The sequence below is a fragment of the Streptomyces sp. SAS_281 genome, assembly GCF_052542855.1.
This window is the reverse complement of sequence record NZ_JBMNDO010000068.1, coordinates 1-40,592: the sequence shown is the minus strand read 5'-3', so window position 1 is coordinate 40,592 and position 40,592 is coordinate 1. Positions and strand designations below refer to the sequence as shown.

General features: G+C 69.9%; 34 protein-coding genes and 9 pseudogenes. 20 read left to right on the top strand and 23 right to left on the bottom strand.

Going from position 1 to position 40,592, the window contains the following annotated elements; all coding sequences use genetic code 11:
• Positions 1 to 231, bottom strand: a pseudogene (locus ACN6LM_RS24055) (hypothetical protein); the annotation flags it as partial.
• Between the two features lie 11 nt (positions 232 to 242).
• Between ACN6LM_RS24055 and ACN6LM_RS24050 the strand changes: the two are divergent.
• Together ACN6LM_RS24050 and ACN6LM_RS24045 are read left to right on the top strand one after the other, a co-directional pair.
• Positions 243 to 889 (top strand): annotated as a pseudogene (locus ACN6LM_RS24050) (SDR family oxidoreductase).
• A 551-nt stretch (positions 890 to 1,440) separates the two neighbouring features.
• Complete coding sequence (locus ACN6LM_RS24045; protein WP_445067447.1) at positions 1,441 to 2,241, top strand: aminoglycoside phosphotransferase family protein; 801 nt, start codon at positions 1,441 to 1,443, stop codon at positions 2,239 to 2,241.
• A 426-nt stretch (positions 2,242 to 2,667) separates the two neighbouring features.
• On the opposite strand, the gene ACN6LM_RS24040 is transcribed toward ACN6LM_RS24045, so the two are convergent.
• The 4 genes from ACN6LM_RS24040 to ACN6LM_RS24025 form a co-directional block, all read right to left on the bottom strand.
• A complete protein-coding gene (locus ACN6LM_RS24040; protein WP_445067446.1) occupies positions 2,668 to 3,687 on the bottom strand; it encodes a TolB family protein in 1,020 nt (339 codons plus the stop codon).
• The gene (locus ACN6LM_RS24035; RefSeq protein ID WP_445067445.1) at positions 3,684 to 5,114 is read right to left on the bottom strand and encodes an MFS transporter; all 1,431 of its coding nucleotides are present in this window, start codon (positions 5,112 to 5,114) and stop codon (positions 3,684 to 3,686) included. The genes ACN6LM_RS24040 and ACN6LM_RS24035 overlap by 4 nt, the downstream gene beginning before the upstream one ends.
• Before the next feature lies 1 nt (position 5,115).
• Positions 5,116 to 5,988: an alkaline phosphatase family protein gene (locus ACN6LM_RS24030; protein WP_445067450.1), complete on the bottom strand. Its 873-nt coding sequence runs from the start codon at positions 5,986 to 5,988 to the stop codon at positions 5,116 to 5,118.
• A 664-nt stretch (positions 5,989 to 6,652) separates the two neighbouring features.
• A complete protein-coding gene (locus tag ACN6LM_RS24025) occupies positions 6,653 to 7,837 on the bottom strand; it encodes an epoxide hydrolase family protein (protein ID WP_445067444.1) in 1,185 nt (394 codons plus the stop codon).
• Between the two features lie 103 nt (positions 7,838 to 7,940).
• Here ACN6LM_RS24025 and ACN6LM_RS24020 point away from each other — a divergent pair, with 103 nt between their 5' ends.
• The 3 genes from ACN6LM_RS24020 (at position 7,941) to ACN6LM_RS24010 (ending at position 9,581) form a co-directional block, all read left to right on the top strand.
• Complete coding sequence (locus ACN6LM_RS24020; RefSeq protein WP_445067443.1) at positions 7,941 to 8,516, top strand: CGNR zinc finger domain-containing protein; 576 nt, start codon at positions 7,941 to 7,943, stop codon at positions 8,514 to 8,516.
• Positions 8,517 to 8,737: 221 nt separating this feature from the next.
• Positions 8,738 to 9,211, top strand: a complete 474-nt coding sequence (locus ACN6LM_RS24015) for a hypothetical protein (RefSeq protein WP_445067442.1) — start codon at positions 8,738 to 8,740, stop codon at positions 9,209 to 9,211.
• A 193-nt stretch (positions 9,212 to 9,404) separates the two neighbouring features.
• The gene (locus tag ACN6LM_RS24010) at positions 9,405 to 9,581 is read left to right on the top strand and encodes a hypothetical protein (protein ID WP_445067441.1); all 177 of its coding nucleotides are present in this window, start codon (positions 9,405 to 9,407) and stop codon (positions 9,579 to 9,581) included.
• 235 nt (positions 9,582 to 9,816) lie between these two features.
• On the opposite strand, the pseudogene ACN6LM_RS24005 reads toward ACN6LM_RS24010, so the two are convergent.
• Positions 9,817 to 11,111, bottom strand: a pseudogene (locus tag ACN6LM_RS24005) (DEAD/DEAH box helicase family protein); the annotation flags it as partial.
• Positions 11,112 to 11,528: 417 nt separating this feature from the next.
• Positions 11,529 to 13,001, bottom strand: coding sequence for an MFS transporter (locus ACN6LM_RS24000; RefSeq protein WP_445067440.1), 1,473 nt, complete (start codon positions 12,999 to 13,001; stop codon positions 11,529 to 11,531).
• Between the two features lie 189 nt (positions 13,002 to 13,190).
• On the opposite strand from ACN6LM_RS24000, the gene ACN6LM_RS23995 reads away from it, so the two are divergent.
• Positions 13,191 to 13,550, top strand: coding sequence for an ArsR/SmtB family transcription factor (locus ACN6LM_RS23995; protein ID WP_445067439.1), 360 nt, complete (start codon positions 13,191 to 13,193; stop codon positions 13,548 to 13,550).
• 504 nt (positions 13,551 to 14,054) lie between these two features.
• Positions 14,055 to 14,582: pseudogene (locus ACN6LM_RS23990) on the top strand (helix-turn-helix domain-containing protein); the annotation flags it as partial.
• Positions 14,583 to 14,617: 35 nt separating this feature from the next.
• Here ACN6LM_RS23990 and ACN6LM_RS23985 read toward each other — a convergent pair.
• Together ACN6LM_RS23985 and ACN6LM_RS23980 are read right to left on the bottom strand one after the other, a co-directional pair.
• Positions 14,618 to 14,884 (bottom strand): annotated as a pseudogene (locus ACN6LM_RS23985) (site-specific integrase); the annotation flags it as partial.
• Positions 14,885 to 14,976: 92 nt separating this feature from the next.
• Entirely contained in the window at positions 14,977 to 15,420 is a 444-nt protein-coding gene (locus tag ACN6LM_RS23980) for a GNAT family N-acetyltransferase (RefSeq protein ID WP_445067438.1), read from the bottom strand.
• Positions 15,421 to 15,577: 157 nt separating this feature from the next.
• On the opposite strand from ACN6LM_RS23980, the pseudogene ACN6LM_RS23975 reads away from it, so the two are divergent.
• A pseudogene (locus ACN6LM_RS23975) lies at positions 15,578 to 16,394 on the top strand (IS701 family transposase).
• On the opposite strand, the pseudogene ACN6LM_RS23970 reads toward ACN6LM_RS23975, so the two are convergent.
• Positions 16,316 to 16,831, bottom strand: a pseudogene (locus ACN6LM_RS23970) (helix-turn-helix domain-containing protein); the annotation flags it as partial. The pseudogenes ACN6LM_RS23975 and ACN6LM_RS23970 overlap by 79 nt on opposite strands.
• Positions 16,828 to 17,469: a membrane protein YczE gene (yczE, locus tag ACN6LM_RS23965; RefSeq protein WP_445067437.1), complete on the bottom strand. Its 642-nt coding sequence runs from the start codon at positions 17,467 to 17,469 to the stop codon at positions 16,828 to 16,830. The pseudogene ACN6LM_RS23970 and the gene yczE, both read right to left, overlap by 4 nt.
• A 130-nt stretch (positions 17,470 to 17,599) precedes the next feature.
• Between yczE and yczR the strand changes: the two genes are divergently transcribed.
• The gene (yczR, locus tag ACN6LM_RS23960; RefSeq protein WP_445067436.1) at positions 17,600 to 18,991 is read left to right on the top strand and encodes a MocR-like transcription factor YczR; all 1,392 of its coding nucleotides are present in this window, start codon (positions 17,600 to 17,602) and stop codon (positions 18,989 to 18,991) included.
• A 28-nt stretch (positions 18,992 to 19,019) separates the two neighbouring features.
• On the opposite strand, the gene ACN6LM_RS23955 is transcribed toward yczR, so the two are convergent.
• The 3 genes from ACN6LM_RS23955 to ACN6LM_RS23945 are packed head-to-tail and all read right to left on the bottom strand — an operon-like array spanning position 19,020 to position 21,151.
• A complete protein-coding gene (locus tag ACN6LM_RS23955) occupies positions 19,020 to 19,214 on the bottom strand; it encodes a hypothetical protein (RefSeq protein WP_445067435.1) in 195 nt (64 codons plus the stop codon).
• Positions 19,215 to 19,217: 3 nt separating this feature from the next.
• Positions 19,218 to 19,931 carry an alpha/beta fold hydrolase gene (locus tag ACN6LM_RS23950; RefSeq protein WP_445067434.1) on the bottom strand — a complete coding sequence of 238 codons (714 nt, stop codon included), beginning with the start codon at positions 19,929 to 19,931 and terminating at the stop codon, positions 19,218 to 19,220.
• Positions 19,928 to 21,151: a YbfB/YjiJ family MFS transporter gene (locus ACN6LM_RS23945; protein WP_445067433.1), complete on the bottom strand. Its 1,224-nt coding sequence runs from the start codon at positions 21,149 to 21,151 to the stop codon at positions 19,928 to 19,930. The genes ACN6LM_RS23950 and ACN6LM_RS23945 overlap by 4 nt, the downstream gene beginning before the upstream one ends.
• 132 nt (positions 21,152 to 21,283) lie before the next feature.
• On the opposite strand from ACN6LM_RS23945, the gene ACN6LM_RS23940 reads away from it, so the two are divergent.
• The 7 genes and pseudogenes from ACN6LM_RS23940 to ACN6LM_RS23910 all read left to right on the top strand — a co-directional run bounded on the left by ACN6LM_RS23940 (position 21,284) and on the right by ACN6LM_RS23910 (position 25,288).
• Positions 21,284 to 21,880 carry a TetR/AcrR family transcriptional regulator gene (locus ACN6LM_RS23940; RefSeq protein ID WP_445067432.1) on the top strand — a complete coding sequence of 199 codons (597 nt, stop codon included), beginning with the start codon at positions 21,284 to 21,286 and terminating at the stop codon, positions 21,878 to 21,880.
• A 111-nt stretch (positions 21,881 to 21,991) separates the two neighbouring features.
• Positions 21,992 to 22,198 (top strand): hypothetical protein, encoded by a 207-nt coding sequence (locus ACN6LM_RS23935; RefSeq protein ID WP_445067431.1) that lies wholly within the window; start codon positions 21,992 to 21,994, stop codon positions 22,196 to 22,198.
• Positions 22,199 to 22,571: 373 nt separating this feature from the next.
• A pseudogene (locus tag ACN6LM_RS23930) lies at positions 22,572 to 22,927 on the top strand (DNA primase); the annotation flags it as partial.
• Positions 22,928 to 22,976: 49 nt separating this feature from the next.
• Complete coding sequence (locus ACN6LM_RS23925) at positions 22,977 to 23,510, top strand: hypothetical protein (RefSeq protein ID WP_445067430.1); 534 nt, start codon at positions 22,977 to 22,979, stop codon at positions 23,508 to 23,510.
• Positions 23,511 to 23,589: 79 nt separating this feature from the next.
• Positions 23,590 to 23,799, top strand: a complete 210-nt coding sequence (locus ACN6LM_RS23920) for a hypothetical protein (RefSeq protein WP_445067449.1) — start codon at positions 23,590 to 23,592, stop codon at positions 23,797 to 23,799.
• 16 nt (positions 23,800 to 23,815) lie between these two features.
• Complete coding sequence (locus ACN6LM_RS23915) at positions 23,816 to 24,658, top strand: restriction endonuclease (protein WP_445067429.1); 843 nt, start codon at positions 23,816 to 23,818, stop codon at positions 24,656 to 24,658.
• A 276-nt stretch (positions 24,659 to 24,934) separates the two neighbouring features.
• On the top strand, positions 24,935 to 25,288 hold the full coding sequence (locus tag ACN6LM_RS23910) for a hypothetical protein (protein WP_445067428.1): 354 nt from the start codon (positions 24,935 to 24,937) through the stop codon (positions 25,286 to 25,288).
• A gap of 273 nt (positions 25,289 to 25,561) precedes the next feature.
• Here the strand turns inward: ACN6LM_RS23910 and ACN6LM_RS23905 are convergent, their stop codons facing one another.
• Positions 25,562 to 26,029 (bottom strand): hypothetical protein, encoded by a 468-nt coding sequence (locus ACN6LM_RS23905; RefSeq protein ID WP_445067427.1) that lies wholly within the window; start codon positions 26,027 to 26,029, stop codon positions 25,562 to 25,564.
• Positions 26,030 to 26,184: 155 nt separating this feature from the next.
• Entirely contained in the window at positions 26,185 to 26,856 is a 672-nt protein-coding gene (locus tag ACN6LM_RS23900) for a helix-turn-helix domain-containing protein (protein ID WP_445067426.1), read from the bottom strand.
• Between the two features lie 797 nt (positions 26,857 to 27,653).
• Here ACN6LM_RS23900 and ku point away from each other — a divergent pair.
• Positions 27,654 to 28,536: pseudogene (ku, locus tag ACN6LM_RS23895) on the top strand (non-homologous end joining protein Ku).
• Positions 28,537 to 28,711: 175 nt separating this feature from the next.
• Here the strand turns inward: ku and ACN6LM_RS23890 are convergent.
• Together ACN6LM_RS23890 and ACN6LM_RS23885 are read right to left on the bottom strand one after the other, a co-directional pair.
• Positions 28,712 to 29,242, bottom strand: coding sequence for an EF-hand domain-containing protein (locus tag ACN6LM_RS23890; protein WP_445067448.1), 531 nt, complete (start codon positions 29,240 to 29,242; stop codon positions 28,712 to 28,714).
• 629 nt (positions 29,243 to 29,871) lie between these two features.
• Positions 29,872 to 30,414 (bottom strand): NUDIX domain-containing protein, encoded by a 543-nt coding sequence (locus ACN6LM_RS23885; protein WP_445067425.1) that lies wholly within the window; start codon positions 30,412 to 30,414, stop codon positions 29,872 to 29,874.
• Between the two features lie 640 nt (positions 30,415 to 31,054).
• Between ACN6LM_RS23885 and ACN6LM_RS23880 the strand changes: the two genes are divergently transcribed.
• Positions 31,055 to 31,852: a hypothetical protein gene (locus ACN6LM_RS23880; RefSeq protein WP_445067424.1), complete on the top strand. Its 798-nt coding sequence runs from the start codon at positions 31,055 to 31,057 to the stop codon at positions 31,850 to 31,852.
• A 264-nt stretch (positions 31,853 to 32,116) separates the two neighbouring features.
• On the opposite strand, the gene ACN6LM_RS23875 is transcribed toward ACN6LM_RS23880, so the two are convergent.
• Genes ACN6LM_RS23875 through ACN6LM_RS23855 form a run of 5 tightly spaced genes read right to left on the bottom strand, consistent with a single transcriptional unit; the run spans position 32,117 to position 39,179 of the window.
• Positions 32,117 to 34,477: a M20/M25/M40 family metallo-hydrolase gene (locus ACN6LM_RS23875; protein WP_445067423.1), complete on the bottom strand. Its 2,361-nt coding sequence runs from the start codon at positions 34,475 to 34,477 to the stop codon at positions 32,117 to 32,119.
• A 14-nt stretch (positions 34,478 to 34,491) separates the two neighbouring features.
• Positions 34,492 to 35,415, bottom strand: coding sequence for a TauD/TfdA family dioxygenase (locus tag ACN6LM_RS23870; RefSeq protein ID WP_445067422.1), 924 nt, complete (start codon positions 35,413 to 35,415; stop codon positions 34,492 to 34,494).
• Entirely contained in the window at positions 35,412 to 36,716 is a 1,305-nt protein-coding gene (locus ACN6LM_RS23865; RefSeq protein WP_445067421.1) for an ATP-grasp domain-containing protein, read from the bottom strand. Before ACN6LM_RS23865 ends, ACN6LM_RS23870 begins: the two co-directional genes overlap by 4 nt.
• A complete protein-coding gene (locus ACN6LM_RS23860; protein ID WP_445067420.1) occupies positions 36,706 to 38,142 on the bottom strand; it encodes a lyase family protein in 1,437 nt (478 codons plus the stop codon). Before ACN6LM_RS23860 ends, ACN6LM_RS23865 begins: the two co-directional genes overlap by 11 nt.
• A complete protein-coding gene (locus ACN6LM_RS23855) occupies positions 38,139 to 39,179 on the bottom strand; it encodes a pyridoxal-phosphate dependent enzyme (protein ID WP_445067419.1) in 1,041 nt (346 codons plus the stop codon). The genes ACN6LM_RS23860 and ACN6LM_RS23855 overlap by 4 nt, the downstream gene beginning before the upstream one ends.
• 158 nt (positions 39,180 to 39,337) lie before the next feature.
• Here ACN6LM_RS23855 and ACN6LM_RS23850 point away from each other — a divergent pair, with 158 nt between their 5' ends.
• Positions 39,338 to 39,895 (top strand): DinB family protein, encoded by a 558-nt coding sequence (locus ACN6LM_RS23850; RefSeq protein ID WP_445067418.1) that lies wholly within the window; start codon positions 39,338 to 39,340, stop codon positions 39,893 to 39,895.
• Positions 39,896 to 39,951: 56 nt separating this feature from the next.
• Positions 39,952 to 40,536: a GNAT family N-acetyltransferase gene (locus ACN6LM_RS23845; RefSeq protein ID WP_445067417.1), complete on the top strand. Its 585-nt coding sequence runs from the start codon at positions 39,952 to 39,954 to the stop codon at positions 40,534 to 40,536.
• The last annotated feature ends 56 nt before the right edge of the window (positions 40,537 to 40,592 follow it).

Genomic DNA, 40,592 nt, shown 5'->3' with positions numbered 1-40,592 from the left:
GAGACGAGCCTGCGGAGCAGGCTCGTCTCGGGGCGGGTCACTTCGGTCCGCCGTGAATGTCACCTCGGCCGTGTCGACGGTCTTTGCGCCACGTCCGGGGGCGCCTTGCCACTGCCAGTAGAGGATGGTGTGCGCGATCACGTGGTGCGGGGCCGGCGCACCGTACTTGTTGAGGTCCTGCGTCGTATGCGCGCCGCCAACCAGCGTTACGTCGTACCCGCGGGTGCCGTGACGGGGCCGACGTGGTCTTCAAGTACGCCAGCAGCGAGGATGCCGCGGCCGACGTCGTCCGCGTCGTTCAGTCGGACGGTGGCAAGGTCCGGGCGGTGTGCCTCGACCTGAAGAAGCCGGATGCGCCGCAGCGGCTGACGGAAGCCGCAGAGGCACATCTGGGAGGCATGGACATGCTGGTCAACAACGCGGCGATGGTCTTCAGTTCCGTGCCGCTCGCCCAGACCGAGGTGGAGGTATGCGACAGCGTGACGGCGGTCGATGCCAGGTCCGTCTTCCTGACGATGCGCTATGCAGCCAGGCAGATGCGTGACGGCGGGCGCATCGTGAACATGTCCACCATGAATACCGTGCGCCCCGTGCCGGGAATCGGGCCCTACGCCGCGAGCAAGGGCGCTGCCGAGCAACTGACCGCGGTTGCAACCCGGGAGCTGGACTACGGGGCATCACCGTCAACACAGTCTCCCCCGGCGCGACGGACACGGATGGGCTGCGTGGCGCCAATTCCCCAGAAGTGCTTCAGGCGGTCGCCGGCATGACACCTCTCGGTCGCCTGGGGGAGGCGTCCCGCGTGGCCGCCGTCGTCGCGCTCCTCACGGGGCCGGTGAGCAGGTGGATCAGCGGCCAGAACATACGGGCAACGCCCGGCCTGGGCTGAACCCGGCTCTCGACCCCGATGTAGGCGGAGCAGCCGGGTCTGCCGGCGGCGCAAGTCGCGTCGAGGTGCATCGCGGAGGCGACGTGATCGTAATTTTGGACGGCACAGTGCTGTCGAGCGGCCGGATTGCTGCCGGCACACGCGCGCGAGCACGGCCGAGGCAGCGGCTGCCGTGCGGCGGTGACGCGGTGGCGCGCCCCATGAACAGTCGGGTTCCCGTTCGGCTCCCGCCGCGCTCGTCCCTCTCTGCCCTGGCGGTACACGTCGCATACCTGCTCACAGCCCGCACTGCACCTGTCATGCGCTGCCGGCGCCAAAGTCCTGGGTGGCGAGCTCCTCGACTCTGGCCGCGAGGTCTGCCAGTGCGGAGTCGTCGGGTGTGGGGCGACGACCTCAGTGATGAAGTCGGCCAGGACCGCGATAGAGCGGGGGCGATCTGGCCCGTGGGCCAGCGCAGGGTCAGCAGCCCGGTGAACCCCTCCGCGGCTCTCGTTCCCACACCCTGCTCGCGCCCACCCCCAAGCCGCCACACCCGCGATATCGAGGTGCCGGTGCTCGGCCGGACCGGTAACTTCACCGGGATGGCGCGCGAGGAAGTAATGCAGGACGGGGCTCATCGGCGAGTCGTACGGATCGGTGACACCGTCCGCAGGCCCGCCCAGCCGTGGACGCCCACCATCCACGCACTTCTGCAGCACCTGGAGGAGGTCGGCTTCCGCTACGCGCCCCGACCGCTGGGATTCGACGCCGAGGGCCGCGAGGTCCTCACCTATATCGACGGCGATGCCGGGCCGCTGTCCTGGGGGAAAGTCGTCGCCGACGACGGCCTGCGCGCTTTCGCCCGGCTGCTGCGCGACTACCACGACGCGTGCGCGGACTTCTCGCCCTCGGCCGGGGCGACGTGGTCCGGGGGCGGTGCCGGTCTCGGCGAAGAAGACGTCGTCTGCCACGGAGACTTCGGCCCCTGGAACGTCGTCTGGCAGGGTGACCGGCCGGTGGGGATCATCGACTGGGACTTCGCCTGCCCCGCGCCGCGGCTGCACGACGTGGCCTACGCGCTCGAATACGTTGCTCCTTTCCGCGACGACGCCGAGTGCTTGCGCTGGCTGCACTACCCCGCGCCGCCGGACCGCCGCCGACGGCTTGAACTCTTCTGCACCGCCTATGGGATCGACTCGGCCGAGGGGATCGTCGACGCCGTCATCACCCGACAGCGCGACAACGTGGATCTGGTACGCCGCCTTGCCGAGAAAGGACACGAGCCCCAGGCCACCTGGGCATCCAACGGCCTGCTCAGCCGGCTCGGCGACAGAATCACCTGGAGCCTGACCCACCGGCACCTGTTCGAGTAGCGGCCCCCGGTCACGAACCGCACCTCCGACCATCCCCGGAGCAACATTTCGCAGGTTGCGATGGACGGGCTTGGCGGGGCTGAGGGAGTAGCTCTACCGGTCCCTGGCTGCAGCGCGCGTCGGCCGCACGGATTATCGGGAGCCCGGCAGCAGCGTCCTGATCGTGTAAGTGATCTTCATCAATTCTGTACAACGCAGCGAACTGTCGCAGAGACCCTCGGTGAACACGTCTTCGTCTTCTTCTTCCACAACAGGAAGTCGGCGTACGAGGTGTGCCGCGGCCAAGTCATGGCGTTCGAGCTGCGGAAGAATCCGCCGGTGCTGCAGGGGCACGGTGGTGCTGTGTCGTTCGCGGGCGCCGCCCCGTGAACGACACCGCAAGGCCGACGAGCACCGATCGCCGACCCTGCGGTGTGACCGGTTCGCTCAGCCGATGTATGCCGGAGACACCGCCGCCGTACTGATGCGCCGGGGTGTACCCGTGCCGTCGGACGGGATCGTGTAGAGGTCGGCTCCGTAGTCGCCCGGCAGGGCGTAGGTCAGGGTGTAGTCGTCGTGCCAGACCGCCTGGTCGTCGACGCTGCGGGGTTCCGACAGGGCCGTTTCGTGGCCGGTGCGGAGGTCGAGGACGTACAGCTGCCACGGGGCGTCCGCCGGGAGGCCCTTGACGCGCTTCTTGTAGGCGACGCGGGTGCCGTCGGGGGAGAGGGACGGGCACTCGACGTTGGTGTGCACCGTGGTGACGGTGCGGGCCCGCAGGTCGCCGCGGACCAGATAGGTCGAGCCGTGCGTGGCCATCGTGGCGTAGAAAGTGCGGTCGTTCGAAGCAAACGTGACGCCCCAGAAGTTGATGTCCGCCGCGTGATAGGTCCGGCCGTCCTTGATCACGCGGTACGCCTCCAGCGACGGCGTCAGCCGCCCCGTGCGGGTGTCGACGATCGCCGCCCGCGTCGAGAAGTTCGTGCCCGTGTAGGAGTCGCCGCCGACGAACGCCGTCCAGGCCGCGTACCGCCCGCTGGGGGAGACCCGGGCCCGGGACGGGATCCCCGGCACGTCGTAGCGGGCCCGCTTGCGCAGCCCGGCGTCGAGGATCACCGCCTGGTAGGTGTCCTGGACGGCGCCGTGCTTCGCCTGGAGGCACACGCCGGTGCCCGAAGCAGCGTGGAAGCGGAGGCACTTGACCTTTGACGCGACCCGCGGGCTCGACGGGGCCGACGCCGGGACGGACGTCAGCTCGTCGCGGTGCGGCCCCCACGCCATGTTGCGGAACACCAGCCGTCGGGATGCCTTCAGGGAAACTGGCCCGGCGGTGATCCGGGGGCCGCCGGGCCGGGCCTGGTTCCTGCGGTCCGCGCGCGCCGAGGCGTGCAGCACGGAGGCCACCGCGACGCCCGCGAGGACGACCAGGGTACAGATCAGGACCAGGATGCGGTTGCGCAGCGTCATACGAGGCCTTCTGAGGAGGTGGTGGGGCGGATCGGGCGGAGGTACAGCGCGGAAACGGCGCACAGGGCGAGCAGGACGGCCGCCGCCGTGAGCGCCGCCCGGTCGCCCCAGGCCGTCCAGGCCGCGCCGAAGCCGAGCGAGCACGCGAAACGGGCCAGCGCCTGGCCTGTCTGGACGAGCGCGAGCCCGGACGAACGCAGCTCGCGCGGAACGCTGTCCGAGGCAGCCGCCATCAGCACGCCGTCGGTCGCCGCGTAGAAACCGCCGTGCAGGAGCAGTACGGCACAGGCCGCTGCCGAGCCCTGCCAGGAGCCGAGCAGAAGGGCGTACGAGAGGAGCAGGGCGCCGTGCCCGCCGAGGAACACCCGCCACCGGCCGGCCCGGTCCGCGAGCCGGCCGAGTGGGACGGCGAGGAGCAGGAAAGCGGCGGCGGTGCCGAGGGGCAGCAGTGCGAACCAGCGGTCCGGCACCCCCAGGCGCCGCTGGAGGAGCAGGAACACGAAGGAGTCGCTGACCGTGGCGAGCCCGAGCAGCAACGCGCAGACCGTGAGGCGCCGCAGCTCCGGGCGGTGGAGGAGAGCCAGGGCAGCGCGCAGGGTGGGGGTGAGGGCGGGGCGCGGCGCGGAGGCCGGGAGGGCTGTGAGGGCCGGAGCCGCGGCTCCGACCCCGGGCTTCCCGGCGTGACCGGCGGCGGCCCCGGGCTCCCCGGCTTGGCACGTATCGGCATCGGCGCCTGTCGGCCGCCCGGTGCCGATCTTCGTGGCCGCGCCCCCCGGTACGAACAGCACCAGCACCAGCACGCCCACGACGGCCATGCAGAAGCTCACCGTGAACACGGCGTCGTAGCCGTCGACGGTGGCGCGGAGGATCAGGAAGGCGACGAGGGGGCCGAGCAGGGCGCCCGCCGTGTCCATCGCGCGGTGCACGCCGAAGGCCCGGCCGCGGTTCTCGGGGGTGCTCGACAGGGAGATGAGGGCGTCGCGGGGGGCGGTGCGCAGGCCCTTGCCGGTGCGGTCGGCTGCGAGGATCACGCCGATGGGGGTCAGCGTCTGCGCCACCAGGAGCAGGGGTTTGCAGGCCGCCGAGAGCGCGTACCCGGCCCCCGCCACCCACTTGTGGCGCCCGCCTCCCCGGTCGGCCAGGTGTCCGCCGACGAGGCGGACCAGGGCCGAGAAACCGTTGTAGATCCCGTCGAGGAGCCCGAAGCCCAGCGGGGACAGGCCGAGGCCCGCCACCAGGTACAGCGGCAGCACCGCCGTCACCATCTCGGAGGAGACGTCGGTGATCAGGCTGACCGCGCCGAGGGCCAGCACCGTGGGCGCCACCGCGGGACGGCGCCGCCCGGCGAGGGGTTGGGCGGCGCCGTCTGCGGACGGTGCCGCCGCCGGGGTCTCGGGCGTGCCGACGCGGCTGTCCGCTACGTACATGTCAGGACGTCCAGATGCCCGTGATGTCCTTGGCGGTGGCCGCGTTGCCTGCGTGCGTGAGGCCGTGCATGTCCTCCAGCGTCCGCAGCAGGTCGTAGTGGTTGTAGGTGGTGGCCGAGGAGGACCCCGGGGTCACCTGCTGGCCGTAGAGGACCGTCGGGATCTTGTTCCCGGCGAGCCGGTTGTCCTCGTCGAAGGTGACGACGAGGAGGCTGTTGTGAGTCTTGGCCCAGGTGGCGTAGGCGCCGAGCTTGTTCTTCAGCCAGGTGTCACCGGTGGACACCGAGCAGTCGTGCATGTCGCTGCACAGGTTTGGGACGACGAAGGAGACCTGGGGGAGCGTCGAGTAGTCCGTCGGGAACTGTGCGAACGTCTTGGCGCTGGACGTGGGGACGTTGCTGAAGCCGAACCAGGGGTTGTGCTTGCGGGCGTAGTCGCCGCTGCTGCAGGTCGTCGAACCCTGGCTGGGCAGCGTCTCGTTGTAGCTGGCCCAGGTCTTGCCCTTGGCGATCAGCTCGGAGGCGAGGTTCGGTGCGGAGGAGAAGCCGGGCGTGTAACAGCTGTCGTCAGTGATCCCCTGCGTGGAGCCGGAGAACAGGGCGAAGTAGTTCGGCTGGCTCGGGTGCGTCTCGGCGTACGACTGGGAGAGGTTGGCCCCGCCCGTCTTCAGCGAGTTGATGTAGGGAGCGCTGGAGGAGCCGATCACCTGGCTGTACGCGTGGTTCTCGAAGACCACGACCACGACGTGGTCCGGGGTCGGGACGGCCGCCGCGGCGTGCGCGGGGGCCGAGCCGGCGAAGCCGGTCCAGATCCCGGCCGCTGCTGCGGTGAACGCGAGAGCGGCTGCCACGACGGCACGACTGCGGCGGTACACGTTTCTGCCGGGCACTGCAGACCTCCGGTGAGGGGATGACGACGGTGGCGGTGCGGTCAGAGCATGCACACGCCAACAGTCCGCAGGCCCCCGTCCCTCAACCGCCAGGGTGAAGATCAGGTGAACGGCTGCCGTTCGCGCCCGCTGCCGTCAGACCCGTGCACCGTTCGCGCCCGCCCCGATCGGGCTCGCGTGCCGTCCGCACCCGCTCTCGTCTGGCTCGCGTACTGCCCGCACGCTGTCTTCCGGGCCTCATGGCACCCCGCCGCGCCCGCTCTCGTCGGAACTGCGGGCTGGGCCGGTGGTGGTCGAGAAGTTCACGGTCCTGCGGATCGCCCGATTTGAGAAGCAGCAACCTCGCAGCGCCGGCGGCAACCGCGGCCGGCCTCCTCGTGGCCGGGGCCGGCGCCGTGGGCTTACCCCAAGCGCCGTCGGCGCAGCCACGCCTGGTCACGCACCATTGCGGACCACGTCCGCGGTACCGGCACGCCGCCGGTACGGCGGGACGTGCTCCGCTTCCCTCGTAGCGGTGGATGCAGCGAGGCCCGGCGCCTGGGCAGGGACGGCCTCGGCCCCGCCCTGGCGTGCTCGACCATCTACGGCGGGCAGTGACCCGAACAGCGTCCCGAGCCCGTTGACGCGGTTCAGGGGCCCGTTTGCATGGTCATCGGCCGCTGGCGGTCAGTACGGCCGTCATGCCTGCTTGCAGGTCCTTGACGAAGTGGTCGGGAACTTCCAACGACGGGAAATGGCCGCCGGCGTCGGCGGTCGTCCATCGGACGATCCGCTGGTACCGCTGCTGTGCCCAGGGCTGTGGGCACTTCTCGATGTCGCTGGGATAAATGGTGATGGCTGACGGGACGTCGACGCGGAGGTCGGGGTCGAGAGCGTTGACCCCGCCGTGGCTCTCGTAGTAGATGCGGGCTGCCGACGCGCCGGTCCGTGTCAGCCAGTACAGGGTGACGTCGTCAAGGATTCGGTCGATGGAGATCCTCTCGAAGGGGCTGTCGTCGGTGTCCGTCCACTCGGCGAACTTGTCGAGGATCCAGGCGAGGAGTCCGACCGGTGAGTCGACGAGCGAGTAGCCGATGGTTTGCGGTCGGGTCGCCTGTTGCTTCGCGTACGCCGAGCGGTGGTGCCAGAAGTCGCGGGTTTCCTCGGCCCACTGGCGTTCGGTCGGCGTCAGCCCTTCGGTGGTCAGCCCGGGTGGTGCCTGCGCGAGCGTGGTGTGGATGCCGAGGACCTGGGCGGGGAACCTGCCGCCGAGGACGGTGGTGATCACGCCTCCCCAGTCGCCGCCGTGGGCTGCGAACCGTTCGTAGCCGAGCTTCCGCATGAGCTCCACCCATGCGGCCGCGGTCTTTCCGGCCCCCCACCCGGTGGTGACCGGCTTGTCGCTGTAACCAAATCCCGGCAGCGACGGGGCCACGATGTGGAACGCCGGCGCATCGGGGTCCTTCGGGTCAGCCAGTTCATCGACAACGTCGATGAACTCGGCGATGCTGCCCGGCCAGCCGTGGGTGAGGAGCAGCGGTGTGGCATCCGTACGCGGTGATCGGCGGTGAAGGAAGTGGATGCCCAGGCCGTCGATGGTCGTGCGGTACTGGCCGATCGCGTTCAAGCGCTCCTCGAACCACCGCCAGTCGTATCCGGTACGCCAGTAGTGGACGACGTCGACGAGATCGGAGAGCGGTACGCCCTGGTCCCACCGGCGCGGGCCCGGTGCGGCGTGGTGCACCGTCTCGGTCTCCGGCAGTCGCGCTGCGGACAGGCGCGCGCGCAGGTCGTCGAGTTCGGCGTCGGTGGTGCGGGATGTGAATGCGTACACGTCATCGGTGGGGCGAGACATGGGACCTCCTGGTCATCGCGATACCGGCCGCATCCCGATGCGAACCGTCAATGACGGTTCTAGCGCGCTTCTGCGCCTGCGCGCAACCGGCTATGGTGGTTCCATGCGTGCTGAGTTCCCCGACTTCCGCCTCGGATCCGTATTGGCGACCAGCTTCACGGGGACCTTGTCCGAGCGTCATGGCGAGGCTGTGGAGCGCATTCCCACGCCGCGACGGCTCGTCGACTGGCTGGCGATCTACGGCCTCGACGTGCCCTCCTGCGCTCCCGACCAGCTCGACCTCGCTCGGGAATTGAGGGAGTCGATCCACGCGGCCGCGACCGCAGCCGCACTCCAGGACCCGCTGCCCGCATGCGCTGTCCGAATGCTCAATGACCGCAGCAGGCAGGGCCGGGCCACCTCGATGCTGACACCTGAGGGCAAGCGCCGCTGGCAGCTGGCACCAGCCTCCGCCCTGGAGGATGCACTGGGTGTGATCGCCGCCGACGCAATCGCCATCCTCGCAGGTGAACGGGATGGGCGGCTGGCCCTCTGCGCCTCGCCGACCTGCCGGGCCGCCTTCTTCGACACCAGTAGAAGCCGCACCCGCCGATGGTGCGACATGAACACCTGCGGCAACCGCCAGAAGAAGGCGCGTTTCCATGCAAACCAGAGCAGAAGCGCTGTCGCGGCAGAATGATCGCGGCAGTCGGCATGGCCGACTGCCGCGCAGGCATGCGCATATCGGTGCTGCTGGTGCAAGAGATCGGCAGGGCACCTGGGACCGGCCGTCCCAGGTGCGGCTCTGCTCGCCGACTGGTTCCGGACCGCGGGGAGGAGTGCGGGCTCGGCGTGGCTGGACGTTTCCGGAACGGCCCACGACCAACCCGACGCCGGCTGCTGAGAGCTGACCGTCGAAAGATGATGCGGGAGATGGCGGCAGAGTCGTCTCGGTCGGAGGATCTCGGTGGTGACGTCGGTTCGGCCGATCCGCTCGAAGCCGGCGACAGCAACGAGCAGGACGCCGGGACTGTCATCATGTACCCGACACGCACCTACTTTTTCGGAGCCGCAACCGTCATGACTACAAGGCGTCTCGTCACCATTGTCCTGCTCATTGCGTTCGGTTTCGGCGGCTCACTCGTCGTCAGCCCGGTCGCCGTAGCGTCGGCTTCGGCAGGCTGCCAGTACAAGGTCGTGTGGCCGACAGCCGGTGTGTATGAGGAACCGAATCCCTACAGCGCCGTCGTGAAGACGAAGTACGCGGGCGACATCGTAGGCGCGGCCACGTGTGAGGGCGCCTCCTACAACGAGTACGGCTATGTGCTGGTCACCACTGACGCAGCGGCGGATGGGCGCGGGTGGATGCGCGAGGGCGCGGTTGTTGCTCTGTGACCGGCGCAGTGCGGGTCGGGCCCCACAGCGGTGGCTTTGTTCACGGGTAGCGGTTCTGGCTCACTTTCCGTGGATCGCCACGCTGAGTGACGTCCGCCGGGCGGTTGGGCTTTTTGGGAAGCTGCCTGGAAATGCTCCTTCCCCAGGGCGGTGTAGTCGACAGTTCGGCCCCGTGGAAGAAGGAGTGCTCCGGTTGGAGGAGTTACTGGTCCCGTCGATCGCAGACGTGGCTGTGCTGTCGGTCGACGTGAACGAAGAGGCGGTACGCATCGAGGCCCGGAGCACGGTGGCCGGGGTCGATGCCCTGGCTGTGGAGGCTGGTCTCGGCGGATTCACAGCTCCTACCTGCGGTTTCCTGCTGATGCGCTGAGCGGCGGCAGACGGGTCGACCTCTGCCTGTACGTCCGCAGGTTCCTCTGCCTGGCCATCTCGTGCGGGCGCCGAACCGTTGTCGAGCGGATGCCGGGGCTGACTCGTCGATACGGCCGGCGGACCGAGCGCCTGCGGTCGACGCTGGCTGCGGTCGGCCTTGTGCTCGCCGGTCGAGCCGGGGCCCGCATAGCGAGAGTCTTCGGCTTGCCCGTCAGCCGTGGCACGGTGCTGCGGCTGGGTCGAGTCCCGGGTTTCAGGAGGATCGGGACGATGATCCTGGCCACCTTCGTACTGCCGTCGCGGTTGAGACGGAGCGCGCGGCCGATGTTCTGGACGAGGTCGACCTGGGAGCCGCGGGTGTCGGCGAAGCAGTTCGAGTCGACTCCCCGTTCGCCGGTGATGTCGACGCCTTCCCCCAGGACGCGGCAGCTGGCGAGGAAGGTGCGGTGGACCCGGTGGGCCGGCGGCGTCGATGCCGTTGACGAACTGTCGGCGCCTTCGCCAGGTCCTCGTCCGAGGCATCGTTCATGTACAGCTGGGCCGTGGTCTCCGGGAGCTTGTCCGCGAACGCCTCCGCTTCCTCGACCTTCTGGTGGAACGTCATGACCGTACGCAGGTTGTGCGCGGCCGCGTGCTTCAGGAGCGCCGCCTGCAACAAGGCGAGACGCCGCCCGCGCCGCGCCTCCTCCGACTCGCCGAGGACGGGGGAGGGGCCGCGGATCTTCAGGACATCGATCTGGAGCCCGGCGAGGATTTCCCGCTCGATGGCCTCTGACAGGCCGAGCTCGGCGCCGGGGAGCCACAGGCCGTAGATCCCCTCCGGGTCGTCCGACGTCGTCGCGATCACCGCCTCCTGCCCGTCCGCGCCCCCTCTCGGCCGGGGTGCGGCGAGGATGCGCGGGGTCCCGGTGAGGTAGAGCCAGAAGTCCGCCGGGATCCGCTGGTTGTCTTGGATGCCGCCCACGGACGGCCCGGATCCCCCGCGGGTGAGCGCGCCATGTCCCCCACGGCGAGGTCGAACGGGGCCAACTCCTGGCCGTAGAGCCGCTCCCCGCCCGCGAGCGCGGCCTCCGACGGCCCGCGAACCTTCCGCCGGCCCCGTCGGGTCTTTCGGGTCCTCGTGGTCCACGAGGGAAGCGCACGTAGCGAACACGACCACCGGCCCGGCCCGGCCCCACAGCGCGAGCTGGACCGGGTTCGTGGTGGTCCGCACCCCAAGCGCGGCCAGGCCCGCGTCGTTCTCCAGCGAGCACACCGCGGACCGTCGGGGCTCGGTGGCCCACCGCCCGCCACGCCTGGGCGGTCTGTGCGAGCAGGCCCAGGGTCGGGACCGTGACGAGGATCTGCCCGTTCGCGAACGACTCCAGCGTGCACTCAGCGGCCGTGATCGTCTTCCCCGTCCCGGTCGCGGACACGATCGTGCCCCGAGCCCCCGAGGCGGCACCGATGCCCTGGCGGGGAACCCGACCCAGCGGCGGAACGCGGCACGTTGCGTGGCTTGGTGCTCCCTGAGCTGAACCGCTGACATCCCTGTGCCTCCCCGAGGGTCGGACTCCTGCACCATTCACCGGGCCCGGGCGGCGGGGAGCACCGGGCCGAAGTCCGACAGTCGAGGGTCGGGGTCCGGCATGACGTGCTGGCGTCGGCCTGCAGCTTGGAACGAGGCGGGCGTCTGGGATCGGTTGCACCTGGCGCTGCTGGCGAGGTTGCGGAGGCGTAACAATGGGACTGGACGCGGGCGGTGACCGACTCCTCCCACGGGCGGGCCGCTCGGCCGGCCCGAAAGCGAACCCGACCCGGTCGACCGCGCCCGTCCGGGCGGCAACCACCGTGTCGTGGTCGACGGTCCGGGGATCCCGCTCGGGTGTCGCTGACCGGCGGCGACGGCAACGATGCCGGGCTTCCCGGTCGGTGCCCTCGGGGCGGGAGGAGGAGGTCACCGGTGTTACCCGGCCTGTTCCGTGCGTGACGAGCCGCGGGTCAGGGCGACTATCAGGACACCGAGGATGAGGCAGACCACGGCCATCGCCCACAGCAGAACGTGGAAGGCGCTGTCGTAGCCGCCGGCCGGGTCGGATGAGGAGTGGTCGGCCGACAGGGAGGCCAGGAGGGATCCGAAGACGGCGACCGTGATCGCCTCGCTGCCCAAGCGCAGGGTGTTGATGAAGCCGGCGGCCATGCCTGCCTTGGAGGGTTCGACCAGTTCCAGGGCCTGGCCGTCGACCAGCCCGGCCGACAAGCCCATGCCGGCGCCGGTGACGAGCATTGCGGGCGCCATAACGGTGAACGAGGCCTCCGGACCGATCAGCAGCAGACCCAGGTCGCCGACGACGAGGCACAGCAGCGAGGCGCAGACGACCGCCAGAGGCGAGACGCCTCGCGCCACCCACCTCGCGCCCACCATTGGCAGGGCCAGGACCGGGATAGTGAGCAGCAGCATGGTGGCACCTGCGCTTGAGGCGCTGTAGCCGGCGACGGTGGACAGGTAGGAGGGCAGGTAGGTGAGCTGGGTGACGAAGCCGAAGGAGGCGGCAACCGGCACCAGGGTGTAGGCGAGGAAGCGGCGATTACGCAGCAGCGACACGTCGAGCAACGGTGCCTCGGTCCGCTTGGCGAGCGCGGAGAACAGAGTCAGCAGCACCAGCGCGAACATCAGCAGCCCCAGGGTGCCTGGAGAGTCCCAGCCCCACACCGAGCCCTGGACGATGCCATAGGTCAGGGCGGCCATGGCGAGGACGAAGGTCAGTGCGCCGCGTACGTCCAGGCGTCCAGCCCGGGCGGGCAGCTCCTTCGCTCGGCGCGCGATGGCGGGCACACACAGCAGGACGGCGCCGAGCACCATGGCCTGAAGTCCGAAGATCCAGCGCCAGCCCAGCGCGTCGACCGCCCGGCCGGACACCGTCGGCCCCAGGGCTACGCCGACCCCGGCGACCGTGCCGAACAGCGCGAACGCTTTGGCGCGGGCTGGTCCGTCGAAAGCGGAGGACAGGATTGCGCTGCCGCAGGCAAAGATCGCGGCGCCGCCCAGGCCGGCTAGGACGCGGGCGCCGTCGAGCACGTAGATGTTTGGGGCGAGCGCGCACCCCAGCGAGGCGACCGCAAAAACGGTGGCGCCCAGCATGAAGGCGCGGATGCGGCCGATCAGATCGGCGAGCGTCCCCCACACCAGGGTGCAGGAGGCGAAGGCTACGTTGAACGCGTTCACGACCCACTGAAGGGAGGCCGATCCGGCACCGGTGTCGGCGCCGATGTCCGGCAGGGCGACCGCCGTGCCGGAGATGGAGGTGGGGACGACGAAAGCCGCGAGCAGCACGGCGAACAGGGTGAGACCCGTGCCACCCGGTGCTGCCGGCCTTGTCTGGGTCTCCGCGGCGGAGGAGTGTGCGGACGGCACGGGATCGGTGGTCGATGAGGCCACGAAAAGCTCCGGATTCGTTGAGCGGACGATTTTTCGAGGTGCCGGGGCGGTGAGTGCTCGCACGGAACAGCCACCACCTTAGGTACGGCTTGTGTCGTACCTAAGGTGGCACGAGGCCGAGGTAGGGCGCAAGTAGTACCTTTGTAGGGCTGCGTCGACGCAGCAGCACACCCTGTGAGGAGCAGCGGCATGCCAGACAACGAGGGGCACCCCACCAGCGGGGAGATGGACCTGCTCACCGTGCTCAAGGCCCTCTCGGACCCCTTGCGCTACCGCGTGATCGCCACCCTGGTACGCCAGTCCGAGGACACCGAACGGACCTGCACGTCCTTCGGCCTGCCAGTATCGAAGTCCACCCGGACCCATCACTTCCGCATCCTGCGGGAGGCTGGCCTGATCCGGCAGGTCGACCGGGGCAACAGCCGCAGCGCGCAACTGCGCCGACAAGACATCGAGGACCGCTTCCCCGGCCTGCTGAGACTCATAGCGGACAACTCGGCACTGCCGGACTCGACGGACCCGCTCCCGCAGAAGTCCCTCCGCGCCTGACCCGGCCCGCGCGACGGCTCCGAGCGCGCGTGAACCTTCATCGCGCAGAATTCGTTGGAAGCTGTTGTCGTATTGATCACGAGGCCTGCCGATCGAGCGGGAGCCCCAAGCAGCTCGTAGGCGCCAGCGAGGTCAATCCGTAGGACCTGAACCTTCGTCGTGGACCGGACCGGGCTCAGTCCCACCACAGGACGACGGTGAGGGACCGTTCAGCAGCCCGCTGGCAGGAGGGGTACGGAGTGCCCTCGAAGTGGCGGGCGAGGGTCGCCAGTGATATTCATTCCCGGGGCAGCTGCCGCTCCTTCGCCGTCCGCCGGCAGCGCCGAGGTGGCGGCCTCCCAGCCGACCGCAGCGATCTCCGCTACAGCGTCGGCGCCAAGGGCTCTGGGCGGAGGGCCGAAGGCGCCCACGGCGTCGTCGTGGGTGAGGTAGGAGACATCGACCAGCGCATCGTTCGAGTGCCGCAACTTCCGTCGGCCCGACCCCGGCCAGCTGGCAGAGCCACCGGAGAAAATGTTCGTGGATGACGGTGACATCCTCACCGCGGCAGGGAGCGCAGCTGCGCTCGATCTCGGGCTGCATGTGGTCCGCCGCGACTACGGTGCGGAGGTCGCCAACTCTGTGAGCCGGCGGCTGGTCTTCGCGGCGCACCGGGACGGTGGGCAGCGGCAGTTCGTGGAGCGTCCCATGCCCGACCTGCCGGACGAGTCCTTGGCGCCTGTCCTGGCCTGGGCTCAGGAACGGCTGGACTCACCGCTCACCGTGTCCGGCCTTGCAGCGCGTGCGGCGGTCAGTCCGGCGACGCTGCATCGCCGCTTCCAGGCGCAACTGGGCACGACGCCGCTGGCGTGGCTGACGGGGGAGCGGCTTGCTCTGGCGTGTCGGTTGATCGAGCGAGGCGAGCCCCGGTTCGATGTAATTGCGCGGCGCAGTGGGCTTGGCACCGCTGCCAATCTGCGCAAGCTGATGCGCCGCGAGACCGGTATCACACCGTCTGCGTACAAGCGTCGGTTCGCGCCGGAGGCGTACTGACGGCGGCCATCCCCTGCCGACGAACCACGTGTGCTTCATCGTCTGCTGTCGTCAGGGGCGAGCAGACTTGTCAGCTCCGAGATCGCCTCGGGAGAGGGCTTCAAGTAGCGGTAGCGGCGGACCTTCTCCGGCTTCTTGTGCAGGGACTTCGCCATCAGCATCAGTAGGGAGGCATCCTGCTCGCCGAGGTGGGTGAGGGCGGAGTCGCGGTACTCGTGCAGGTCCCAGCCGGTCCCCGGGCCGCGCACGGCGGTGTGCTCATCCAGCAGAGCCCGGGCCTGGCCATAGGAGAGACGGGCTAGAACTCCAGCCGTAGATCGTGATCTTCACGTCCCGGACTTGCAGCAGAGACGGTTCAAGGTCCCGGCGATCTGTGCGTGCCCAGCTCATGGCGTCAGGATGGGCGAGCGAGGTACGCCGTTTTGGCGTCGGACGAGAAACCGCACGCTCTGTAAAACGCGTGTGTAGCAGGTTTGCGCGAGCCTGTCAGCAGCATCGCTTTGTAGCAGCCCGCATCCCATGCGGCTCGGAGTGTGTCGATCATGATCTGCTTGCCCAGACCTGTGCCCCGCAGAGTCTCTTCAACGACGACGTTCTCAATGACCGCGTACGGCGACGCGGATCGGGTGAGGTTCGGGATGATGTTCAGGTACGTCGTGGCGACGACGATCCCCTCGGCTTCAAGCACGAACAGGTGCAGGCTGGGCGAAGCCAGAATCTGTGCGTAAGCCGCTGCGTCAGACCCGTCCTGCAAAACCGGATCCTCCGGCTGCAGTTGCCGGTAGAGGCGTAGAACGGCTTCGAAGTCGCCGGGCCCGGCCTCGCGGAAGAGAATCATGGCCGCAGGTTAGCGCTTCGGCCGTCGATCGTGATCACGGCGGTGCGAACATGGGGGCGGCCACCGTCGATCATCGGTGTGTGAAGACAAGCGATCATGCGGTGGCCGCAGGTCACAGGCAGACCCTGCCCGCTGGCAGGAGGCATTCGAGGGCCTCATGGACCGGATCGCGGGGCCGGTTCGCAGGGGTCGCCCCCGCCGCCGGATACGGTGGTTGTTGGTGCCCGCACTGCTTGCGGACCTGTCCCGCAAGAACTGCTGGACCATTGCCGAGGGGGCCGGAGAAGCGACCCCGGACGGTATGCAGCACCTGCTGAACCGCGCCAAGTGGGACGCCGGCGCCGTCCGCGACGACCTGCGCGAGTACGTGACCGAGCACCTGCACGACGACCAGGCGGTGCTCGTGGTCGACGAGACAGGCGACGTCAGGAAGGGCACACGCACCGTCGGCGTCCAACACCAGTACACCGGCACCGCAGGGCGGATCGAGCACTCCCAAGTCGCCGTCTACCTGATCCACGCAGGTCAGCGCGGGCATGCTGCGGTAGACCGTGAGCTGTACGTCCGCGCTCGTGGACCGACCACCCGACCGCTGCCGCGAGGCCGGACTCGAGCCGGACACCGCGTTCGCCACCAAGCCGGAACTGGCCGCCCGCATGATCGCCCGGTTCCTGGACGCCGGCCGACACGCCCCGTGGGTGGCCGACGACGAGGTATACGGCGGCAACCCGAAACTGTGCGCCACCCTGGAGGAACACGGCACCGGCTCCGTCCTCGTGGTGGCCTGCAACCACGAAGGCGCCACCGACGCAGGAAGCTGCAGACGCTCTGGCCAAGAAGCTTCCCGAGCGAGCCTCGCAGAAGCTCTCTGCCGGGGCTGGAGCCAAGGGGTAATACTGCCGTGGCTGTGGACTCGCCGGCCGCCGCCATCGGGGATGCGGCCGGCCATCTTGACGTCGATGTGCACCATGTGACCCGGACGGTGGGCGAGAATCTGCCGCGCTGTCCGGTTGAGTTCCCCGTCCGGATCGGTGAACCGACAACGACTCACTCCGAGCTGTTCCAGATGTCGCCTGATGGTCCGGCGGCTGAGCCGCATGCCCTGGGCTGAGAGCTCGAAGGCGATGCGCGTTGCGGGCCACTCGTGCGCCCGGCGGAGCCGCTCCTTGCGTTCCATAACCCCGCCTGGCGTGGTTGTCGGCTGGTGCCGAGGCGCGGAGGACCGTTCACGCAGGCCAAGTTCACCGTAGCGGCGAAACCGGCTCACCCACTTCGACGCGCATGCTCTTGAAGTCCCCATCGCCGCAGCCACGTGGGCGATCGGGCGCATCTGACAGCGTTCGACGAGGTGGCGTCGGCCTTCGACTGCAAGCGGGGCGTTGCGGTGAAGCGATTGTCTCTTCACAGTCATCGGGTGTGCCGTGTGGGTGCGGAAGCGGCAGGGAGGCGAACCGCTACCAGCGGCAGGAAGCGGCCAACGAGGGGCCCCATGCACAGTGCGATCAGTACAGTGCCGATCCCGACGGTCCCACCCAGGAGCCAGCCGGCGCAGGCAACAGCGACTTCGATGCCGGTGCGCACCAGGGCAATGGGCTGGTGGGTGAGCCGAACGAGTCCGGTCATGATGCCGTCGCGTGGTCCCGACCCGAATTGTGCGCCGAGGTAGAGGGCGTCAAAGAATGCCAGGGAGACAAGGCCGACGGCGAGATATCCGATCTCGGCGAGTGTGCCCTGTGGGTCAGGGAGCACAGTGGCGGTGGCATCTGCGGCGAAGCCCACGATCGCGACGTTGAGGAGCGTGCCAAGCCCCGGCAGTTCTCGCAGGGGGATCCATGCGATAAGCACAAGCAGCGAGATCAGGTTCGTCGCCCAACCGAACGAGATTCCGAGGGACTCGGCTGTGCCCTCTGTGAGCACGTTCCAGCTGGCCGCGCCAAGCCCGGACCGGACGAGCACCATGACGGCAGCCCCGTAGCCAACCAAGCCGAACAGGAGCTGGGGTACCCGACGTGCTTTTCGGGCCGCCCTGACCTGGGCGTATGCGTTCATGCGAGGTATCACGGGCGGGCCGTTACGACCCGGGACGGAGGTGCGCGTAGTGAAAGCGGAAGGTGCCATAGGGCGAGTCTCGCGGCGATCTGGTCTCGGATTCCATAGCCAGATTGGCTACGCTGGTTCGGTGAAAATCAGCTCACATGCGGTGGCGGGAATGTTGGGGACCTGGCAGGAGGGGCCGGGGCCGGCGCATCGACGTCTCTCCGACAGGCTGCGTCTGCTCATCCTGGACGGACGCCTCTCCCTTGGTGCGGCCCTGCCGAGCGAGCGTGACCTGGCTGCCGCGCTCGGCACCAGCAGGACCACCGTCGGTGCCGCGTTCCGCACGCTGGTCGAGCATGGATACCTCGCCACACGGGCACGCACAAGGGCGACGGTACGGCTGCCCGATGACACCCCGCCCGCGCACCCGGTCGGCACGGACGCAGAGACCATCGATCTGTCCTTCGCCGTGCCGGCTGCGCCCGTAGAAATCCTCCACGCCGCGTTCGCGACGGCTCTCGAACAGCTGCCACGGCATTTTGAGCGGCACGGCTACGACCGGTACGGCACCACTGAGCTGCGCGAAGCAGTCGCTCATTGGTATCAGCGGCGAGGACTGCCCACCCGGCCCGATCAGATCCTGATCACCAACGGCGCGCAACACGCTCTGGCACTTCTGACGCGCGTACTTGTGGCACCACGCGACAAAGTCCTCATCGACCATCCGACCTACCCGCACGCGATCACGATGTTCACTCAAGCGCGCGCCCGTCTTCTGCCCATCGCTGTGACGTCTTTCGGTTGGGACACGGAGCAACTCCAAGCAGCAGGGAAAGCCGCGAACCTGGCCTACCTGATACCCGACTTTCACAACCCGACCGGGATGTGCATGCCCACGAGCGTGCGCCAACAACTCAGGCTCGCGTGTCCCACTGTCGTCGATGAGACGATGACCGATCTGGCTTTGGACGTTCCGAGCCCCGAACCCCTCGCACTGCACATGCCGACGGCCATCAGCATCGGCTCTGTGTCGAAAAGCATTTGGGGCGGCCTGCGCACAGGCTGGATTCGCGCGCTGCCCACTCTTCTGGCACGTGTCGAACAAGTCCGTCCCACCACAGATCTCGGCACCCCCGTCGTCGAACAGCTCGCGACTGCAGCCCTGCTGAATGGGCACCAGACCCAGCGTCCGGACACGCTCCAGCAACTCAGATCGCAACGCGACGCTCTGAGGCAGGCACTCACCGAACACCTGCCGGACGTCCACGCCTCGCAGCCGACCGGAGGCGTGACGCTATGGGCTACCTTCCCAGGGCCCGTCAGCTCGCGGCTGGCAGCAACGGCTCCTGACCACGGAGTGACCATCGCGGCCGGCCCACGGTTCGGGGTCGGAGGTGCGTTCGAACGCAACATCCGACTGCCGTACACGCTCCCTTCGAGTCAACTGATCCAGGCAATCCGCAGACTCGCGCAGGCAACACAGGCACTCGCACAAGGCGAGACCGGAACTCACTCCCCTCCACCCATCGCCTGAGCGTCAACAACGTCATGACCCGCAACAGCTAGGACTGGACAGCCGGCCCCGGCGGCACGAGACCTCGGCCCTCTGAAGAGGGCCGAGGTCCGGTCGCGGCACTGGGGAGCGAGCCCGTCTTCAGGTTGAGTGTCGTCGTCGGGTACACCGGAAGATTGGTGGTGAGCCAGCCGAAGTCCAGCCTGGGGGCGCCCGCCACCAGGTACATCTCGTACAGCAGCACCCATTACGGCCTTTGTGCATGTGGTGCGGGGACGGGCCGGTGATCAACGGCTTCAGCAATCTCGAGCAGGATCTTCGCCAGGTCCTGCGGGGCGTCTCGCATGAGGTTGTGGCCGCCGGACAGTGCGTAGGTGGTCCACGCGGGATCGTCCCGCAGCCGCTGGTAGACGGGGGCGAATGGGGACGGGCCGTCCCATTGGGCGGCGTACACAAAGTCTCTGCGGCGGATGTGCGCCGGGCCGCCGGTGAGCCGGATCGGTTGGAACAGCGAGGCGAGCGGGTGGGGCGTGGCCCGCGGATCGAAGAACGGCAGCGGCCGTACCGCGTAGCCGCTGTCCACCACGTCCGTGTACCACCGCCGCTCCTGATCGGTGACCAGGGACCAGCAGGAGTCGCCGTGGCTTGGCACCATGGCGTCCACGTACACGAGAGCATCCACCCGCTCGGGGGCACGGTCGGCGGCCCCGGTGATCACCATCCCTCCATAGCTGTGGCCGACCAGCACCGCGTGATGAAGGTTTTCGGCCTCCAGTACCCCGGTCACATCTTGGATATGGGTGTCGAGGTTCACTCCGCCGTGCAACAGGTGGCTGCGCTCGCTGAGCCCGGTCAGGGTCAGTGGGTGGACGACATGCCCGTGAGCGCGCAGCTGCCCGGTGAGCTCTTCGAAGCACCACCCGCCGTGGCACATTCCCGGGATGAGCACGAAGTTCGTCATGATTCCGCTCCTGTGTCCTTGTCTCTGTCGAGTTCGCGTTCTGGTTCGCTTCGCACCTGGCCGTGAGAAGGCTGAACATGATGCCCGGCGACTGCGGTCACGGCTGCCGCGGCGCACAGGATCGCGGTCCATGCCAGGGTGGCCGCGGTCGAGGTGTGATCGGCGACTACACCGGCGATCAACGGCCCAGCGGTCTGTCCGGCCGCGAACACCGTGGTGAAGGCCGCCAGGGTGGGCGCCCAGTCAGCGGGCGGAACGGTGGTCTTGATGAGGGCGGTGACCGCTGCGGGGACGCTCATGAACGTCGCGCCGTAGACGAGCGCGGAGGCGAGGATGACCAGGGGAGCGGGTGCTGCCAGCGCCAGCGCCGCCCCACCGCTCAGCACAGTGAGCAGAGTCGCCAGAGCCCGGGTGCCGGGCCACCGTTCGATCGGGCGGCTCCACAGCACGGGCGCCGCCACAGTGGCCACGCCCAGGGCGGTCCAGGTGAGCACGACCTGTCCGAGCGGAGCATGCCGCTCGGCGAGGTAGGCGGACAGGAACGTGATGTAGCTGATGTAGCCGGCGGCGAACAGCAGGTAGGCCGAAGCGGCCTCCCGGAGGGGGCGCATCCGCGCTCGTCCGGCCGTTGAGGTGTGCGGGATCTCGTCGGTCCTGGCAGCGGCCCAGCTGCCCGCCGTGGCCAGCGCTGTGGCGGCGGCCAGACCGGCCCAGGCGAGGCGCCAGTGTTCGCCCAGCAACGGGACGGTCACACCGCTGATCACCACGCCCAGCCCGGTGCCGGCGAAGTAGACAGTGACAGGCAGGCCCGAGCCGACCCGGGCAGCAACCCGTGAGGCGATCACACCGCCGGCGACGAACACCACCGCCCCGGCCACTCCGGCCGCGGTCCGCCAGACCAGCAGTGCCAGGTAGCCCTCGCTCACGGCGGTGGCAGCCAGCGACACGGCCACGATCGCCATCCCCGCACGGAAGGCGGCGGTGGCGCCCCAGCGGTGAAGGACCGCCGGGCTCACGAGTGCGCCGAGAAGATAACCCAGCCCGTTGGCGGCGCTCATTGCCCCGGCCTCCGCCAAGGTCCAGCGCTGGTCCTCCTTCAGTGCCGGGAGGATCAGCCCGTAGGCGAAGCGCGCCACACCGAGCGCGGAGGCGGTGCCGAGCGCCAGCCGGGCTGCCCACCAAGCAGCTCCGCGCACCGTCTCTCGCCCCGTCTGCGTCATTGGCCCCACCCCGGGGCGCAGACGCCGCCGTGCGGCGGGACAAGAACGTCCGGCATGACCACCCCTGAGATCGAACCGATCGGTACGAACTCGATATTAGCAGCAGACCGAACCGACCGGTACCATCTATGCATGGCAGTTCCCAAGGGCTCCACGATTGACCCCGAGCGCACCCGCGCCACCATCCTGGAAGCAGCTACCCGGATGCTGTACGAGCGCGGGCTCGACGGCATCGGCGTTGCCGAGCTGTGCGCCGGCATCGGGGTGTCCAAGGAGACGCTCTACCGGCATTTCGGCACCAAAGAGGGCCTCGTGGAGAGCGTGCTGCACGCGCGCAGCGAGCGGGTGACGAACTGGTTGACCCAAGCCGTCACGACCGCCGGTGACGACCCAGCCGATCAGCTCACCGCCGTGTTCGACGTCCTCCAGCAGTGGTACTACGAGCCTGGCTTCCGCGGCTGCGCCATGCTAAACGCTGCCGCACAGCATCACGTCGAGCCCGTACGCGCCCTCGCCGCAGGCCACTTGGGCGGCTACCTCGACATCTTCACCCACATCGCCGGCCGGGCCGGAGCCGCTTATCCGCGCCTCCTGGGGCGGCAGCTGCTCATGCTGGTTGAAGGCGCTACCGTCGTCGCCGCATATCACGACCGGGCCGACGCCGGCGAGCACGCACGCCGTGCCGCGCTCATCCTCCTCTCCGCCGCCTCCAGGGATCAGGGGCCGTAAGACCCGCTGACAAGAGTGTCTGATGGTGTGCCTGTCGGCTTGGGTGCTCGTTGGTGTGTGGGGGCGAGGGAGCTGTTCAGCAGACTCGTCGCCCTCTGAGCCAGCCGGTCGATGTCGTCGATCGCCCCCGCCGGCACCACCACATCCGCATGCATCACTGCTTTCGACCTCGGCGAGGAGCTCGGTGCCGAACACGCGCCGGAGGCCCGCGTCCGCGAGCCCGACGCGTACACCGCCGGCCGCGTGCCGGGAGCACCCCGCTCTCAGCCCTCGGCGCCGTACTCGGCGAGCTGCCAGGTGATCGGCCGGGATACGTGATCTGCGCAGCGGCAACCGCAGCGTCCGGGCCGCAGGACACCTCGTGGCTCTCGGCGTGGACGCCGTTTCCGTCGCGGGTGGCACCGCGGCCTGGGCCCGCGCCGGGCGCCCGCTCGTGCGCGGTACCGCCGTTCCCGCCGCCTGAACCCCACGCCCGGGGCCGGATCCGCTACCGCGGCGGCCAGCCAGCCCGCACCCCAGTCCTCGCGCCCGCTTCCGGGCGTGCGTTCCTGTTGAAGGGACCGACGCGTTCTTCGGCCAGATCTGGGGCGCGGGGCGGGCCGCAACGCCCCGCACTTGGCCTGGCGCGGATTCGAGGCCGCTGCCGAACACCGCCACGACCCGGGCGCCGAAGCGGTCCTCCCAGCTCCGCAAGCTGTGGCTGCTGGGCAACCACCGCCCCGAGGTCGCCACCGGCGGACAGGCCTTCTGGCGCCCCATCATCCGCCTCATCCCCTTCGGGCGCACCGTCCCGAACGAGCTGAAGACCGACAACCTTGCCACCGAGCTCGTCCAGACCGAGGGCCCCGGCCTCCCGCAGTGGCTGATCGACGGCGCCCCCGCTACCTCGGCGCCCGCGACCCCCTGACCGGCCCCGCCTCGTGCGCGCGGCGACCGCCGCGTACGAGACGACCGAGGACCACATTGGCCGCTTCCTCACTGAACGCTGCCCCCGTGCACCGCGGCCGCCCCAACCCGGACCTGCGCGTCGAGCAGAAGCTCCTCTACGCACGACCGTGCCGAGCGGCGGCGCCGACTCCTGTCGGCTCGGCTGGTCGTGTACTTCGTCCTGGCCCTGTGTCTGCTCGCCCGGGAGCCGTACGAGGAGGTGCTGCGGGTGCTGACCGGCGGCATCCCCGGCAGCCGGGCCCTCGCGCGGGTGCTGCGAGTACCCCAGTGGCAGGCGGAACGGCGGCTGGGTGTGGATCCCGACCGTGAGGCCGCATGGTGCGCCGAGTACGACTTCAACATGGCCACCGGCGCCTGTCGGCCCGCTCCCTCACGTGGACGACGCGTGGGACGACATGCGCCCTCTCGTCGACGCGTTCGTGACGGCCCGCGCCTGGACGCAGGTGCAGTCCCGCCTGGAGGCGCTAAGCGAACCGTTCGCCGCCGCGTGCGAGGGCTGGGCAGGCCGCGCGAGCACCTACACCGACTTCGCCACGCATCTGCGTGCATGGGGCGCCGTGACTACTGCGGCTGCGCGCCGCGGTCGGGGGCTGGTGGGCCTGCCCCAGCCGCGAGACAGGCGCCATCGGTGACCCGGTTCCGCGATCAAGCCAAGCGATTACATCGCGTCAAAATTGGGTGACTGAGTGCCATGAAGGCGTGCGCGTCGGTAGACAGGGTGCCGAAGGATCGGGTGGATGCGGGGGAGGGCTGCGGCCATGATGCTGACGATCAACGTGGGGGTCCTGCTCGCCGTGATCGTCCTGCTGCGGCTGCGCCGCCGTACCGAGGCCCGCAGCCGCAACGACGAGAAGCTGACCGTCGTCATCGTGCTCGCCCCGGGTGTGGTGATCGCTCCGACCCCGGTAGGCGAGGGCATCCTCAATGCCCTCGGTCAGCTGGCCTCCGGCATCACCGATTCCGCCCACTGACCCCGGAGCCCACCCGATGCCCACCCGTCGCCCGAGACGTCGCCGCCCCCCGACGCGGCGCCCCGCACGCCGTACCACCCCGCGCCGCCACTATGCCCGCTCCCGTAGGCAACGGCAGCGAGACCGCCAGGTCCTCCTTCTGGGCGCCGGCATCCTGGGCATCGCCATGGTGTGGCTCGCCGTCGCCTGGCTCGTCACCCACCTGTGGGCCATGGCCATGCTCGCCGCCGTCGCGGTTGTGGCCGCGACCTGGTTCGTCAACCAGCGCCGCCAGAGACAAGCCTGGAGCCGGGTGCAGCAGCAGGCGCTGCGCTACGCACTTCCCCAACTCGACGCGCTGGGCCACCGCGACTTCGAGTACGCAATCCGGGACCTGATGCGCCGCGACGGATGCACCGACGCCCGCCAGGTCGGAGGATCCGGCGACAACGGCGCCGACGTCCTGGCCACCGACCCCCACGGCCGCGTCTGGGTCATCCAGTGCAAGCACCGCCGCGCCGGCGACCGGGGCTCCGCCGTCGGCACCCCCGACCTTCAGCGGGTCAACGGCACGGCCCGCCAGCTCTACGGCGCCGACATCGTCCTCGTGGTCACGAACGGGCGATTCTCCGGTCGCTGCGCACCGCTCGCCGAGAAGCTGCACATGCACCTGGCCGACCGGCGCATGCTCGCCGCCTGGGCCGCTGGGAGCCGGCCGTTGTGGGGAGCTCCTGCCGAGAGTCCCGGGGCCCCGGGCAGGAAACTGACGAAGCGAACGTCCGACTCCGGCCCCCATACGTGTTGGGCCCGCCGGCCGACGCGGGGTGTTCCGCCGCAGGACCCCGTTCCTCTCCGGGGTTGCCCGGTTTTTCCCTGGTGAAGCGGGGTATTCCACGCAATCCCCCCGGTCGCATCGCTCTTCGCCCTAACCTGACTACAGGGCGTATCCCTCTGCGCCTGTCCATTTCGGGAGGGCCCCATGCCAGCAGCGCCAATCGAGCAGCCGACCCCGCCGTCGTATCCACCGAAGACGCCTCCGCCGCCGAAGAAGCCGGTCTCCCCGCCTCGCCCCGAGACTGCAGACGGCGGCTCGGGCGGGCTTGTCAGGTCGGCGCGGTGCGGGGTGGTGATGCGGGGTCGGCGTGGCGCGAACTGGGTGTACACGGCGAACCGGTGGGCGCCCGACAAGGCCAAGGAAGCGGTCCTCACACAGCTTGCGGCGTGGGATTTTCGGCCCGGTCAGAGCGTGTTGGACGCGGTTGAGGCGGTCACGGTGCTCCTCGTCGAGACCACGGTCGCGGACCAGGGTCATCGGGTGTCCGTGCATCTGTCCGACCAGGACGGGCAGGCCTGCATCCTTGCCCTGTCCCATCATCCTGGTCTCGCCGACTTGGACGATGATGCCGGCTCGGAGGTGCTGCACCAGGTGACGGCGCACCGCCCCGTCACCGAGTGCGGGATGGACACGGGCCCGGACGGCCGACGCGTCTGGGCCGTCGTGGATCTCTGACCCAGCCGGCCCGCGCCGACTGGAAACCCAGGATCGGTAGGCCCACGTCTTGGCATGACCTCCGGTGCGGGCACCGGCGAACCATGCTCAGTGTTTGTTCCCCTGAGGAACCCAGGGGCCGACCTATGAGGAACCCAGGGGCCGACCGGCTGTGCAAGCCGGCTTCCCGGTGAGTTCTGCATCCCGGGGCACGGGTGGGGACTTGTGTGGCCCCTTGTCACGTGTTCCTGTCGCGGTCCGGCCGGACCCTGAGGGTCCGGCCGGAGGGGTGGATCAGATGTCGATGACCTGGTAGGCGATGGTGTAGACGCCACCGGAGCCCTCCAGCACCCGGTACTGCGTCTCCGCGCCGAACTCGTTGCCCGTGATGGTCACCGAGCCGAGCCGGTCGTCGCTGCTGGTGCTGTCGTAGTCCCACAGCGAGAGTGTGCGGGACTCGGTCTTCCCCAGGACCAGCAAGGCGTTGCCGTTGCTCTCGTCGAGAGTGCGGCGGTAGCCGGTGCCCATGGTCTGGTACGACGCCTTGGCTGGCCAGAGCTTCACGGCCTTGCCGCCGTTCGCCGCGATGTTGAGGTAGGCCTCGTCGTGGTCGCCCTCGCTCTCATCGCCGCAGTACAGGTCGACGAGTCGGATCTGGACGTAGTCGACCGGATCGGCCTGCGCGGCGCCCGCGGCGCCCACCAGCGAGGTGAGGCCCAGCGCGCCTGCGAGGGCGACGGCGGTCAGTCGTCGGATGGTCATGTTGTCCCCCTGATCTCAGAATTTCTGCCGGTCCCCCGACCGGCTCGAGGAACAGACTGCCGAAGCCGCTGCCCGCCGTTCTACGCGCGTTCCGCTGAGCGGAACCCGCGCGCGAAGGCAATCAGTTGCCCGACGGGCTCATCGGTGACGGCACGTCAGTAGTGCAGGACCGGAGGCAGGCAGGGCGAGGGGGTGCCTGCACGGGCGAGGGCCGCTGTGACGGCCGCGGCCGCCAGCGCCGCCTCATGGGCCGCCCGCTGCAGCCCCTGCGCGGATGACGTCATGACGGCGATCGCGGCAATGGTCCGGTCATCACGCCCCCGCACCGGAAGCGCCGCGCAGCACACCCCGTCCATCACCTCCGCGCACTCCAGCACCGCCCCCGCCAGCCGACCGCCGGGCCCGGCCCCGCCCCGACCGCTGAGTACCTGGCCGGCCGCCGTGTCCAACAGGAAGCTCATCCCGTTTCGCACCGGCACCAGCGGCTCCACCTCGCCCGGCACGGATGCCACAGTCAGGGCCCGGCCATCGTGCAGGACGGTCAGCAGCGCACTCGCCCCGGTGACCGCCCGCAGCCGGTGCAGCGGGTGGCGAGCCGCCACTCGTAAGCCGGGATGCGGCTCCCAGACCTGCCCGAGGCGGTAGAGCTGCGAGCCGACACGGTACTGGCTGCCCCGCCGCTCCACGGCGCCCACCAGAAGCAGCTGCTCCAACAGCCGGTGCGCGCTCCCCTTCGGGAGGGAGCAGACCGCGGCGATCTCAGTGAGTCCCGCCTCCCCGCCACACCTGCGCAATGCGTCCAGGAGCGCGAACGCCCCCTCGATCACGCCCCGTCCGCGGTTTGTACCCCGCTCCCGCTCCCCGCCCGCGTCTCGCGACATCGCTCCCCCTGTCAGTCACCACGCCGTGCCCCTGCGCACGGCCGCCGAGAGAGAATGCCTGAGCTGCGTGGCAGGGGCGCACCCCGCCACGCGCGAACGTGACCCACAGCACACCGGCCGCAGCTACTCGTGGGACAAGGGGAGCGTGGGGGGCTCGAGAGCTTGGTGAGGCTGGTCGGCGGCGCGGCTCCACGGCCCGGTCGGGATCCGGCCAGGGTGGTGGGGCACGGTGCCGGCATGGCCGTGTAGGTGTTGGCTGACGATCGATGTGGGAGAGCTGCTTGCTGTCCCTCTTCGACTGCGTCGTTCCGAAACCCGCAGCCGCGGCGAGAAGCTGTCGTCAGCATTGTGCTCGCCGTGGACGTGGTCATCGCCCGACACCGGTGGGCGAGAGCATCTCCGACTTCAGAGGGGCGCGCCCGACTGATGATCAGGGTCGGCGGCCGGTAGAACCCCGCCCTCGCTCTCGTGCGGGGCCGTTTCCCCGAGGTGACGCCCTCGCCGTCCGCATCCGTTCTGGCCGAGGAACGATGGCCCGTGCCCTACCACCGCACGTACTGGTGGGATTCGCTGCTACCGAACCGCAAGCGACTGCTGACACGCGTCGCCCCGGGCCGGGGCTCGGGATGCGGCGGCCCGTGCGCGGCGCGAGGATCGAGATGCGGCCGGCGTCCGCTGGGCGATGTGTCCGGCGCGCGGCCCGTTGCCGTCTCTGCCCGCAGGGGGGCTGGAGGTGTGTGCGTATGCCGCGGCCGCTGTGGTCGGGAGCGATCAGCTTTGGGCTGGTCACGATCCCCACGAAGATCATCAGTGCGACGGAGGATCACTCGATCCACTTCCGGCGGGTGCACCTGGAGGACATGGGCCGGGTCCGTACGCGCAAGGTCTGCGAGCTCGATGAGAAGGAGCTGTCGCAGGAGGAGATCGGCAAGGGCTACGAGGTTTCCGGAGATGCCGCTGCCCACCGCGAAGGCGATCGAGATCGTCGCGTTCGTCGACGCCGACACCATCGACCCGGTACGGATCGGCGACAGCTAATACCTCGGCGCGGACGGCCAGGTCGCGGCCAAGCCCTACACCCTCCTGCGCAAGGCCCTGGAGCGCTCCGACAAGGCGGCCATTGCGAAGTTCGCGTGGCACGGTCGCGAGCGGCTGGGATTGCTGCAGGTGAGGGAGGGTGTGATCGTGCTGCATGCGATGCACTGGCCCGACGAGGTCCGCAGCCCCGCATCCCTCGCGCCGAGACGGGTGGAGGTGGACGAGGCGGAGATCGAGCAGGCCGTCCAGCTTGCCGAGTCCATGGCCACCGACGGCATCGCCCAGTTCAGGGACCGCTACCACGATGCTCTGGAAGAGCTGATCGAGGCGAAGTCCGAGGGCAAGGAGCGGCCCGAGCCGGCCGAAGCTGGCGGGGCGGGGGAGTCCGGCAAGGTCATGGACCTGATGGCCGCCCTGAACGCCTCCGTGGCAGCAGCGCGGGAAGGCCGCCGCGAGAGCGGCGAGGACGCCACCGTGCACGACATCCGGCCCCGCAAGAAGAGCCCCGCGAAGAAGACGGCTGCCAAGAAGACCGCGACGAAGGAGACCACGGCCTCGAAGCCCACGAAGAAGCGCTCCGCGTCCTGAACGACCACCGGCGGGCGGCAGAGCCGGGGCCCAGAAGGCCCTGCCGCCCGCCGGTACGGTGCGGGGCTGGCGGCAGGGCAGTGCCGGCTGAGCTTTCTGTCATCTGTTTGCAGGCGGGAGAGCGCATACAGAACAAGGCCCCCTACGCAGTAGTTGCCTGCGCCGGCGCGGGTGGTCAGCCGGCTGGTGCTGTGACCAGGTGGTCCGCGAGGCCTGCCTTGTCCGGCCGGTAGTAGTCCTTGATGGCCTCGGTCCAAGCAGGGACCGAGGCCTGCTCCGTGCCGGCGGGTTCCAGGGCGTTGAAGAGGGCTTCGATGTTGCGCGGGGCGAAGCCGATGGCCTTCATGACGGCGACGAAGGTGGGTCGTTCGACCATTCCGTCCCCGTCCGGGTCCGCGACCGCAGTGAGGGCGTCGGCGAATTCGGTAACCGCTGCGCAGAAACGCTCCGGTGCGAGGACAACGTCCTGGAACTCGGCATAGTCGACGCGGCCGTCACGGTTGGTGTCCAGTTCTTCGGCCAGCGTCTGCCAGTAGGTCCGGAAGGCATTCACCATCGCTTCGTGCCTGCCTGCGTCGGCTTCCGGGACTGACGCCACGACTCTTTCCGCCATGAGCTCGAAGTCGTCCGCTTCGATGACTCCGTTCCCATCGGCGTCGAACAATGTGAATACCAGTTGGACCCGTGCGATCGCTTCTTCCCGCATGGACATCTCGCTTCTTCCGGTTCAAATGCTGCACTGAGCACCCTAGAAGGGGGTGCACCCCGGCCTCGGTGTAATGCCGGGCGTTCATGCGAAGGAGTGGCCCGCACCAGCTTTACGGGCATACAGCGTCCCGCTCTGCATTGGCCGACGGCGGGTTGTCGCGTCCTCCGTCGGGGCGGGTGGTTGGTGCTGGTGCTCCAGGAACGCGCCGGACCCGAAGCCGTAACGGTCCCGGACGGGCGCATGGCTCGAACGTGGATGCGGTTTTGGTATCTCGGGCAAGGGCCGCTTGGCGGGTCCTCTTCAATCCACACGTTCGAGTGGTTGGCGATGCGCGGCACTCGATCAGAAGCTCCGAAGAGAGGACGGCGCCGGGCGCGTGCTGCCTTCGGTAGAGGCCGGAGGCCTCAGAGGGCGGCGCGTTTTGAGGCGTCGTTCCAAGCATCGGTGCCGTCCGGATCGAAGAGTGGAGCGAGGGGGCGTTGAGGTAGTCGTGCGCAGGCTGGAGACCGCCTGGTGATGCCGGCCCCGTTGCCGGTGCGCTGCTGGAGTTCTCGGGGGCGCGCGATCTTCGCTCTTCAGACGGCGACCGGGTCCTTCTCATGGTGGAGGCGGTGCCTTCAGCGCGCTCACCGTGGAACTTCCTCGGCGCTCGTGGTGGTGTCGTCCGGGCCGGCGTCCCAGTCCCAGGCGCCGATGTATGCCGCCCTCCCAGTCCTGCGCGCGTCCGCAAGCGCGGCGAGACGTGCGTAGTCACGTTCCGGCATGAGCGCCTTCCACTCCTCCAATGGAAGGGTCCGCACCTCGTCGTGCTCCTCGGGGGCGAGGCGCAAGTCTGCGATCTGCTCGTCGGTGAGACGTCCGCCATCGAATACGAATCCGGCAGTCGCCAGGGGCCATGCTGCCCCGGGAAGACCAAAGACGGCCGCCAGGAGGCGTGGGGGCCCGGAAACCATGAGCCCGGTCTCCTCTTCCGTCTCGCGTACGGCGGTCTCCCACGGTCGCTCACCCGACTCTGTCGTACCTCCCGGCAGCTGCCATGGATGCTCGGTGCCGTAGACCGCATGGAGTTGCACAGGCCAGCCGTTCATATCGGTGAAGTAGAGCGCGCCGAAGAGGGTTGCCTTCGGCAGTGTCGCCACGTAGTCCTCCAGTGGCAGAAGCGTGCTCATACGTCTCCCTTCGTGGGCGTGAGGTCGAGGTGGGCAACCGCATTGCAGGCTCGGTCTTCAGCGCCGGTCGGTCATGACTGAGTCGTGCTGCTCAACGACCTGGCCGGCATATCGAACACACGTGTTTCGGTCGGTTCTGGAATCCCGAGATGGAGCGGACGGCGGCGCGTGAAGGGGGCACTGGCCCAGGTTCCGCGAGGTGCACAGGCACGCGTAGTTGGCCGAATCGCCGACTATGTCGTTCGCGGACTTGAGTTGGGCATGCCAGGGGCGGCGGTCGGCGAGAGTGTTCAGAGCGGCGAGTTCGTGGCCAGGCCCCAGGTGAGCTTGATCGGCACCCAGTAGCTCACGTACCGGCACTGCGCTTGAAGGGATGAGCAGCCGCTCCGTGACGTCCTGGTCGGACTTCTGGCGGTTGGCGCGCCGGCTGACGGCTTCGAGGTGGCGAGGGTCGTCGGGGCGGTTGGCGTAGGCGACGCGCTTGTCGTGTGTCCAGGCCTTGGTGCCGACTGGCGGGGAGCGTCATTCCAACTGTGCGGTATGTGCTTTGGCGGAGCCGTTTGGTAATGGCTATGACCGCAGCTTCGTGAACAACTGACGGCCGGCAGGCACGAGTTCGTCTACTGGTTGACTGTCCCTCGTGACCGAGATGATCGAAGTACCAGATGCAGAGGACGATTGGGAGCCTGCGACGGGGCTCCGGGCAGGTGGGCGCAATCCGGTGCGGCAGGCGTCTATGTTCCAGAGCGCCACCTGGCCGTTGAGCTCCCTGGCGCTGCTTTCAGTGGACCTGGAGGCGGTGGCGCGGCGGCTGAAGCTGACCCTTGAGAGCTCGTGGGACGGGCACGGCCGTGTGCGGGCGGCGTTCTTCGAGCTGGACGGGACGGACTTCGTCGTCACCCACCACGAGGGGGACGCTCCGGGAACCCACGTGTGGACCCGCAAGGGTGGGCCTGTCGATCCGGCTGCCCGCGGGGGCAGCCTCCTCGCGGCTCTTGGCGTGGGGCCGGAGGCGGTCTCGTATTCCACCTGGGGGGTCGGCACCGACCTGAGACATGTGCCCGCTGCCTGGGGCCGCGGCCGGGGCAAGCCGACGTGGTCATACCAGGACCTTTGGGCCCGCTTCAGGACGAGCCCGGAACAGTTCGTCGGCCGTGTCGGTTTCAGGGCGGCGGTCGCGTTCCTCAACGGCTATGACATCGCCTCCGACAAAATCCTGCTGTACGGGTTCAGGGAGTGGCTCGCAGCCAAGCTGGGTTACGGCAGGAACCTGGTGTACTCGGTCCTGGCCGAGAACCTGATCTTTCCCGACGGCCGCCCCGAGGAGCCCTGGTCACCCGAGACTGAGCAGCACGCCGTGGCCGGCCTTATCGACCTGATCGACGAGTACTTCGACCACCTCGCCGGCACTCCGGAGGAACGCCCCGAGATGGTCTGATCGCGGCTCCTGGACTCATCCCCGACTGAGCCCGGCACATCAGTGGAAACCACACCAGCTCCCACGGTTGCGCCCGATGCAACATCGTGGCGTTGAATCAGGATCTCGCGAGGCGGAAGTCTCTCCTGTGACGCCTCATGCGGAGTGCGTGGCGATTCTGGAGCCGGCCGTCAAGGGCTGCTGACCCACAGCTCTGACGGTGAGCGTCACCAGCGATAGCGAGGCGCCCTCCGGTACACCGCCTCTGACACGCTGAACGCCCATTCAGAGTGCCAGAGTGCGGACGATCAGGGATTGGCCGGCGACGGAGGGCCAGGCGGTCCAGGTGAGGTCGGCGGGAAGGGAGGGAGTGGTGGGGGTGGCGGGCAGGCCTGCTTGAAAGGCAAGAATCTGGAGGGGGAGTGGGCCGTCGCCGCGGTAGCGAAGGGTGAGGTCCACGCCGTCTGTCGGCGGGGCGGCGTAGGAGGTGGTCCAGCGCCAGTCTCCGGCAGAGGCCGGGAGATTGGGGCTGCCGGCAGCGGGTGCGCCGTCCAGTGTCGCGTCGAGGACGGTGTGTCGGCTGGTATTGGCGTAGAGGACGAAGCGATGGGTGCCGGCCGGGAGATGGATCTTGGCCCGAACGACCCGGACGCCGTTCTGCACGGTGGTGGTGGGGCGATCGGTGCGAGGCAGCTCGATTGCCGCGCGCGGGGCCGGGCCGGCCTGGAGTCCGAGGTCGCGGAACATCGGGACGCCGTCACCGGGCACCAGCCGGCCATTGGTCATCAACGGGCCGACAACGGGCTGGTCGGGGCCGCCCGAGCTGACCCAGAGGGCCCTGCCGGTGTCGCCGTCCAGTAGGTAGCCGAGGCTGACGGCCCGCGGGCGGTCGGCGTTGTAGCCGTCGACGGCGGTGATCGCGCCGAAGGTGCCGGCCGCGATGAGTGCCAGTGCGGCGGTGGCCGCGGTCAGAGCACGTCGGGACCGCGCCGGGGCGGGCCGGATGAGCAGCGGGTCGAGCTGGGTCAGGACCAGGGTGGCGGGCAGGGCGGCCAGGGTCAGCGGAACGGCGGTCAAGGAGAGCCCCAGAGCGGGCAGCAGCAGGAGGAGCAGCGGAAGGGTCAAGGCCATGGCCGGGACCGCGGCGGCTCCGGCGGCGGCCGTGCGCCACAGGGACTCAGGGCCGGAGAGGCGGACGGCCAGCGCCGCGGCGGCGGTGCCGATGAGAGCGGGCCAGGTGAACAGGTAGGCGGCTCCCGGTAGCAGAACCGAGCAGATCAGAGCCAGCAGCCAGAACCAGGCCAGCACGCCCATCGCGAGGTCGAGTGGTGCTACCCGTCGGCGCAGCCACCGATACCAGCCGAGCAGGGCGGTGGCGAGCAGGAGCGCCTCGGCGCACAGATAGCGCCCGGGGTTGTGGGCGTTGCCGGCGGTGAGCACGAGGTCGGGCCGTAGCAGGGACAGCACCCACCAGCCTGCGGCCCCGACCAGCGCCGCGACCAGCAGGGCGGCGGGCAGAGCCGCCGCCGCCCGGAGCGCGCCGCGCGCCGACAAGCCGCGTCGGCGCCCGAACAGGAGCAGCGCGCTCCAGCCGAGGGCAGCGGTGCCCGCCAACGGCAGGACCAGTTGCTCCGGGTAGGAGAGCACGGTACCGGCGACCGAGAAGTAGGTGCTCCGGCCGCCTGCCGCGGACAGGTCCGCACCGGCGAACTGCCGAACCGCGGCCAGCGCGGCGTCGCCGATGTCCTGGGTACTGGCCGCGCTGACCCGATCGATCGAGTCGTGCGGCGTGTGGTAATGCGGCGCGCCCTCGAAGTAGGCGAGGTTCAGACCACGCATGCCCCCATCGGACAGGGCGGTCAGATCGGTGTCGTTCGGCAGAAGGCCGAACACCTCGTCGGCGAGCGAGGTGGTGTACGCCCCGGCCTGCCGGACGGCGGGGGTGAGTCCCTCGCCCAGGGCCTGGAAGAGCACGGCGGGTCCGGAGGTGCCGCGGGCCTCCAGGTTGACCGCGGTGGTACGCCGCAGGTCGGGGGCCAGGCCCGAGTCGATGAAGGCCTGCGCGCCGAGCAGCCCGTACTCCTCGCCGTCGGTGAGGAGGAGGCCGATGTCGTTGCGCGGGCGGGGGCCGCTCTGCAGGGCCCTGAGGACCTCCAGGGCCGCAGCGACGTTGGCGCCGTTGTCGGCGGCCCCCGGTCCGGTCGGAACGGAGTCGTAGTGGGCGACCAGCAGGACCGTGCCGGTCGGATCGCTGCCGGGGACGGTTGCGTAGATGTCGCTGACCCTGCCGACTGCGCTCTCGCCCGCCTCGGTGCGGGAGGCTACCCGGGTGATCACCTGAGGCGAGGTGCCGGCGGCCCGCAGCCGTTCGAGGAGGCGCTCGCGGACGCGTTCCTGCGCGACCGAGCCGCTGGGGTGGGGTTCGGCGGCGATGTCGGGGAGAGCCGCGAGGGCCCGTTCCGCCGAGAAACGCCCGGCCGGGGCCGTAGCGGGTGCGGGGTCGGGCGTGGCCAGGGGCACGACGGCTGCCGTGCCGGTCAGCAACAGCAGGACCGGAACGAGCAGCGAGGCGGCCAGGGAACGGCGGGTTGGCCGGTCCGCCCGCCGCCGCACCGGTCGGTCGGTGGCTCGGTCGAGCAGGGACATCAGTGCGGTCCTCTTCAGGAGTGGGTGGCAGCTACCGGGCCGGCGTGCAGGACTGCCGTCCGCCGGTCGTCGCTGGAGGGCTCCATGCTGTGGGCGGTGCGCAGGTTGTCGAGCAGCAGGACATCGCCGGTCCGCCAGTCGATCCGGCTGGTCACACGCTCGTACGCCGAACTCACGGTCGCCACGTCCTCGGCGGTGAACGGGGTGCCGTCCCCGTATCCGGTTTCGAACGGCAGGTGCTCCCGGCCCAGGGCGGTGACCAGGTAGGCGCGGACCGCCGGGTCCATGGTCCACTCGCTGCAGAAGGCCAGCAGGTTGGACCAGGCCGGAGTGCCGTCCCCACCGGTGGAGCGGATGGCCGGCCGGGTGCGTCGGGTGTTCAGGCCCTCCGGGCTCCACTCCAGCTCGATCCCCTCGTCTGCGGCGTACGCCTCCACGCCGGCGGCGTCCATGCCGGGGAACGCGTCCTGCCAGGGCATGCCGAGCAACCCGGGGGCGTATCGCCGGACCATGCTCCAGCCGTGCGCCCCGGCCCGGGCGGTCATGTCCTCCGGCAGCAGTGACAGGACCGCGCGGCCATCTGCCACGCCGGTGGCGCCGCCCGAATGCGCCGGTCGCAGGCAGGCGACCAGCAGGTAGGGAGGCGGCTGGCGCTGCCACCCCAGTTCGTGGTGCATGCACATCGGGGAGGTGGTGGGCCAGGCGGGCTGCGACCAGACGCCGCGGCCCAGCGGTCGGCGAAGGGCGAACGGCTCGGGCTGGTCCAGGGCGGCCAGCCCCAGCTCGGCGGCCAGGTCGGCCAGCGCGTCGGCGCCATCCACACCGGCGTCCCGGATCAGTACGGCGCCCGCGTGCTCCAGCCCGTCCAGCAGGACTCCGGGCCCCGTCTCCCTGCCGGACAGTTCGGGCACCGCAGTGCCGCGGGTGGTCGTGGTCATGTGCGGTAGCCGCCCTTCGACGCTGTGGATTCCCGGGTCGGGGCCGTGCTGCTCGGGCCGGTGGTGACATCGGACAGGACGGCGGGGGAGATGCCGACGGACAGCGTCCGCACGGCGTGGTCGGCACGGTCGGCCGCCTCTCGGAGCGAGCTCCCGACCGTGATCACATGACCGAGGCGGTCCATGAAGGTGCCTTGACGGGTGATCAGCTGCCCGCTGCGGGCGCCGACGGCTGCGTCGACCACACCGGGGAGCCGTCGGGCGGCGGCCGGATCGGGCACGGTGGACACCGCGCCGTCGGTGGCCGGGACCACGAACCGGATGGCCGCCGCATCCGTGCGCGCCGGGCCGCGCACCCGGTCGCGGCCGGCCACCAGGGCGATCAGCTCCGCGATCAGGTCCTGCCCGGTGGCCGCCAAGACTGCCTGCGGGATCATGCCGCCGGCCAGGCGCGGGTTGACCTCGACCACCGCGGGCCGGCCGTCCGGCAGGCGCAGTTCGACGTGGGCCGCGCCCCAGTCCAGGCCGAGCGCGGCCACCGCAGCCAGCGCGACGGCCCCGAGTTCGGCGCGGACCGCCTCGTCGACCGGGGCGGGTACGTCGTGGCCGGTCTCCAGGAAGCCCAGCGCCTGGTCCAGGTGTTTGCCGACGACGGCCCGTACCCGGCCGTCGAAGACCTCGACCGAGAACTCCGGGCCGTCCAGGTAGCTCTCGACCAGCACCGTGGCAGACAGCGGCAGGCCTCGTTCGTCCACAGTGGTGGCGAGCAGCTCCGCGGCGTGTCGGGCGACCGCCTCCGGAGTGTCGCAGCGTCGGACGCCGATCGAGCCGGAGCGTCCCGGGGGCTTGACCACTACGGGCAGTCCGAGTTCGGCGGCGGCCAGTACGGCTTGCTCTGAGGAGCCGGCGGTGCGGAAGGCCGGTGAGGGCACGCCGTGCTCCGCGAAGAGTCGGCGCTGGACCGACTTGTCGCGCGCGGCGGCGAGTGCCTGCGGATCCGGGCCGGGCAGGCCGAGCGCCCGGGCGGCGGCGGCTGCGGTGGTGATGAAGTACTCCGAGCTTGAGGTCACCCCGCGTACGCGGTGTTCCCCGGCCAGCGTCCGGCAGAGGGCGAGGACCGCCTCCGGGTCGCCGGTGGCGCACGGATGGTGCGGGACGGCGAGCTCCGCCAGGTAGGCGTAGCGGCCCGGGTCGGCGCAGAGTACGCGCGGCTCCAGGCCGAGGGAGCGTGCCCGTTCGACGAATAGGCGTCCCGTGCCGGTGGTGTTGCTCTCGACGAAGAGCACGAGGTCAGCAGCCATGGATGAGTTCCTCACTCGCGAGACGCAGCCGGTCGGCCGCCAGCCGTTCTGAGGTGCGCAGCCCTTCCACTTCCCGGCGCAGACCGTGGCGCAGATCCCAGGCGGCGGCCAGGGCGGTCTCCCGGCTGCCGGGGCCGCCGCCGTACCGGGCGCGGTCGGTGATCTCACGCAGGTCCCGCCGGGGCAGCCCCTCCGGGGGCCAGCCGGTGCCGCTCTCGACGGCCCGCAGCACGGCCGCGCCGATGCGCTCGTGTGCCTCACGGAACGGCACACCGAGGGTCACCAGTTCGTTGGCCAGCACGGTGGCGTCCACGAACCCCCGCCTGGCCGCCGCGTCCACGACTCCGCGCCGGGGCCGGGCCCCGGCGACCACCAGGGCGGCCATCGCGAGGACCTCGCCCGTGGTGCACAGCGCCGCCCCGACCGGTGCCATGGCCTCGGTGCCGACTTCTATGGAATTGGTGAACGGCACCGCCTTGCTCGCGGTGACGGCGGTGATCCAGGCACCGGTCACCCGGCTGGGGCGGGCCTTCAGGTACTCCAGCAGGAAGGCGTTGCGCTTCTGCGGCATGGCGGAGGAGCTGCCGACCAGCCAGTCCGGGAACTCCAGGTAGCCGAGCTCGCTGGTGCTCCACAACTGGAGGTCGGTGGCCAGACGGGACACCGTGACGCCCAGGTGGGCGGCATCGGCCAGCACATCGAGCGCGGCGTCCCGGGAGGCGATGGTGTCCACCGCGTGCAGTGGGCCGGACTCGAAGCCGAGCAGGGCCGCCGTCCGTGCGGTGTTCAGCGCCAGGTCCGTGCCGGCCACGGCGTGCGCGCCGAGCGGGCAGCGCCGGATCGAACGCAGCGCGTGGGCGATCCGTTCCAAGTCCCGATGCAGGGCCAGGGCGACGCCGGTGAGGTAGTAGCCGTAGGTGACCGGCATGGCCGGTTGGTAGTGCGTGTGGATCGCCATCACGGCGTCCAAGTGCTCGCCGGCCGATGTGAGCAGGGCGGTCAGCAGGCGGCACCCGTAGGCGAGGACGTCCGTGCCCTGTCTGCGCAGGGCCAGCAGGGCAGTGGTGGCGTTGAGATCGTTGCGGGAACGGCCGGTGTGCAGCAGACCGCCGGTCTTCGCGCCGCACCGTTCGCTGAGCACCTGCTCGTACGCCAGGTACAGGCCTCGCGGTCGGGGCCTGTCCAGTACGTCGGCGAAGCCGTCCGCCTCGACCAGGGAGACGGTGCGCAGCAGTGCGGCGGCCCTGTCCGGCGGGATGATCCGCTGCTCTGCCAGCATCACCACATGTGCCCGGTCGACCCGAGAGATCAGCCGCAGCGCCGCCAGGTCGGCCGTGTCGTCCGGCAGCCCGTAGTAGAGGCGTTGGGCGGTCCGCGAGAGGGCGCCTTTGATCCGTCCGGTGCCGGCCGTCTCCTCGCGGCTCACCGCGGGACGCCGACGGGCTCGGGCAGGTCGGTCAGCCGACGCCGGTCCCACCGCATCCACGTCCAGTCGCACTCGCCGGTGGGCGAGGTCACCTCGCGCGGCTCATTGGTGGTCCGGCGAGCCGGATCGGCGCCCAGCCAGCGGTCGTCGTAGACCGTGTCCAGATAGCGGTCGCCCTGGTCCGGGAGCATCACCACGGTCCGGGCGTCCGGGTTGTGTTCGCTCCACCAGTTGGCCACCGCCATGGCGGCCCCGGAGGTGGGGCCGTGGAACAGGCCCTTGTCGCGGTGCAGGCCGCGGGTGTGGCGATAGGCCTCACCGGCCGGGGTCCAGTGGACCTGGTCGAACACGGTGTGGTCGAGGATGCCGGGCAGCACGCTGTTGCCCAGACCGCGCAATTCCCGCACCTGGTCCGGCTGGCCGAACAGCACGCTGCCGGGAGTGTCCACCCCGATGGCTCGCAGGGCGGGGTTGTGGCGGCGCAGCCCGGTTGCGGTGCCGCACATCGAACCACCCGAGCCGACCGGGCCGATCAGCGCGTCCAGCGGACCGAGCCGGCGGTGCAGGTGCTCCGCGACCACTGAATAGGAGGCCGGGTTCAGCGGGTTGTCGTACTGCCGCGGCCAGAAGTGGTCCGGGTGCTGGGCGCGCACCTCGGCGAGCCGGGCCAGCCGGACCGTCTGGTACTCGCCCAGGGCGGACGGCGTACGGCACATCTCGACACTGACCCCCAGGTCGGCCACCCGGCGGCAGAGCCGCTCGTCCATGGCGGGATCGGTGACCAGGACCAGCCGGCGGCGGACCAACGCGGCCTTCACCGCGAGGGCCAGACCGTAAGTGCCGCTGGTGGACTCGACGATGACGGTTTCGGGGCCGATCTCGCCGGAGGCGAGCGCGGAGTCCACGATGTGATGGGCGGGGACCATCTTCATCAGTTTGAAGGATGCGCCCCAGAGGTTGGGCCCCAGCCGTACCACATGTGGCAGGAGATCGGCGGTGGCCGCGTCCGGTTCGGGCTGCGAGGAAATCAAGACCACGGTGGCGACTCTCTCCGAGGGATGTGAGGACCCCGGGGGCCGGCGGACGACCGGGCCACCCGGTACGAACCGCACATTAGGACGCCCGGCAAGCAGGAGGCAGTCACCTGAAACAGGGGCCGTGGGGGGTGCCAGGGCCGCTGATAATCTCTTGTGGCATGACAAGCCTTGAGGTAGAAATCCCGGCTGACACCCCGTTGGCCGGGAGCGAGGCCGCCGTCCTGCTCACCACGCTGGAGCGGATGCGTGCCCTGGTCGAGTGGAAGTGCTCCGGCCTGGACGCGGAGGGCCTGCGGGCCACCCTCGCCCCGTCCACGGTGACCCTGGGGGGGTTGCTCAAGCACCTCGCCGCGGTCGAGGACTCCCATTTTCTGCGCCTGATGCGGGACGAGGAGCCGGGCGCGCCCTGGGACACCGTGGACTGGGACGCCGACCCGGACTGGGACTGGCGCACCGCCGCCGACGACACCCCCGAAGTGCTGTTCGCGCTCTGGCGGGCCGCGGTCCAGCGGTCCCGGGTACTGGTCGCCGAACTGCTCGCGCAGGGCGGGCTCGACCTGGTCGGCACCTTTGTGAGCAGCCGCACCGGCGAATCGCCGAGCCTGCGCTTCGCCGTGGTCAGCATGATCGAGGAGTACGCGCGGCATGCCGGACACGCCGATCTGATCCGCGAGTCCGTGGACGGCCTGGTGGGCGAAGACCCGCCGCGGGACTGAGGAGCCCTGTGAGCCGGCAGCCGACGGACAGCCCAGAACCCTTTGCACCTGCGGAGTTGACCGTCGTCCCCGCCAACCAGGCGTCCTGGGACGACATCGCGACCGTGCTCGGCGACACCGACGCGGGCCGCTGCCAGTGCCAGCGGTTCAAGGTGGCCGGGTACATCTGGCGCGACACCACCCAACAGGAGCGGATGGACGCCCTCCGGGAGCAGACCGCCTGCGGGCGGCCGGACGCCACCGCCACCTCCGGGCTGCTGGCCTACGCCGGTGGTGAGCCGGTCGGCTGGGTTGCGGTCGAGCCCCGCACCGCCTACCCCAAGCTGCTCACCTCGCGCGTGGTGTGGGCGGGCCGGAACGAGGACCGGGACGACCCCGGGGTGTGGGCGGTGACCTGCCTCGCGGTCCGCAAGGGGTTCCGGGGCCGCGGTCTCACCTACCCGCTGGCAGCTGCGGCGGTGTCCTTCGCCGAGAAGTCCGGCGCCCGCGCCCTGGAGGCGTATCCGATGGAATCCGCCCCCGGGCGGAAAGTCATCTGGGGTGAACTGCATGTCGGCGCCCGCCAGGTGTTCGAGGAGGCGGGCATGCGGGAGGTCAGCAGCCCCACCATCCGGCGCCGGGTCATGCGCATCGACTTCTGACCGCGGCGGCGCCTCGAGAGGGCGGTGCAGCACACCGACGGCGGCCGGGGGTCCGC

Excerpts from the sequence above, each read along its gene's own strand:
- ACN6LM_RS24040 (WP_445067446.1), bottom strand. The coding sequence starts at position 3,687 with ATGACGCTGCGCAACCGCATCCTGGTCCTGATCTGTACCCTGGTCGTC.
- ACN6LM_RS24035 (WP_445067445.1), bottom strand. The coding sequence starts at position 5,114 with ATGTACGTAGCGGACAGCCGCGTCGGCACGCCCGAGACCCCGGCGGCG.
- ACN6LM_RS24025 (WP_445067444.1), bottom strand. The coding sequence starts at position 7,837 with ATGTCTCGCCCCACCGATGACGTGTACGCATTCACATCCCGCACCACC.
- ACN6LM_RS24020 (WP_445067443.1), top strand. The coding sequence starts at position 7,941 with ATGCGTGCTGAGTTCCCCGACTTCCGCCTCGGATCCGTATTGGCGACC.
- ACN6LM_RS24015 (WP_445067442.1), top strand. The coding sequence starts at position 8,738 with ATGATGCGGGAGATGGCGGCAGAGTCGTCTCGGTCGGAGGATCTCGGT.
- ACN6LM_RS23995 (WP_445067439.1), top strand. The coding sequence starts at position 13,191 with ATGCCAGACAACGAGGGGCACCCCACCAGCGGGGAGATGGACCTGCTC.
- ACN6LM_RS23980 (WP_445067438.1), bottom strand. The coding sequence starts at position 15,420 with ATGATTCTCTTCCGCGAGGCCGGGCCCGGCGACTTCGAAGCCGTTCTA.
- yczE (WP_445067437.1), bottom strand. The coding sequence starts at position 17,469 with ATGAACGCATACGCCCAGGTCAGGGCGGCCCGAAAAGCACGTCGGGTA.
- ACN6LM_RS23950 (WP_445067434.1), bottom strand. The coding sequence starts at position 19,931 with ATGACGAACTTCGTGCTCATCCCGGGAATGTGCCACGGCGGGTGGTGC.
- ACN6LM_RS23945 (WP_445067433.1), bottom strand. The coding sequence starts at position 21,151 with ATGACGCAGACGGGGCGAGAGACGGTGCGCGGAGCTGCTTGGTGGGCA.
- ACN6LM_RS23940 (WP_445067432.1), top strand. The coding sequence starts at position 21,284 with ATGGCAGTTCCCAAGGGCTCCACGATTGACCCCGAGCGCACCCGCGCC.
- ACN6LM_RS23935 (WP_445067431.1), top strand. The coding sequence starts at position 21,992 with ATGTCGTCGATCGCCCCCGCCGGCACCACCACATCCGCATGCATCACT.
- ACN6LM_RS23920 (WP_445067449.1), top strand. The coding sequence starts at position 23,590 with ATGCTGACGATCAACGTGGGGGTCCTGCTCGCCGTGATCGTCCTGCTG.
- ACN6LM_RS23915 (WP_445067429.1), top strand. The coding sequence starts at position 23,816 with ATGCCCACCCGTCGCCCGAGACGTCGCCGCCCCCCGACGCGGCGCCCC.
- ACN6LM_RS23905 (WP_445067427.1), bottom strand. The coding sequence starts at position 26,029 with ATGACCATCCGACGACTGACCGCCGTCGCCCTCGCAGGCGCGCTGGGC.
- ACN6LM_RS23890 (WP_445067448.1), bottom strand. The coding sequence starts at position 29,242 with ATGCGGGAAGAAGCGATCGCACGGGTCCAACTGGTATTCACATTGTTC.
- ACN6LM_RS23885 (WP_445067425.1), bottom strand. The coding sequence starts at position 30,414 with ATGAGCACGCTTCTGCCACTGGAGGACTACGTGGCGACACTGCCGAAG.
- ACN6LM_RS23875 (WP_445067423.1), bottom strand. The coding sequence starts at position 34,477 with ATGTCCCTGCTCGACCGAGCCACCGACCGACCGGTGCGGCGGCGGGCG.
- ACN6LM_RS23870 (WP_445067422.1), bottom strand. The coding sequence starts at position 35,415 with ATGACCACGACCACCCGCGGCACTGCGGTGCCCGAACTGTCCGGCAGG.
- ACN6LM_RS23865 (WP_445067421.1), bottom strand. The coding sequence starts at position 36,716 with ATGGCTGCTGACCTCGTGCTCTTCGTCGAGAGCAACACCACCGGCACG.
- ACN6LM_RS23850 (WP_445067418.1), top strand. The coding sequence starts at position 39,338 with ATGACAAGCCTTGAGGTAGAAATCCCGGCTGACACCCCGTTGGCCGGG.